The organism is Marinobacter zhejiangensis, from assembly GCF_900114775.1.
In the GTDB taxonomy this organism is placed as follows: Bacteria; Pseudomonadota; Gammaproteobacteria; order Pseudomonadales; family Oleiphilaceae; genus Marinobacter; species Marinobacter zhejiangensis.
This window is the reverse complement of sequence record NZ_FOUE01000001.1, coordinates 1-57,671: the sequence shown is the minus strand read 5'-3', so window position 1 is coordinate 57,671 and position 57,671 is coordinate 1. Positions and strand designations below refer to the sequence as shown.

46 protein-coding genes and 1 pseudogene (1 of these 47 running past the window's edge) are annotated in these 57,671 nt (G+C 59.5%); 31 read left to right on the top strand and 16 right to left on the bottom strand.

Features of this window, described 5'->3' with window-relative positions:
* Window positions 1-1,271, top strand: partial view of a hypothetical protein gene (locus BMZ67_RS00235; RefSeq protein WP_092019927.1) — the 3' portion only. 151 nt of this gene lie to the left of the window's left edge; 1,271 of the gene's 1,422 nt are visible here — the last part of the coding sequence; the start codon falls outside the window, past its left edge; it ends in the stop codon at window positions 1,269-1,271.
* Between the two features lie 14 nt (window positions 1,272-1,285).
* Here BMZ67_RS00235 and BMZ67_RS00230 read toward each other — a convergent pair whose 3' ends face one another.
* Window positions 1,286-2,650 (bottom strand): KamA family radical SAM protein, encoded by a 1,365-nt coding sequence (locus tag BMZ67_RS00230; RefSeq protein WP_092019926.1) that lies wholly within the window; start codon window positions 2,648-2,650, stop codon window positions 1,286-1,288.
* A gap of 612 nt (window positions 2,651-3,262) precedes the next feature.
* Here BMZ67_RS00230 and aceE point away from each other — a divergent pair.
* The 3 genes from aceE to BMZ67_RS00215 all read left to right on the top strand — a co-directional run bounded on the left by aceE (window position 3,263) and on the right by BMZ67_RS00215 (window position 8,997).
* Window positions 3,263-5,926 carry a pyruvate dehydrogenase (acetyl-transferring), homodimeric type gene (aceE, locus tag BMZ67_RS00225; RefSeq protein WP_092019925.1) on the top strand — a complete coding sequence of 888 codons (2,664 nt, stop codon included), beginning with the start codon at window positions 3,263-3,265 and terminating at the stop codon, window positions 5,924-5,926.
* Window positions 5,927-5,936: 10 nt separating this feature from the next.
* Window positions 5,937-7,562, top strand: coding sequence for a dihydrolipoyllysine-residue acetyltransferase (gene aceF, locus BMZ67_RS00220; protein WP_092019924.1), 1,626 nt, complete (start codon window positions 5,937-5,939; stop codon window positions 7,560-7,562).
* Between the two features lie 190 nt (window positions 7,563-7,752).
* The gene (locus BMZ67_RS00215) at window positions 7,753-8,997 is read left to right on the top strand and encodes an NADH:flavin oxidoreductase/NADH oxidase family protein (RefSeq protein WP_092019923.1); all 1,245 of its coding nucleotides are present in this window, start codon (window positions 7,753-7,755) and stop codon (window positions 8,995-8,997) included.
* Window positions 8,998-9,409: 412 nt separating this feature from the next.
* Here BMZ67_RS00215 and BMZ67_RS00210 read toward each other — a convergent pair whose 3' ends face one another.
* Complete coding sequence (locus BMZ67_RS00210; RefSeq protein WP_092019922.1) at window positions 9,410-10,546, bottom strand: DcaP family trimeric outer membrane transporter; 1,137 nt, start codon at window positions 10,544-10,546, stop codon at window positions 9,410-9,412.
* 161 nt (window positions 10,547-10,707) lie between these two features.
* On the opposite strand from BMZ67_RS00210, the gene BMZ67_RS00205 reads away from it, so the two are divergent.
* The 6 genes from BMZ67_RS00205 (at window position 10,708) to astB (ending at window position 18,512) form a co-directional block, all read left to right on the top strand.
* Window positions 10,708-12,192, top strand: coding sequence for an exonuclease domain-containing protein (locus BMZ67_RS00205; RefSeq protein WP_092019921.1), 1,485 nt, complete (start codon window positions 10,708-10,710; stop codon window positions 12,190-12,192).
* Between the two features lie 90 nt (window positions 12,193-12,282).
* Window positions 12,283-13,497: an aspartate aminotransferase family protein gene (locus tag BMZ67_RS00200; protein WP_092019920.1), complete on the top strand. Its 1,215-nt coding sequence runs from the start codon at window positions 12,283-12,285 to the stop codon at window positions 13,495-13,497.
* A gap of 25 nt (window positions 13,498-13,522) precedes the next feature.
* The gene (locus BMZ67_RS00195; RefSeq protein ID WP_092019919.1) at window positions 13,523-14,539 is read left to right on the top strand and encodes an arginine N-succinyltransferase; all 1,017 of its coding nucleotides are present in this window, start codon (window positions 13,523-13,525) and stop codon (window positions 14,537-14,539) included.
* Window positions 14,540-14,570: 31 nt separating this feature from the next.
* Window positions 14,571-15,644 (top strand): arginine N-succinyltransferase, encoded by a 1,074-nt coding sequence (gene astA, locus BMZ67_RS00190; RefSeq protein ID WP_092019918.1) that lies wholly within the window; start codon window positions 14,571-14,573, stop codon window positions 15,642-15,644.
* Window positions 15,645-15,679: 35 nt separating this feature from the next.
* Window positions 15,680-17,155 (top strand): succinylglutamate-semialdehyde dehydrogenase, encoded by a 1,476-nt coding sequence (gene astD, locus BMZ67_RS00185; protein ID WP_092020859.1) that lies wholly within the window; start codon window positions 15,680-15,682, stop codon window positions 17,153-17,155.
* 16 nt (window positions 17,156-17,171) lie between these two features.
* Entirely contained in the window at window positions 17,172-18,512 is a 1,341-nt protein-coding gene (gene astB, locus BMZ67_RS00180) for an N-succinylarginine dihydrolase (protein WP_092019917.1), read from the top strand.
* On the opposite strand, the gene BMZ67_RS00175 is transcribed toward astB, so the two are convergent.
* Window positions 18,513-19,160 (bottom strand): TetR/AcrR family transcriptional regulator, encoded by a 648-nt coding sequence (locus tag BMZ67_RS00175; RefSeq protein ID WP_092019916.1) that lies wholly within the window; start codon window positions 19,158-19,160, stop codon window positions 18,513-18,515.
* Between the two features lie 185 nt (window positions 19,161-19,345).
* On the opposite strand from BMZ67_RS00175, the gene BMZ67_RS00170 reads away from it, so the two are divergent.
* Together BMZ67_RS00170 and BMZ67_RS00165 are read left to right on the top strand one after the other, a co-directional pair.
* Complete coding sequence (locus BMZ67_RS00170; RefSeq protein WP_092019915.1) at window positions 19,346-20,434, top strand: efflux RND transporter periplasmic adaptor subunit; 1,089 nt, start codon at window positions 19,346-19,348, stop codon at window positions 20,432-20,434.
* The gene (locus BMZ67_RS00165) at window positions 20,431-23,457 is read left to right on the top strand and encodes an efflux RND transporter permease subunit (RefSeq protein ID WP_092019914.1); all 3,027 of its coding nucleotides are present in this window, start codon (window positions 20,431-20,433) and stop codon (window positions 23,455-23,457) included. Before BMZ67_RS00170 ends, BMZ67_RS00165 begins: the two co-directional genes overlap by 4 nt.
* 19 nt (window positions 23,458-23,476) lie before the next feature.
* Here BMZ67_RS00165 and astE read toward each other — a convergent pair whose 3' ends face one another.
* The 5 genes from astE to BMZ67_RS00140 form a co-directional block, all read right to left on the bottom strand.
* Window positions 23,477-24,502: a succinylglutamate desuccinylase gene (gene astE / locus BMZ67_RS00160; RefSeq protein ID WP_092019913.1), complete on the bottom strand. Its 1,026-nt coding sequence runs from the start codon at window positions 24,500-24,502 to the stop codon at window positions 23,477-23,479.
* 16 nt (window positions 24,503-24,518) lie between these two features.
* Window positions 24,519-25,241, bottom strand: a complete 723-nt coding sequence (locus tag BMZ67_RS00155) for an ABC transporter permease (protein WP_092019912.1) — start codon at window positions 25,239-25,241, stop codon at window positions 24,519-24,521.
* Window positions 25,242-25,244: 3 nt separating this feature from the next.
* A complete protein-coding gene (locus tag BMZ67_RS00150; protein WP_092019911.1) occupies window positions 25,245-25,949 on the bottom strand; it encodes an ABC transporter permease in 705 nt (234 codons plus the stop codon).
* Window positions 25,950-26,036: 87 nt separating this feature from the next.
* Entirely contained in the window at window positions 26,037-26,792 is a 756-nt protein-coding gene (locus tag BMZ67_RS00145) for a transporter substrate-binding domain-containing protein (protein ID WP_092019910.1), read from the bottom strand.
* Between the two features lie 182 nt (window positions 26,793-26,974).
* The gene (locus BMZ67_RS00140; protein WP_092019909.1) at window positions 26,975-27,745 is read right to left on the bottom strand and encodes an ABC transporter ATP-binding protein; all 771 of its coding nucleotides are present in this window, start codon (window positions 27,743-27,745) and stop codon (window positions 26,975-26,977) included.
* A 432-nt stretch (window positions 27,746-28,177) separates the two neighbouring features.
* Between BMZ67_RS00140 and BMZ67_RS00135 the strand changes: the two genes are divergently transcribed.
* Window positions 28,178-28,381, top strand: a complete 204-nt coding sequence (locus BMZ67_RS00135) for a hypothetical protein (RefSeq protein WP_092019908.1) — start codon at window positions 28,178-28,180, stop codon at window positions 28,379-28,381.
* Window positions 28,382-28,429: 48 nt separating this feature from the next.
* On the opposite strand, the gene BMZ67_RS00130 is transcribed toward BMZ67_RS00135, so the two are convergent.
* From BMZ67_RS00130 to BMZ67_RS00120, 3 genes are all read right to left on the bottom strand, one after another.
* Window positions 28,430-29,356: a metal-dependent hydrolase gene (locus BMZ67_RS00130; RefSeq protein ID WP_092019907.1), complete on the bottom strand. Its 927-nt coding sequence runs from the start codon at window positions 29,354-29,356 to the stop codon at window positions 28,430-28,432.
* A 17-nt stretch (window positions 29,357-29,373) separates the two neighbouring features.
* A complete protein-coding gene (locus BMZ67_RS00125; protein WP_092019906.1) occupies window positions 29,374-31,125 on the bottom strand; it encodes an SDR family oxidoreductase in 1,752 nt (583 codons plus the stop codon).
* A gap of 230 nt (window positions 31,126-31,355) precedes the next feature.
* Entirely contained in the window at window positions 31,356-32,108 is a 753-nt protein-coding gene (locus BMZ67_RS00120) for an FCD domain-containing protein (RefSeq protein ID WP_092019905.1), read from the bottom strand.
* Between the two features lie 336 nt (window positions 32,109-32,444).
* Here BMZ67_RS00120 and dctP point away from each other — a divergent pair, with 336 nt between their 5' ends.
* The 7 genes from dctP to glcF all read left to right on the top strand — a co-directional run bounded on the left by dctP (window position 32,445) and on the right by glcF (window position 40,050).
* Entirely contained in the window at window positions 32,445-33,491 is a 1,047-nt protein-coding gene (gene dctP, locus BMZ67_RS00115) for a TRAP transporter substrate-binding protein DctP (protein WP_175481836.1), read from the top strand.
* A 68-nt stretch (window positions 33,492-33,559) separates the two neighbouring features.
* On the top strand, window positions 33,560-34,264 hold the full coding sequence (locus BMZ67_RS00110) for a TRAP transporter small permease subunit (protein WP_092019903.1): 705 nt from the start codon (window positions 33,560-33,562) through the stop codon (window positions 34,262-34,264).
* The gene (locus BMZ67_RS00105) at window positions 34,261-35,799 is read left to right on the top strand and encodes a TRAP transporter large permease (RefSeq protein ID WP_092019902.1); all 1,539 of its coding nucleotides are present in this window, start codon (window positions 34,261-34,263) and stop codon (window positions 35,797-35,799) included. The genes BMZ67_RS00110 and BMZ67_RS00105 overlap by 4 nt, the downstream gene beginning before the upstream one ends.
* Window positions 35,800-35,818: 19 nt before the next feature.
* On the top strand, window positions 35,819-36,244 hold the full coding sequence (locus BMZ67_RS00100) for a GlcG/HbpS family heme-binding protein (RefSeq protein ID WP_092019901.1): 426 nt from the start codon (window positions 35,819-35,821) through the stop codon (window positions 36,242-36,244).
* A 38-nt stretch (window positions 36,245-36,282) separates the two neighbouring features.
* A complete protein-coding gene (locus BMZ67_RS00095; RefSeq protein ID WP_092019900.1) occupies window positions 36,283-37,758 on the top strand; it encodes an FAD-linked oxidase C-terminal domain-containing protein in 1,476 nt (491 codons plus the stop codon).
* Window positions 37,751-38,815: a glycolate oxidase subunit GlcE gene (gene glcE / locus BMZ67_RS00090; protein WP_092019899.1), complete on the top strand. Its 1,065-nt coding sequence runs from the start codon at window positions 37,751-37,753 to the stop codon at window positions 38,813-38,815. Before BMZ67_RS00095 ends, glcE begins: the two co-directional genes overlap by 8 nt.
* Before the next feature lie 26 nt (window positions 38,816-38,841).
* Entirely contained in the window at window positions 38,842-40,050 is a 1,209-nt protein-coding gene (gene glcF, locus BMZ67_RS00085; protein ID WP_092019898.1) for a glycolate oxidase subunit GlcF, read from the top strand.
* 84 nt (window positions 40,051-40,134) lie between these two features.
* Here glcF and BMZ67_RS00080 read toward each other — a convergent pair whose 3' ends face one another.
* The 5 genes from BMZ67_RS00080 to BMZ67_RS00060 form a co-directional block, all read right to left on the bottom strand.
* Complete coding sequence (locus BMZ67_RS00080) at window positions 40,135-41,463, bottom strand: DUF1329 domain-containing protein (RefSeq protein WP_175481801.1); 1,329 nt, start codon at window positions 41,461-41,463, stop codon at window positions 40,135-40,137.
* A gap of 14 nt (window positions 41,464-41,477) precedes the next feature.
* Window positions 41,478-43,340 carry a DUF1302 domain-containing protein gene (locus BMZ67_RS00075; RefSeq protein WP_245749825.1) on the bottom strand — a complete coding sequence of 621 codons (1,863 nt, stop codon included), beginning with the start codon at window positions 43,338-43,340 and terminating at the stop codon, window positions 41,478-41,480.
* Window positions 43,341-43,424: 84 nt separating this feature from the next.
* Window positions 43,425-45,890: an efflux RND transporter permease subunit gene (locus BMZ67_RS00070; protein WP_092019896.1), complete on the bottom strand. Its 2,466-nt coding sequence runs from the start codon at window positions 45,888-45,890 to the stop codon at window positions 43,425-43,427.
* A gap of 11 nt (window positions 45,891-45,901) precedes the next feature.
* Window positions 45,902-46,894 (bottom strand): WD40/YVTN/BNR-like repeat-containing protein, encoded by a 993-nt coding sequence (locus tag BMZ67_RS00065; RefSeq protein ID WP_092019895.1) that lies wholly within the window; start codon window positions 46,892-46,894, stop codon window positions 45,902-45,904.
* Between the two features lie 237 nt (window positions 46,895-47,131).
* On the bottom strand, window positions 47,132-48,838 hold the full coding sequence (locus BMZ67_RS00060; protein ID WP_092019894.1) for a sigma-54-dependent Fis family transcriptional regulator: 1,707 nt from the start codon (window positions 48,836-48,838) through the stop codon (window positions 47,132-47,134).
* Window positions 48,839-49,208: 370 nt separating this feature from the next.
* Between BMZ67_RS00060 and BMZ67_RS00055 the strand changes: the two genes are divergently transcribed.
* The 11 genes and pseudogenes from BMZ67_RS00055 to BMZ67_RS00005 form a co-directional block, all read left to right on the top strand.
* Window positions 49,209-49,469: a phenol hydroxylase subunit gene (locus BMZ67_RS00055; RefSeq protein ID WP_092019893.1), complete on the top strand. Its 261-nt coding sequence runs from the start codon at window positions 49,209-49,211 to the stop codon at window positions 49,467-49,469.
* Window positions 49,470-49,519: 50 nt separating this feature from the next.
* Window positions 49,520-50,521, top strand: coding sequence for an aromatic/alkene monooxygenase hydroxylase subunit beta (locus tag BMZ67_RS00050; protein WP_092019892.1), 1,002 nt, complete (start codon window positions 49,520-49,522; stop codon window positions 50,519-50,521).
* A complete protein-coding gene (locus BMZ67_RS00045) occupies window positions 50,518-50,787 on the top strand; it encodes an MmoB/DmpM family protein (RefSeq protein WP_092019891.1) in 270 nt (89 codons plus the stop codon). Before BMZ67_RS00050 ends, BMZ67_RS00045 begins: the two co-directional genes overlap by 4 nt.
* Window positions 50,788-50,801: 14 nt before the next feature.
* Window positions 50,802-52,349: an aromatic/alkene/methane monooxygenase hydroxylase/oxygenase subunit alpha gene (locus BMZ67_RS00040; RefSeq protein WP_092019890.1), complete on the top strand. Its 1,548-nt coding sequence runs from the start codon at window positions 50,802-50,804 to the stop codon at window positions 52,347-52,349.
* A gap of 65 nt (window positions 52,350-52,414) precedes the next feature.
* On the top strand, window positions 52,415-52,774 hold the full coding sequence (locus BMZ67_RS00035) for a phenol hydroxylase subunit P4 (RefSeq protein WP_092019889.1): 360 nt from the start codon (window positions 52,415-52,417) through the stop codon (window positions 52,772-52,774).
* A 10-nt stretch (window positions 52,775-52,784) separates the two neighbouring features.
* Window positions 52,785-53,846 (top strand): NADH:ubiquinone reductase (Na(+)-transporting) subunit F, encoded by a 1,062-nt coding sequence (locus BMZ67_RS00030; RefSeq protein WP_092019888.1) that lies wholly within the window; start codon window positions 52,785-52,787, stop codon window positions 53,844-53,846.
* Between the two features lie 14 nt (window positions 53,847-53,860).
* Window positions 53,861-54,181: a 2Fe-2S iron-sulfur cluster-binding protein gene (locus tag BMZ67_RS00025; RefSeq protein WP_092019887.1), complete on the top strand. Its 321-nt coding sequence runs from the start codon at window positions 53,861-53,863 to the stop codon at window positions 54,179-54,181.
* Window positions 54,182-54,194: 13 nt separating this feature from the next.
* On the top strand, window positions 54,195-55,118 hold the full coding sequence (locus BMZ67_RS00020; protein ID WP_092019886.1) for a catechol 2,3-dioxygenase: 924 nt from the start codon (window positions 54,195-54,197) through the stop codon (window positions 55,116-55,118).
* Window positions 55,119-55,155: 37 nt separating this feature from the next.
* The gene (locus BMZ67_RS00015; protein ID WP_092019885.1) at window positions 55,156-56,616 is read left to right on the top strand and encodes a 2-hydroxymuconic semialdehyde dehydrogenase; all 1,461 of its coding nucleotides are present in this window, start codon (window positions 55,156-55,158) and stop codon (window positions 56,614-56,616) included.
* Between the two features lie 7 nt (window positions 56,617-56,623).
* On the top strand, window positions 56,624-57,481 hold the full coding sequence (locus BMZ67_RS00010) for an alpha/beta fold hydrolase (protein WP_092019884.1): 858 nt from the start codon (window positions 56,624-56,626) through the stop codon (window positions 57,479-57,481).
* Window positions 57,481-57,671, top strand: a pseudogene (locus BMZ67_RS00005) (2-oxopent-4-enoate hydratase); the annotation flags it as partial. The gene BMZ67_RS00010 and the pseudogene BMZ67_RS00005, both read left to right, overlap by 1 nt.

The following is a 57,671-nucleotide window of genomic DNA, read 5'->3' as shown; positions in this document are numbered from 1 at the left end:
GTACCCTGGATGCCCAGGACTGGTCACCGCCCGGTTTTTCCTACCTCAGGGTGGATCGTTTCCTTGCCAGTTATTCGTTTTCCGGTCTGTCCCCTGATCAGCAGCGGGAGTGGCTGCAGCGCGCGCACCGCAAGGCTGTGGATGCCTGGTGGCTGGAAACGCAAGGGAAGGGTGACGGTCATGGGGCGCAGGTGGTGGAGCTTGAGGTGTGTGGGCGGGCTGCGATCGAGCGACTGCTGGATCACCCCGAATTGTGGCCAGAGTTAGATCGCGCAAAGGTAGTCCCGGATAGCTACAGCACGGCGGCTCGGGTTATCGGCTTGTACCCGTTGATCGCGCCGCTGGTCCGTTGGCGGGCAGCTGGGGTGATGGGGGAGATCATGGCGCGGTTCGGGGGCGAGTTGCCGCCGGAGCCCTGGCGCTTTTATCGCCCTGCTGGCGGGTTGGCAGCATTGGAGGGCGGCCCGTGGCCACGATCGTCCTTGGGGATCCCCGTTCTCACACCTGATCAGCGTGAGGCCCTTTTCCGCAAATATGCCCCGGTCTATGCCATTGCGACTCACAGTCAGCACGATGTGCCTGGTCGCCCAGGGCGGGGGCTGGATGGACGGCTACGCTTCTTGCCTGAGCCAGTTGTGTACACTCAGTTGGCATGGACCCGCTGGCACGGGGAGGTGTTGCCACAGCTGGTGTTCACCCTCTGGTTTTCGGCGCGACCCGCTGACGGGGCGGTGGATATTTATGCCGGGGCATTCGATGGCCTGGTTTGGCGCGTCACCCTTGGGGGTGATGGTGCCCCGCTGGTTTATGATGTTGTGCACCCTTGTGGCTGTTATCACCAGTGGCTGCCGGTTGAGGGTCGGGTGTCGGTGAAGGCGGGTGTTGGCGTGAACCGGGAGCCGTTCTGGTTGTTGCCGCCAGCCCGGCCTGTTGATGGTGCGCCGACGCTGTATCTTGGCGCTGGCCATCACCAGTTGCTTGCCGTGGTCTTCGGTTCGTCACCGGCCAGGGCGGTGGAGTATCACCTGCGGGACTACCGTCGGCTTCGGGGTATGAGCTATGCGGGAGGCCGACTGTTTGGCGGGGATGGTCTGGTGGCAGGCACTGAGCGCCAGGAGCGCTTCCTGCTGTGGCCTACCGGGGTGGTGTCGGCGGGAGGCATGCGGCAATGGGGGCATCATGCCGTCGCCTTTGTCGGTCGGGTTCACCTCGATGATCCCGACCTGTTGGAGCGCTACTTCTTGCCTGCTCTCCCGGCGACGGCTCCCTAGGGCGCCGTTAGGTGTCAGCCATTGCCCTGGCGCATCTGCTCATACTCATCTTCGAAGAAAAACTTCTCTTCCCCGAAAGCAGGCTCAAGCTCGTGCAGCCAGGTGGCGGTTTCGCTGTATTTGGCGAAGAACGGACGTTGGACCCAGTCCGGGTTGCGGCCTTGCAGGAAACGCAGCACGAACACCTTTTCGCCACTGATTTCAGTGATGCCCTGAACCTCAACCTTGCCGGGGCCGGCACTCATTGAGGGGCCGCGTGCGGTACGGGCCAGTCCGGAAACCTGCTTGATGGCTTCACGGTAGATGTTGTAAGCCTCGGCCAGCGGCACTTCAAAGTAGTTCTTGGCGCCGGTGTCGCGCTCCACAAATATGTAGTAGGGGATGATGCCGAGCTTCACTTCCTTCTTCCACAGCTTGGCCCAGGCATCGGCATCGTCATTGACGTGTTTGATTAGCGGGCCTTGGGCGCGGATTTCGGCGCCGGTAGAGCGGATGCGGCGAATGGCAGCCTCCGCAATATCGGTGCTGATTTCCTGCCAGTGATTGTAGTGGGCCATGATGGCCACATGCTTGCCGGCATCGACCAGACGGGCAAACAGTTCAATCAGGTCGTCAGCATCTTTGTCGGTGACAAAACGGTAGGGCCAGAAGGTCAGGGCCTTGGTGCCGATGCGAATGGTCTGAACGTGGTCGAATTCCGGTTCAAGCAACGGCTCAAGGTACTGAACCAGGTTCTTGGTCTTCATGACCATCGGGTCGCCGCCGGTCACCAGCAGGTCGGTGATCTCAGTGTGCTCCTTCAGGTAGCCGTGCATCCGTGCGGCGTCGGTGCTGGACATTTTCAGGTCCTTGTCACCAACAAACTGTGCCCAACGGAAGCAGAAGGTGCAGTAGGAATGGCAGGTCTGACCCTGGGCCGGGAAGAACAGCATGGTTTCCCGGTACTTGTGTTGGATGCCGTCCAGCACCTCGCCGTTCAGGGTCGGCATGTTCATTTCCATCTGCCCCGCCGGGTGCGGGTTCAGTTCATCCCGGATTTCCTTGGCTGCGGCCTGGATGTCGGCCTTTTCGGCGCCTTCCCGGTGCAAGTTGGCCATGCGTTCGTAGTGTTCATCCTTGAGCATGCCCTTCTGGGGGAAGACCAGCTGGTAGATCGGGTCGTTGGGCACCTGGTCCCAGTTGATCAGTTCATTGATCACGTACTCGTTGACACGGAAAGGCAATACGCTGGCTACAACGCGCATTTCGAAGCGCGTTTCTTCAGGCAGTTGCTGGATCGCTTCGATCTTGTCGAGTTGGCGGTCGGTGTAGACCTGAAAGCGTCGTTCTTCGAACTCCTCGACGGGAATGCGATTGGGGAACGTGACGATGGAATTCATGGATCGTCCTCTGTCTCTGCAAAAAATGGAACTGCCAATGGGGAAGGGAATGGCCATTGGTCAAAAAACGGGCAGGCAGTATACATAAATTGCTTAGCATTTTCAGGTCTAATGAATTTCAGCGAGGGGCGTCGGAGTGGCTTTGGGGGTTTTGGTGGATGGTATTGCGTGGTTGAGAGGACTATCTGGTTGTTGGCTATGAGGTTTTGTCGGCGGAAATATTTAGGGTCGTAAACGAGGGGTAGGGCAGGCAATGTTGACGGGCCGGGTGGGCTGCGACATTGGTCGGATAGCTATTGAGAGTTTAGTAAAAAAACGTCATTCTCCTAAAATGTTTTGACGAACTGACCGATAAATGGTCATATCGACGAAATATTTATACCTTTATTTGGGCTGAGTAGTAATAAAACTACAATATTGTTGTGATCGGTGGCGCTGCCTCGCAGTTCCCGGAAACTCCCGGAGACTGATCTATGCTGTAAGCAGGGCTGCACCTTATATGACCTGCCATGGTCACAACGTCACCGTAAGCGTTTGTTGCCTGACGAACGTCGTCTGCCATGCTGTGAGCACGGGGCTGCAACGCATTTATTGTCAAAGTGGGAGGGTTGGATGTACCAGGACGAAGATCCCGTAGAAACCAGTGAATGGCTGGATGCGCTGGAGTCTCTGATTGAACAGGAGGGCGTAGAGCGTGCCAAATACATTCTCGAGCGATTGTCCGAACGGGCGAGCCGGGACGGCACCGAGCTTCCCTATTCCATCACCACGCCTTTCCGCAACACGATTCCGGTCACCCAGGAATCCCGTATGCCCGGTGACCTGTTCATGGAGCGCAGGATCCGGTCGTTGATCCGCTGGAATGCCATGGCGATGGTGATGCGCGCCAATAAGCGTCCAGGCGATCTGGGGGGGCATATTTCAACCTTCTCATCGGCAGCGACTCTGTACGACGTCGGGTTCAACTACTTCTTCCACGGCGGAGGGGAAGAACGTGCCTCCGACCTGGTGTATTTCCAGGGCCATGCGTCTCCGGGTATCTATGCCCGCTCCTTTCTGGAAGGGCGTTTTACCGAGGAACAGCTAGACAAGTACCGTGAAGAAGTTGACGGCGATGGCTTGTCCTCTTACCCGCACCCTTGGCTGATGCCGGACTACTGGCAGTTCCCAACAGTCTCCATGGGCCTTGGACCGATCCAGTCGATTTATCAGGCCCACGTTATGAAGTACCTGCATAGTCGTGAGCTGATTGACATGAATGGCCGGAAGGTCTGGGCTTTCGTGGGTGACGGTGAGTGTGACGAGCCGGAAACCTTGGGGTCCATCTCCAAGGCCGGTCGTGAAAAACTCGACAACCTGATCTGGGTGGTGAACTGCAACCTGCAGCGCCTGGATGGTCCGGTTCGTGGTAATGGCAAGATCGTTCAGGAACTGGAAGGCGTCTTCCGTGGCGCTGGTTGGAACGTCATCAAAGTGGTCTGGGGCCGGATGTGGGATTCCCTGTTCGACAAGGACGAAGACGGTGTAATGCAACACGCCATGGATGAGCTCTGCGACGGCGAACTGCAGAACCTGACGTTCAAGGGCCCGGCGTACACCCGCAAGGAGTTCTTCGAGAAGAACCCGAAACTGGCCAAGCTGGCGGAGCACCTGTCTGATGACGATATCAGCAAGCTGAACCGTGGTGGCCACGACCCCTACAAGGTCTACGCGGCTTACCATAAGGCGACTAGCCAGGCCAACGGCAAGCCTACGGTCATTCTGGCTCATACCATTAAAGGTTATGGCTTCGGGGCAGCAGGCGAGGCGCAGAACACGACACACTCCCTGAAGAAGCTGGACATCGACACCCTGAAGGCCTTCCGCGACCGCTTCGGCATCCCGCTGAAAGACGAAGAACTGGAAGACGCGCCTTACTACCGACCGGCACCGGACAGCCCGGAATTGGTGTACATGAAGAAACGCCGTCAGGATCTGGGTGGCTTCTATCCGAAGCGCAATAAGGATTGCCAGCCGCTGCAGATCCCGGAATTGGATATCTTCAAGCAGGTGCTGGAAGGTTCCGGCGACCGGGAAATCTCCACCACCATGGCCTTCGTGCGTATTTTGAGTGCGCTGGTGAAGGATAAACGTGTGGGCAAACGTGTGGTACCGATTGTGCCGGACGAAGCCCGTACCTTTGGTATGGAAGGCATGTTCCGCCAGCTGGGTATCTACACGGCTGAAGGCCAGAAGTATGTGCCTCAGGACCGTGACCAGATCATGTACTACCGTGAGGACAAAAAGGGCCAGATCCTGCAGGAAGGCATCAACGAAGCCGGTGCTATGTCCACTTGGATGGCGGCTGCCACCTCCTACAGCACCAACAGCTTCCCGCTGATTCCGTTCTATGTGTTCTACTCGATGTTCGGTTTCCAGCGGGTGGGGGATCTCGCCTGGGCGTCTGGTGATATGCAGACCCGCGGCTTCCTGATCGGAGGTACTGCCGGACGTACCACTCTGAACGGTGAAGGTCTGCAGCATCAGGATGGCCACAGTCATATTCTGGCCAACACGATTCCGAACTGTAAAGCCTATGACCCGGCCTATGGGTACGAGATGGCCGTGGTGATCCGTCATGGCATGAAAGAGATGTTCGAGGACAATCGGAACGTCTTCTATTACCTGACCACCGAGAACGAAAACTACGCGCAGCCTGCGATGCCGGAAGGCAGTGAGGACGGCATCATCAAAGGGATGTACCTGTTCGAGTCGGTGGAAACCAAGGGCCGCAAAAAGAGTCCGCGGGTTCAGTTGCTGGGTTCCGGGGCCATCATGAACGAGGTGCGTGCCGCCGCCCAGCTGCTGAAAGATGACTGGGGTGTGGCTTCTGATGTGTGGAGTGTCACCAGTTTCAACGAACTGGCCCGGAATGGCCAGCATGTCGAGCGCTGGAATCACCTGCACCCGGATGACAAGCCACGCAAGGCCTATGTCACCCAATGTCTGGGGGATGCGCAGGGGCCGGTGGTGTCTTCCACCGACTACATCAAGCTGCATTCCGAGCAGTTGCGAGCCTTTATCCCGAAAACCTTCATGACCTTGGGTACCGACGGTTTTGGTCGCAGTGATACCCGCGAGAAGTTGCGTAATTTCTTTGAGGTGGACCGCTACTATGTAGCCGTGACAGCTCTGGCAGCTCTGGCGGCCGATGGAGAGATCAAGCAGGAACAGGTTCTCGAAGCCATGCGCAAGTACGGAATCGATCGCAACAAACCGAACCCGGCGCTGAGCTAAGGAGATCGACATGAGCGAACAGGACATTACGGTTCCCGATCTCGGTGGCGCCGATGAAGTGGAAATTATCGAAATCACCGTCAGCGTCGGCGACGCCGTTGTCGAAGAAGATCCTATCCTGACGGTGGAATCGGACAAGGCCACGGTTGAACTGCCCGCCCCGATGGCAGGCAAGATCACCGCAATTACCGTCAAGGTGGGCGACAAGGTCCGCGAAGGTGATGTGGTGGGCCGGCTGGATGTGGCTGGCGGGGCGGTGACTGAGGAGCCCCCGGCTGAGCCAGAGCCTGCTGCGGAAGAACCTGCTGCCGAGGTGCCGCCCGCAGCGGCGCCCGCACCGGCTGCGGGCGGCAGCCGCCAGGAGGTCGTCACGGTGCCACCGTTGGATGGCTTGGTGGATATTCCGGTGATTGAGGTGAACGTCAGTGAGGGCGACACGGTTGAGGTGGATGATCCGCTGGTAACGGTAGAATCTGACAAGGCGACGATGGAAATTCCATCGCCGTTTGCCGGTAAGGTTGGCAAGATTCTGGTGTCGGTGGGTGACAAGATCTCCGAGGGTGACCGCCTGGTGGAAATGACGGCGGTTGACGGTGGCGATGTGGCGGCTGAGTCGTCGCAGCCAGCCTCCGCAGCGGCCCCTTCGGCACCGCAAGCACCCGCTCCGGCACCCAGCGCGGCCGCTCCCGCCCAGACCAGCAATGAGCTGCCACCCGCGGGGGCCAAAGTCCATGCCGGACCTGCAGTGCGTAAGCTGGCGCGGGAACTGGGGGCGGATCTCTCCAGGGTGAAAGGCAGTGGCCCGAAAGGGCGGATCATCAAGGAAGATGTGCAGGCCTATATCAAGCAGCATCTCCAGCAGGCGCAGTCCGGCGGTGGGGTATCCGGTGGCACGGGTACGGGCATTCCGGGTGTTAAGTTGCCGGACTTCAGTCAGTTCGGTGAGATTGAGCGGGAGTCCATGTCCCGTATGCATATCGCAACGGCCAGGAACATGGAGCGTAGCTGGCTGAACGTGCCCCACGTGACCCAGTTTGATGATGCCGACATCACTGAAATGGAAGCGTTCCGCAAGAGCCTGAAGGCCGAAGGGGACAAGCGGGGCGTAAAGATGACGCCACTGCCCTTCATGCTGAAAGCCTGTGCGCGGGCGCTGGCGGATATGCCCCAGTTCAATGTGGCGTTGGACCTGGACAAGCAGGAGATCATTCGCAAGCGCTATATTCACATTGGCGTGGCGGTGGACACACCTGCTGGGCTGGTGGTGCCGGTCATCCGGGATGTCGACAAGAAAGGGTTGTGGGACCTGGCGCGAGAGGTGATTGAACTGGCCGAAAAGGCCCGCGACAAGAAACTCAAGCCCGCGGAGATGCAAGGTGCCTGCTTTACCATCACCAGTCTCGGTGGCATCGGCGGTACCGCGTTTACTCCCATCGTGAATGCGCCTGAGGTGGCGATCCTTGGGATTTCCAAGGCGTCGATGAAGCCGGTGTGGGATGGCTCAGCCTTCCAGCCACGCTTGATGCTGCCGCTGTCGCTGTCGTACGACCACCGGGCGGTGAACGGGGCTGATGGTGCCCGGTTTACCAATCGCCTGAGTGAGTTGTTGGGGGATATCCGGCAGTTGTTGCTGTAATTTCCCCGCTTGACTGAGCGGCCCTTGGGGCTGGTGGAGGGCCCCCCTCCGCTGGCCTCCAGGGTGTCGCTCAGGCCTTCCCTTCCTTGAGTGTTGATCAGTCTTTGTCCCAATTCGGTAAGGCGAGCGGGCAGCTTCGTGTACTACAGTTTGAGGCTTGTCAAACTGACTGAAACCGAGGACGGCTGTCATGACTGTTGCTGAAACCCTGGGCCAGAGCCTGAATCTTCCGAATGGTGTGGTACTGCCGAACCGTTTGGCCAAGTCTGCCATGAGTGAAACCATGGGAACCATCAGCAACCGGGTAACCCCAGCTCTGGCGACGCTCTATGGCGCCTGGGCCGACGGTGGCACCGGGTTGCTGATCACCGGTAATGTGATGGTCGACCGTCGTCACATTGGTGAACCCAAGAATGTGGTGCTGGACGATGACCGCGACATGGCCGCCTTGAAAGCCTGGGCTCAGGCAGGCAAGCGCAACGGCAACCACATCTGGATGCAGTTGAACCATCCGGGCAAGCAGAGCCCGAAAATGCTGAACAAAGCTCCCGTTGCGCCCAGTGCCGTACCCTTCCGAAAAGACATGCGGGCCATGTTCGCCACGCCAAGAGAGATGAACGAGCAGGAAATCCGGGACACCATCCACCGCTTTGCCCGCAGCGCTAGTCTGGCCGAACAGGCGGGCTTTCAGGGCGTTCAGATCCATGGCGCCCATGGTTATCTGGTCAGTCAGTTCCTCTCGCCCCATCACAACCGCCGCAACGACAGTTGGGGAGGCAGCGCTGAAAACCGGATGCGCTTTGTGTTGGAGGTGTATCGGGCCATTCGTGGGGCCACATCGGAGGGCTTCTGTGTGGGTATCAAACTCAATTCGGCGGACTTCCAGCGCGGAGGGTTCACCGAAGAGGAGTCACTGGCTGTCATTGAACAGCTTGCGAAAGAAGGTATCGACCTGGTTGAAATCTCTGGCGGCAACTATGAAAACCCGGCCATGGCCGGTGCGGCTGGGGTGAAGGCCAGTACCGCGGCGCGGGAAGCCTATTTCCTGGAATTTGCTGAAAAAGTACGGGAGAAGGTCTCAGTGCCTTTGATGGTAACGGGGGGATTCCGTACCAGCGAGGGTATGGCAGAGGCCGTGGCCTCCGGAGCGACCGACCTGGTGGGCATTGCCCGGCCGCTGGCCGTGGAGCCAGACCTGTCAGCCCGTATCCTGGCTGGGGAATCCGTGACCAGCGCGGTCAAACCGATCAAGACCGGTATCCGGATGATTGATGATATGGCGTTGATGGAGGTGAGTTGGTACACCCACCAACTGGGACGTATCGGCAAAGGAAAGCGCCCGAAAAAGCACGATGACGGCGTGATGCCGTTGCTTGAGGTACTGGCGGTTATGGCGACCCGGGGAGTCTGGAACCGGTTACGGGCAGGGGAATAAACAGCCCGTAACCGAAGGTTCTACTGTGAGTGGTTTCAGTTGGCGAAATACATCCAGTCGAAGTAGTCGTGCAGGTCGTCCATGACGGCGGCTTCGAAGGGGTGGGTCAGTTCAAACAGCAGACTGTGGTTGTGGGCTTTTTTCATGGTGTCACCTCGTTGGGTTGTGAAGTGGGGCGGCGGCGGAGTGCCCCGTCACCGGGAATATCCCTACACCCAGAACTCAGCATAGAGTGTGCCATGAAGATTTCTTTGTATTTTTTACAACGTGGTCAACGGGTTATGGTCTATTGGTGTCCGCGTGACGGGGGCAGGCCTGCAGCATTGTTGCCCCGAGACGGTGCGGCTGCACAAAAAAGCCCCGATCGGAATGATCGGGGCTTTTCTGGTGCCTTCGTGCCTGAAGGGCGCTCTTAGAAGTTGTACTGCCCGGCAAACAGGATACGACTGGCATCGCCGTCGTCGCCGTTAACGTTTTCACGCTTGAAGTAGGCGTACTCCACGCCCATCATCACGTTTTTCACCGGGGTCCACATGTAGTTGGCCATCATGTTCTGGTTGGTCTCGCTCTTGCCACCTACCGCGATGCCATCATCCTCGGCATCGTCCCAGTCCACCGTCACCAAGCCATAGCCGATGTTGGCGCTGCGGCCACCACCGAGGTCCATGCCCACCCCAACCGAGCCGCCATAACCGGCGATGCTTTCCAGATCGCCACCGAGAAGATAGGCGTCTTCGGCACCGAAGTTCTCACCGGAACGGTACAGGTAGGAATTGGCGCCGTCTGTGTAGGACACGGTGCCCTGCAGGGTCATCATGTCACCGAGGGCCATCTTGGCGGCGGCAAAGGCGGCGTAGCCGACCATGCTGTCGTCAGCGGTGCCGGTGTCATAGCTGACCTCCTGAACCAGTGCTGCTGCAGAGTAGGAGAGCCCGCCCGCAGAATCTTCAAAGCGTGCGGTCAGGGTCGGCAGACCTTGCTTGCCATCGGTCGTTGCTGCACCGTCGGTGAAGCTGGTGATCGGTTCTTCCGCAGAGAACGACAGGGCACCGGTGGTGTAGCGGGCCTGGGCGATACGGCCTTGAAGGCCGGCAAGGCCAGCCAGGGAGTCGAAGTCCAGGGTGGTGGTGTTGCCGACAAAGCTGTTGAAGTTGGACCAGGTCTGGCCCAGTAGCACGCCTTTGTATTCGCCGTAACCGTGGCGCAGGCGCAGGGTGCCGGGACGGAAGTCCCCTTCGATCACCACTTTCACCCCTTCCGGAGAGGTGGCTCGTACACCCAGGCGAGTCTGCACGGCGTCAGCGCCGAAGTAGCCGGTTGCTTCGTTGTCCTCGGCAGCACCGGTGTTGATGGCGGAGAAAGCACCGGCTCGGGTGGAGATGCCGATGTCTTCGTCAATGTCGTAGCTGGCGTTAAAGCGAGCGTAGCCGTAAATGTCAGCGGTATAACCATTGCTGCCCACTTCGATGGCGCTCGCCTGTGAGGCGGCTCCCAGTACCATGGCGGCGGTGGTTGCACGGACGGCCAGTCTCAAAGCGTTGCTTTTCATTGATTGTTAGCTCCTGATCTTATTTTTGTTGGTTCGTAATCACACTAGTTACATCTATATGACACATCCAATAGTTGCGGTTAAAAATTAGACGAATGTCTAATCTGTCTCATTGGTCATTGTGAATGGGCTGAACTACGGCGGTTGGCATAGAATGAGGCATGACTGATCAATCTGGCTTATTGACTTCCACCACGTTTGCCTTCCTGGACATTGAAACCACGGGAGGCAACGCCACGTCTGACCGTATTACCGAAATCGGTATCCGCTTCTGGCGTGATGGTGAGGAGGTGGGGGAGTGGCAGACCCTGCTGAATCCGGAAACGCGGATTTCCCCGTTTATCGAATCCCTGACTGGCATCAGTAATGACATGGTGCGGGATGCGCCAACGTTTGCAGAGATCGCCGATGAGTTGCGCCAGCAGCTGGAGGGCAAAGTCTTTGTGGCCCATAACGCCCGCTTCGACTATGGCTTTATCAAGTCGGAATATCGTCGGTTGGACCAGCCGTTTTCGGCCCGGGTGTTGTGCACGGTCAAGCTGTCGCGAAGGCTGTACCCGCAGTACCGGCGCCACAACATGGATGCCCTGATGGCGCGACACCACCTCAGTTCGGTGCAGCGACATCGCGCCATGGGTGATGTGACTGCAATGCTGGGGTTTTTCCTCGCGGCGCTCAAAGAGCATGGCCGGGAGGTGATGGACAGTACCCTCGCTGAACTGCTGCAACGCCCCAGTGTACCGTCTCATCTGTCACCGGGCGTCTTGCTGGACCTGCCAGGTTCGCCAGGCGTCTATCGCTTTTACGGCGAGAACGATGTTCTGCTGTACGTGGGAAAGAGCACCAACATTCGTCAGCGGGTGGCCTCGCACTTTTCCGGCGATCACAACAGTGCCCGGGGGGTAAGGATTTCGGAAAGCCTGAGGCATATCGAGTTTACCGAAACCGCCGGTGAACTTGGCGCCCTGCTGCTGGAGCTGAAACAGATTAAAACCATGCGCCCGTTATTCAACCGGCGTTCCCGTGCCGCCAAGCGGTTGGTTACCATTGAGCTGGTTGCCAACGGCGACGGTTACCTGCAGGCCCGCCTGGCCCGGGAAGTCCAGTTGGAGCGCCTGGGCGACTACTACGGCCTGTTTCGCAGCAAGCGTGAGGCTGAACGAGCCCTGCAGGGTATTGCTGCCAAGAATGAGCTGTGCAACAAATTGCTGGGGCTTGAGCCCCCCGGTGCGGGCGCCTGCTTTCAACACGCCCTGGGGAATTGCCGGGGTGCCTGTCAGGGCGGGGAAGATGTCACGAAATACAATCTGCGAACTCAGATTGCGTTTCATGGCCTGCGCTTGCAGACCTGGCCGTGGCAAGGCGCAATCGGCATAGTAGAGGAAAACCGCAATGGCGGAGCTGTCGATATTCTGGTGATCTTTAATTGGATACATGTCATTACGATTCATGACCCAGCGGAACTTTCCGAGCTGGATCTGGCGAATCGCAGTGCCACCTTTGACCTTGATTCCTACAAATTACTGGTTAAAGCCCTGATGGGCGCCGATCGTGACAGGTATCGGATTATTGAGCTTCCGGAAGCGGGCTTTCCCAATGTGAGAATGCCCGCTCTCGACTATGATAAAGAGAATGGTGGTGACTGAGCTCCGGGTCGGCGGTAGGCTTCAGGTGCACCGGAATTATCCCCGGAAAAACTATCCCCGGAAAATTAGTAGCGAGCGTTAGAGGATTCAATGAATAAAGAACCTGTCAGCCGAGAACTGTTTGATGAAGTAATGGTGCCCAACTACGCACCCGGCAAAATCATCCCCGTGAAGGGCGAAGGCTCCCGCATCTGGGATCAGGACGGTCGTGAGTTTGTTGATCTCGCTGGAGGCATTGCGGTGACCTCCCTCGGTCACGCTCATCCGGGGTTGGTGGGAGAGCTTGAAGAGCAGGCCCACAAGATCTGGCACCTGTCCAATGTGATGACCAACGAACCCGCGTTGCGCCTGGCCAAGGCCTTGTGTGACCTGACGTTTGCTGAGCGGGTCTTTTTTGCCAACTCGGGTGGCGAAGCCAACGAGGCTGCTTTCAAACTCGCCCGTCGCTATTCCTGGGAACACTTTGGTCCTGAGAAGCACGAAATCATCTCGTTCAAGAACGCGTTCCACGGCCGTACCCTGTTCACCGTAAGCGTGGGCGGGCAGGCCAAGTACCTGGAAGGCTTCGAGCCGGCACCGGCAGGCATCCACCACGCGGACTTCAATGATCTGGAGTCAGTGAAGAAACTGATCTCAAAAGAAAAGACCTGTGCTGTTGTGGTTGAGCCCATCCAGGGTGAAGGCGGCGTGCTGCCGGCAACGCCGGAATTCCTTCAGGGTCTGAGGGATCTTTGCGACGAAAACGACGCCCTGCTGGTCTTTGACGAAGTGCAGACTGGCGTTGGCCGCACCGGCCACCTGTTTGCGTACCAGATGTACGGTGTGACCCCGGATATCCTCTCCAGCGCCAAGTCTCTGGGCGGCGGCTTCCCGGTGGCGGCCATGCTGACCACTGCCAAGATCGCGGCCAGCCTCGGTATCGGCACCCATGGCAGCACGTACGGCGGTAACCCGCTGGCCTGTGCAGTGGCCCACAAAGTCATCGATACGGTCAGCCAGCCAGACATCCTGAAAGGTGTGGTGGCGCGCTCCCAGCGTTTGCGCAAAGGGCTGGAGAGTATTGGCGAACGTTATGGCGTGTTCAGTGAGGTTCGTGGTGCCGGGTTGTTGTTGGGAGCGGTATTGACCGAACAATGGCAGGGCAAGGCAAAGGACTTCCTCAATGCCGGCTTGGACGAAGGCGTGATGGTGTTGGTTGCCGGAGCCAATGTGGTTCGCCTGGCACCGTCGCTGATCATTCCTGAGACTGACATCGACGAAGCCCTGGAACGTTTCGAAAGGGCCGTCAAGACCCTTTGCGCCTGATCGTGAGGCAACAGGAGGCAGGCTGATGTGGCTTGTTCGACCTGCACAACCGGAGGATGTCGATGGCATCCTCCAGCTGGCTGCTGATCACTGCAGCCAGCTCTCTTCAACGATACCCAAAAGCCGGGAAGGCCTGGCTGCGCGCATTGAGCTGTCCTGCCAGTCGTTTGCCGGCGAGCGGGGACCAGACCGTTACCAACGTTTCCTCTTCGTACTGGTGGATAGCAAGGACAACCAGGTCCAGGGGGTGGCGGGTATCGATGGGCGTGCCGGTAATGGCCAGCCGTTCTACAACTACCGGATGGATGCCCTGATCCATTCCTCACATGAACTTGGCGTTTCCCGCCGGGTCGATGTGCTGTATCCATCCCACGCGCTGACCGACCGGACCCTTCTGGGAGCCTTTGTGATTGCTCCCGGCCTGTGTGACAGCGACGCCTTTGAATTGCTGTCGAGGGCGCGCATGCTGTTTATGGCCTGTCACCGGAACTGGTTTTCGGACCGCATGGTGGTGGAGATCCAGGGGATTCAGACCGACGCGGGTGAGGTGCCGTTCTGGGATAGCCTGGGGCGCCACTTCTTCGACATGGACTTCGATACCGCCGACCGTTATTCCGGGATGCTCAGCAAGACCTTTATTGCCGAGCTGATGCCGCCCAACCCGATCTACGTCACCCTGTTGTCGGAGTCTGCCCAACAGGCACTGGGGCAGGCGCATCCGGCGACCCGGCGCACTGTCGCCTTGCTTCAGCAGGAAGGGTTCCATGGCGGCAACTACGTGGACATCTTTGACGGTGGCCCGGTGCTGGAGGCACGGACCAATAACCTCAAGACGATGGTGACCTGCCAGCGCAAACAGCTGCGCTCGACGGACGCTGAAGATGGCGAGCTTTGCCTGCTGGCCCGGGGCGAGGGGCTCGACTTCCGCTGCACCCTTTCCGGTGTCTCCGAGGCGCTGGATGAGGTGATCCGTGCGCCCTTGACGGTTCTCCATAACCTGGAGTGCGAGTCCGGGTGTGACGTGATGGTCGCGCCGTTATGAATGGCCTTAATGATCGTAAGGGAGGCGTCCCATGCTGTTGATCCGCCCGTTGCAGGAACAGGATCTCGACGACCTGATGGTGATGGCGGAAGCGGCCGGAAAGGGGCTGACGACACTGCCCGCCAATCGGGATCTGTTGAGCCAGAAAATCACCCAGGCCCAGGACTCGTTTAATCAGCGTTGTAAGCCCGAGGCCGGGTTGTTCCTGTTTGCCCTGGAGGATACCGACCTCAAACGGTGTGTGGGGATCAGTGGCATTCAGGCCCGGGTGGGCCTGGACGAAGTGTTCTACAACTACCGGGTCAGCACCACGGTGAACGCGTCGCGGGAACTCGGGGTGCATGTGCGCACGCCGACGCTGCACCTCACCAATGACATGACCGACACCACGGAAATCTGCTCCCTGTTGCTGTCGGACAGCCATCGTAAAGGCGGTAATGGACTGTTGCTGTCCCGCTGCCGGTTCATGTTCCTGGATGACTTCCGCCGTCACTTCTCGGAAAAAGTGTTTGCCGAAATGCGGGGGGTGTCGGACAGCCAGGGGCACAGCCCGCTATGGGATGCTCTCGGGAGTCGGTTCTTTGATATGGAGTTTGGCCAGGCCGACTACCTGACCGGAATCGGGCAAAAGGCGTTTATTGCTGAACTCATGCCCAAGTACCCCATTTACCTGCCGCTGCTGCCACCGTCGGCCCGGGAGGTGATCGGTCAGGTGCATGAAAACACCGCGCCAGCGCTGCGGATGCTCCAGGCCGAGGGATTCAACTTCAATGGCCTGGTGGATATCTTCGATGGTGGTCCGGTGGTTGAGGCGTTCATCCACAACATCCGTACCGTTCGTGAAAGCGTCAACCGACACGTGCTGCTCAGGCACAAGCCGGTGGATATGGATGTGCCAGCCAGCGAGCGGGTGATGGTTTCCAACCGATCATTCCGGGACTTCAGGGTCACCACGGTTCCTGCCAGCTGCATCAGTCCTGACACCATCAGTCTGCCCCCGGAAGTGGCCGAGGCCCTTGAGGTCGATTCCGGCGAACTGGTGCGCCTGGCTCCGCTCAAGGATGCCGGTCCTGCACCCATCCACGGTGGTGCGACGGCACCCTGACATGAATCAGAACATTCTGGGAGGTTAACGTGAGTATCAAGGCACTGACGGGACAGCTGTTTATCGATGGGTTCTGGACCGATGGGCACGACGCGCCGCTGGAGTCGATTCAACCGGTAACCGGCGATGTGGTCTGGGACGGTAACGGCGCGGGCATTGACGATGTCGATGCGGCCGTGCGTGCAGCGCGAGGGGCCTTCCCAGCATGGCGACGATTGCCGCTGGACGAGCGCCGGACCATCATCGGCAGATTTGGTCAGTTACTGGACGAACACAAGGAAGAGCTGGCCTATCAGATTGGCCTGGAAACCGGTAAGCCTCTGTGGGAGTCACGTACCGAAGTGGCCGCCATGATCGGCAAGATCGCCATCTCCAACCGGGCCTACGATGACCGCACCGGCGTCAGCGAGGACGATGTGGCCGCCGGTCATGCCGTTCTGCGTCATCGCCCCCATGGTGTGGTTGCGGTCTTCGGTCCCTATAACTTCCCTGGCCACTTGCCCAACGGCCATATTGTACCGGCGCTGCTGGCGGGTAACACGGTGGTGTTCAAGCCCAGCGAGCTGACCCCTGCGGTGGCGGAAATGACGGTGCGACTTTGGCAGAAGGCCGGGCTGCCGGATGGCGTGCTCAACCTGGTTCAGGGCGCCGCGCCGACCGGTATGGCGCTGGCCAGCCATCCTGGCATCGACGGCCTGTTCTTTACCGGCAGCTCCACCGTTGGTCATTTACTGCACCAGCAGTTTGGTGGCCAGCCTGAAAAAATCCTCGCGCTGGAAATGGGGGGAAACAATCCCCTGATTGTCCAGGAGGTGTCTGACCTCGATGGCGCCGTGCACCATGCCTTGCAATCCGCCTTCCTGTCAGCCGGGCAGCGCTGTACCTGTTCCCGGCGTTTGCTGGTGCCCAACGGTGATGAGGGCGACCGCTTCCTGGCTCGTCTGGTGGATGTGGTTGGGCGGATTACGCCGGGGCATTTCGACGCCGACCCACAACCGTTCATGGGCTCGGTGGTGTCACTGGTGGCGGCCGATAAGCTGCTGGAGGCTCAACAAAGTTTGCTGGCCAAGGGGGCCGGGTTGCTGCTCGAAATGCGCCGGGCACAGGAAGGTACGGCCCTGCTTACTCCGGGCATCCTGGACGTGACCGGCGTGGAAACGGTGGACGAGGAGTTCTTCGGACCGCTGCTGACGGTGTATCGCTACGATGACTTTGATCAGGCCCTGACGATTGCCAACAGCACCCGCTATGGGCTGTCGGCAGGCATCCTCACCGATAACCGGGCACTGTACGATCGCCTGCTGGAGGAGGTCCGGGCCGGTATTGTGAACTGGAATCGTCCACTCACTGGCGCTAGCAGCGCGGCGCCGTTCGGAGGCATTGGTGCCAGCGGCAACCACCGCCCCAGCGCCTATTACGCCGCAGATTATTGCGCCTGGCCGATGGCCTCCCTGGAAGCCGACAAGAGCGAGATGCCGGACGCCTTGGCGCCGGGGCTGAACTTCAACTAAGCAACGCAGGTGTGTTATGCCCAAGCACGCAATAGAAGCAAATTTCGATGGCCTGGTCGGTCCCACCCACAACTATGCCGGGCTGTCCTGGGGCAATGTCGCGTCCAAGAGCAACGTCAACGAAGTGTCCAACCCGAAGGAAGCTGCGTTACAGGGGTTGGCAAAGATGAAGCGGCTGGCGGATCGTGGGTTTGTCCAGGGCGTGCTGCCACCTCATGAACGTCCACATATCCCGACGTTGAAGGGGCTCGGGTACACCGGTACGGATGCGGAAATCCTGGCCCGGGTCGCTAGGGACAACCCGGTGATCCTGTCGGCGGTGGCGTCGGCCTCCTGCATGTGGACTGCCAACGCGGCGACGGTTTCGCCCAGTGCGGATACCCATGACCACCGGGTACATTTCACGCCCGCCAACCTCAGTGCCAAGTTCCACCGTTCCATCGAGCATGTGGTGACCGGGCGGGCGTTGAAATCCATTTTTTCCGATGAGGCTTACTTTGCCCATCATCCGGCCCTGCCATCGGTGGGGCAGTTTGGTGATGAAGGGGCTGCCAATCACACCCGGCTATGTGCCAGCTATGGCGCGCCGGGGGTGGAGCTGTTCGTTTATGGCGGCGTTGCTTTCGATGACCATGCACCCGGCCCGACCCGGTTCCCGGCCCGGCAGACCCTGGAAGCGTCGCAGGCTATTGCCCGGCTGCACGGCCTCTCCGACGCCCACGCGGTCTTTGCACAGCAAAACCCTGCAGCCATTGATGCGGGCGTGTTCCACAACGACGTCATAGCCGTCGGCAATGGCAATGTGCTGTTCTACCACGAGCAGGCATTCCTTGATGAAGCCCAGGTCATGGCCGAGGTCGGGCAGCGCCTGAGTGGCGCTGAGTTGGTGCCCGTGCGGGTGCCTGAAGCCGAGGTGCCGCTGCAGGATGCTGTGGCCTCCTACCTGTTCAACAGTCAGCTGCTCAACGGCCCGGAGGGTATGTTGCTGGCGGTACCGGGGGAGTGTCGGGAAATTCCCTCCGTCAGCGATTACCTCGATCGCCTGGTGGCGGCTGGAGGGCCGATCAAAGCGGTGGAGGTCTTCGACGTCAAACAATCCATGCGCAACGGTGGCGGCCCTGCCTGCCTGCGGTTACGGGTGGTGCTGACCGAGGATGAGCTAAAGGCGATGCACCACGGTGTGCTGATGAACGATGCGCTTTATGAACGGCTGACCACCTGGGTGCATGCGCATTACCGTGACCGGCTTAGCCAGGAGGATCTGGCTGATCCCATGCTGCTGAACGAATGCCGCCATGCCCTGGACGAGCTGACCGGAATTCTGGGGCTGGGGATGATTTACGACTTCCAGCACTGATCAGGGGGTGGATTTTCCGGCGATCGATGACATCAGCATGGCGAGGGTGTGTTCAATCAGGGCTTCGCTCGGGAAGCGGGCAAACGCGCCGTCGATTTCCCTGCCGCAACCCATGATGACTCCGTGGAGGGCGCCTCTCAGGTAGAGGGCGGTTTCCATGGGGTCGCGGATGCGCTCGCTGTTCAGGCTGCCGTCCGCCAGTCCTCGCTTGATGGTTTCAATCATCAGTTCCATGATGGCTGATTCGGAACAGCGCATCCGGGCGGCCTGCTCTTCATCCGGCGTAACGGGGGCCGCATTGGCCTGGGTCAGCGCCGAAAAATATTCCGGCTCCTCGCGGTAAAACTCATAGTAGGCCTGGCCGATGGCCGCGGCTTGGGCAAGGCCAGTGTCTGCGCCGGCCGCCGCTTTTTCCATTCGCTCCCGCAGGTTGGCGGCTGCCCGGAGCGTAATGCCATGCTGAATGGCCGCTTTGTCCTTGAAGTAGACGTAAAGCAAAGCCCTGCTCAGGCTGGCACGCCGGGCAATGTCATCCATCGACGTTCGTTCATAGCCCTTTTCCGAAAAAACCCCTTCCGCGGCATCCAGAATGGCTTCGTAACGGGCCTGCTTTTCCCGTTCCCGTCGAGTTTTTAGTTGATCTGTCATTCAGCGGTCCGTAGTTGCATCCAGAGCGTGTCGATCCTCAGCCAAGCATACCAAGTGACCTGCTTGCCTTGCCCCAGTATCGTCCATTTATTTTTCTTTGACAAACTGTCAAAGAGTGACAAGATGTCGGAAAATGGCGTCAGGGATGGTGGCATCGTGCAGGCAGGGATCTGGAGGAGGCGGAAATGATTACATCTATTCATCGTTGGGTATGGCTGGTGCTCATGCCCCTGGTTGTGCTGGCCGGCTGTAAGGCTTCCGGGCCGGGAGAGGTTGAGGGGCAAGCACTGGAACCAGCCGTGGTGGTGCGAACCAGTGCCGTGACCGCAGGCGGAGATATTGCGCCAGTACTGCGGTTTTCGGGGATTGTTCAGGCCACCCAGCGGGCTACCTTGACGTTTCAGGTCAGCGGTACCCTGAAGGAGCAGCGTGTTGAACTGGGCCAGCAGGTCGCCCGGGGTGAAGTCCTGGCCCGAGTGTACAACCCGGCCCTGGAGCCGGCGCGGGACTCGGCCGCTGCGCGCCTGCAGGAACTCGATACCCAGTTGGTTCAGGCCAATCGGGAGTGGGAGCGTTCACGTCAGCTGTATGAACGTGGGGTGGTTTCCGAGCAGGCCCTGGAGCAGCTGGCATCCCGCCGGGACAGTCTTCAGGCCAGCCTGGGCACGGCGCGGGCCGCCCTGGCAGAAGCGTCCCGGCTGCTGGATGAAAGCCGATTGCTGGCGCCGTTCGATGGCAGGGTAGAGGCTCTGTTGGTGGAAAAAGACGAATTTGTTGGTGCCGGGCAGCCGGTGGTCCGGCTGTCCTCTCCCCAAGGGCGTGAGGTGGAGGTGCGGGTGCCGGCGTACATGCTGGGTTTCGTCTCCGTGGGTCAGTCCCTGCCTATCTGGTCGGTGCACAACCGGGCCGAGGCTCCGGTCACCGGTACGGTGATGGAGGTTGCCCAGGCCAGTGCGGTGAGGGGGGAATTGCATCAGGTACTGGTGCAGTTGCCGGACGACACCCTGGCGGCGGGGCAGCCGGTGGAAGTGGGGCTCGCACCGCCGATGGATTCGGTCACGATGGTGCCGTTGCTGTCGGTGATTCGTGGCGTCTCTGGCGAGAGCGTCTACCGGGTACGGGATCAGCACGCTGAACGGGTGTCGGTCTCTGTTCGCCGCATCGTTGGTGACAATGTGGTGGTGGAATCGCCGGCGCTGGCGGCGGGCGACCAAGTGGTCTATGCCGGGTTAACCCGATTGGTGGACGGCGATCGGGTGGAGATCCTGCCATGATTGGCCGCTTGCTGGGTTGCCAGCGCCTGCTGGGCATGGTGGTGACCATGCTCTGCCTGCTTGGCATTGCTGCCTACAGCACCATGCCCCGGCAGGAAGACCCCAACTTCCCGGCACGGGCGGGCCTGCTGACCGTTTCCTATCCGGGGGCTACGGCGGATACTGTCGAGCGGCTGATTGTTCAGCCGTTGTCCGACGAGCTGCTGCAAGTGGAAGAACTTGAGCAGTCCAAGGCCACGGCCCGAACAGGCGTGGCCATTCTCCGTCTGCGCCTGAACCAGACCATTTATGACACCGATGCGGCCTGGGACCGGGTGCGCCAGGCCATGGAACGGGCCCGCCAGGACTTTCCCGCCGACGTTGGCCTGATGACCCTCGATGACCGGCTCACAGCGACACCAACCGTCATCTTGGCGGTGGCGGGTTCACCGTCCATGGTGGAGCTGAGCAAGGTTGCCGAGCGTCTCAAGAACACCCTGTCGGACCTGCCAGGCTTGTCCCGCATTGAGCTTGATGGCGAAGCCGACGAACAGATCACCCTGGCACTGGATGACGCGGCGATGTATCGCCTGGGTATTTCGCCGGCACGGGTGCTGGAGACGTTGGCGCAGCGTAACCAGACCATTCCCGGTGGTTTTGTGGTGAGTAACGGCCGCCGCCTGTCGGTGCTGCCCAACAGCGAATTTGCCGATGTCGATGCGATCCGGGCCACTCCGATCCAGCTGCCGGACGGCTCCCAGGTGCCATTGGCTGCAGCTGCCGAAGTCTGGCGTGGGCCGGTAGAGCCGCGACAGCCGGAAAGCTGGTTTGACGGCGAACGGGTGGTGTTGTTATCGCTCTATATGGAAACCGACAGCGCAGACGCCATTCGCTTTGGTAAGGATGTGCGAGCGAGGCTGGCAACGATCCGCGACGAGTTCTCGCCGTACACCATCCGCGAGATGTTTTTCCAGCCGGACAAGGTGGAAGCACGGCTGGACGGCCTGGCCTGGAGCCTGGTCTTGTCTGTTCTGATTATTGTGGTGGTGGTGTTTACCGGCATGGGGTTGCGGATGGGGATTCTGGTGGCGTCCATCCTGCCCATGGTGGCGATGATCAGTGTTGGGCTTTATGACTTTGGCGGCGGTGTGTTGCATCAGATTGCGGTCATCGGCATGGTGATTTCCCTGGGCATCCTGATCGACAACGCCATTGTGATTGTCGAGAACATCCAGTCCAACCTGGACCAGGGCATGCGACGGGTTGAAGCCCTGACCGCCTCCATCAAGGAACTTGCAGGCCCCTTGGGGGCATCCACCGGAACCACCCTGGCGGCGTTCGCCCCCCTGCTGCTGTCGAAAGGCAACACGGCAGACTTTACCCGTGGGGTGCCGGTGATGATCATGCTGACGTTGTCGGTCAGCTACCTGCTTGCCATCTCGGTTGTGCCGCTGCTGGCGGCCCGCTTCCTGAAACCCCGGTCTCAGGTCCGGGCCGATGCTTTAGCTGGCCTGTCGTCATTCCTGGGGCGTTTGGTGGCCCGTAGACCGGGTGCCCTGATACTGATCGGGGGTGGGTTGGTGGTGGCCAGCCTGATGATGACCCCCTTCATGAAACAGCAGTTCTTCCCCAATGCCGATCGCCCCCGGGTGGTGGTGGAGATGTTTATGCCGGAGGGTACCGACCAGCAGCGCACCAGCGAAGTGGCTGCCCAGCTGGAACAGGCCATTCGCTCCCAGCCCCAGACTCTGGAGGTGCACCGGTTTGTCGGTTTCACCGGACCGAGTTTCTATTACAACCTGCTGCAGGCGCCGCAATCGCCGAACCGGGCGCGACTGGTGGTGCGTACCCCGACTCTGGCCGATACCGCACCGCTGACGGATTGGGTGCGTAGCTATGTTGCCGAGCGCCTGCCGGAACTGGATGTGACGGTGGGTATTTTGGGGCAGGGGCCGCCACGGTCGGCGCCCGTGGAAGTGCGGGTCTATAACGCCAATGACGTGCTTCGTGAACAGGCGGTCAGTCAGGTTTACGACGCCTTGCGGCGTATTGAAGGAACGGTGGACGTTCGCCACGACCTCGACCTGGGCGTACCGAGCATCGGGATCGTGGTTGATGACGCCAGCGCGGCCCGATATGGCATCAACCGGTCGGATGTGGCCCAGAGCCTGTATGGCCAAAGCTTTGGTGTGGTGGCTGAGCAGTACCGCCAGGAAGAGGACCCCATCCCCCTGGTGCTGCGCTCCCGCGAGGGAACTCAGTTGTCCCTGTCCCGGCTGTTGTCGGTGAATATCTACAATGCCGAGGGTAAGGCCGTACCCCTGTCAGCCATTGCCACGGTGGAGACATCGTGGGAATCGGCAGCGCGCTACCTGCGCAACGGTGTCCGGGTGGGCACCGTGAGTGCCAATCTGCTGCCTGGCTACAGCTTCAGCCAGGCGTTGCAGGGCCTGGATGCCGCCATGGAGAAAGAGCCGTTGCCGGCAGGTACCCGGCTGGAATTTGGCGGGGATGCTGAAGGGTCCGGCAAGGCCAATACCGCCATCCTCACCACCGCGCCGATCGGCATCATGCTGTTGCTGTTTTTCCTGATCCTCCAGTTCAACTCCTACCGGCGGGTCATGATTATCCTGCTGACGGTACCCCTGGCCGCCGTGGGGATCATTCCGGGCCTGGTACTATCCGGGTCACCCTTCGGCTTTCAGTCGTTGCTGGGGGTGATCGCTCTGGTCGGTGTGGTGGTGAACAATGCCATTGTCCTGCTGGATGTGGTGGACCGCCAGTTAGGGCTGGGCGATGACATTCGTGACGCGGTTCGCCGGGCTGTTGAAGAGCGTACCCGGCCCATCCTGCTGACGACCGCGACCACCGTCGCCGGGCTGTTGCCGCTGGCCTATTCCAGCTCAACCCTGTGGCCGCCCATGGCCTGGGCCATCATCTCAGGTCTGCTAGCGTCCACCGTGCTGACTCTACTGGTGGTACCCGCAGTGTGCCGCTACGTGATTCGGGGACCGGTGGCGGAGATGGAAAACTCACCGGCCTGAGGGCAGGCCGGTAGCGTTCTCATTCGTCGGCGAGTGGGCGGATCATCAGACCCACCCGCTGGCCAATGGGAACATCCCGGTTGGGAAAAACCACCGATTCGGGAAGGTCGCCAACCTTGTACTGGTTGCGGTCATCATGCCAGATCAAGGTACCGGGTTCGTAGCTGGTAAAGTTGGCGACATCATCCGGTACATGGAAGTGGAACTGATCCCCGGTATTGATGATCTCGTGAACCACCTCGAATTTGACGATTTGCCCCCCGTTGTTATCCGGCGGTGTGTCACCGCGCATCAGCCGTCGTAACGCCTGTTCTACGGCTGCAAAGCGGCTCAGGTCGTTCTGGCCGAAGGGGCGTACTTTGCCCAGCTCAATGGTAAAACTCTCCGCCCCCAGGTCCACCGATGTGAACGATGAAAAGGTGGTGCCTGTCTTGTGCTGCAGCAGCAGTGTCTCAACCCCGGCTTCCAGCAGGAAGGCGCATTGCTCCGGTGGAACCCGTCGCTCTGGAACGAACGGGTAGAGGGCAAACTTTTCCCGGATGGACGGGCGGATGGCGGTATGCAAATCGTAATGGACCAGCTGGGTGCTGGTGTTGCGAAATTGCAGGCAAGCCTGTTCCAGCTCCCGCGCCCGCCGGCCTTCAGGGGTGTCGTGGTAGGGACGTTTTTCATGGGCGCCAGCAAACAGCCGGTTCATGTTGAACTCGATAAAACGCTCACCTTGTGCCATCGCCGGCGGGTTGCCGAGAATCAGCAAGGTTGGCGTGGCCAGAGACCACAGGCCATCCAGCAGTTCGGTGACGAGCTGATTCAGTACCTCAATGGGTGCGGTTTCGTTGCCGTGAATGCCGGCGGAGACGATCAGCCGAGGGTCCTCACCCGAGGCCTTGGCGGGAACCAGCCTCAGGATGCCGGTGTCCAGCAGGGTCACCGCGCATCCATCGGCCAAAATAAGAGTGAGTTCGGGCGAGGAAGCGTTGGCCTGGTCCAGGGTGTGGGCCAGCCAGTCCTTGTCCGCTCCGAACAATCGCTGACGTGGCGTCATGGCCTTTGCCCTCCGGTCAGTGGCTCAGGGGTCGCTGATGTCTCAGCAAATGACGTTCGAGCCGTCGGAACACGTATACCAGTATAAACGTCAGGATCATGTAGAGCACGGCCACACCGATGAAAGCATCGAACGGGGCGTAAAAGCGCGAGTAGATATTCCGTGCCGCCCCGGTCAGGTCGACAATGGTCACCACACTGGCAATGGCGCTGGCGTGGAGCATGAAAATGACTTCGTTCGAGTAGGCCTGTACGGCTCGCCGAGCAGCACTGGGAAGCACAATGCGACGCATGCGCAGGGCCCAGCTCATGCCATAGGCCTTGGCGGCTTCGATTTCGCCATTGGGGGTGGCAACAATGGCACCACGGATGATCTCGGTGGTATAGGCCGCCGTGTTAAGGGTGAAGGCCAGCAGCGCGGGATAGAAGGGTTCACGAAAAATGGTCCACCAGAACGTGTCCTGGATGCCTTCAATCTGGGCGATGCCGTAGTAGATGATATACAGCTGGATCAGCAGCGGGGTGCCGCGAAACAGGTAGGTGTAAAGCCAGACCGGGCCAGAGATAAACCAGGATTTGGCCGTCCGCATGATGGCCAGCGGAATGGCTATCGCCATGCCCAGAAGCAGTGACAGAAACACCAGTTGGACGGTGGTTACCAGACCGTCCCAGTAATGGAGCATGGTGGCGGCGGTGAAGATGTCGTTCTGGTTCAGCCAGTCGGCGAGAAAGTCAGGCATGGATCAGTCTCCGTGTACAACGCCGACGTTGGCTCGCTTGTCGAGCCACTTGATAAACAGTTCAGACCCGGCAGTCAGTGCCAGGTATACAAACGCCACCGGAATAAAGAACATGAACGGCGAGCGTTCGGCCTTGGCGGCTTCTTCCGCCACCCTCACCATGTCGGTCAGGCCGATAATGGAGGCCAGGGCTGTGGTCTTCAGCAGCACCTGCCAGTTGTTGCCGATGCCGGGCAGGGCATGGCGCAGCATTTGCGGAATCATTACGCGGCGGAAGGTGTGCCAACGGGTGAACCCGTAGGCCTTGGCCGCCTCAATCTGCCCGATATCCACCGCCAGGAATGCGCCTCGGAAGGTTTCGGTCATGTAGGCGCCAAAGATCAGACCTACCGTCAGGACACCGGAAATGAAGGGGTCGAACTGGAAGAAAATGTCGAGGTCGTATTCGTAGTACAGGTAGTCGGACAGGGTGTTCACCAGAACCTGACCGCCATAGTAAAACAACAGCATCATCACCAGATCGGGAACGCCCCGTATCAGAGTGGTATAGGCCGTGGCAGCGCCAACCAGGAAACGGTTGCCGGACAGTTTGGAGGAGGCGCCCACCAGCCCGAGGAGCACCGCGAGCAGGAGTGAGAACAGGGCGAGTTCGATGGTGACAATCGCGCCTTCCAGCAGGGACGGGCCATAGCCTTTCAAGTCGAGCATGCAAACTTCCAGTTATCAGGGGGTGCCGGGCCCGCACCGGCGCGGGAAACGCCGGTGCGGGCTGGTTCGACAACGATCCCTGTGGGATTACATTTTGATGTCGTAGCTGAAGTACTTGTTCATGATGGCATCGTAGGTGCCGTCGTTCTTCAGCTTGTTCAGGGCGGCGTTGATCTTGCCAGCCAGATCCCGGTCACGGGGACGCATGGCGACACCCACGCCTTCACCCAGCTTGACCGGCTCGCCCACTTCCTTGAAGCCTTCACGGCTCAGGACGGTCTGCTCACCCACCGGGTAGTCGACGAAGACCACGTCCAGACGCTGACCTTCCAGGTCGAGAACCATGTCTTCAGCGGTGGTGTAGCGCTTGATGGTCACGACGTCGCTCATTTCGTTAGTGACGAAGGTGTCCATGGTGGTGCCGCGCTGAACGCCAACAATCTTGCCCTGCATGGCGTCCATATCGGTGACGTCAACGTTGAAGTCTTCACGACCGAACCAGCCACCCGGGGTGTTGTAGTACGGTTCGGAGAACAGCACGTGCTCGGCCCGCTCCGGGGTGATGGACATGGACGACATGATGGCGTCGAACTTGCGAGCCAGCAGGCCAGGAATCATGCCATCCCAGGCCTGGATGACGAATTCGCAGTCGGCTCTCAGTTCAGCACAGACGGCTTCCGCCAGTTCAACTTCGAAACCGGTCAGCTCGCCTTCCGGGGTTTTGTATTCAAACGGCTCGTAGGGAACATCAAACGCGATGCGGATTTCGTTCCATTCACGGGCCTGGACGTTGCCAGCCATCATGGCAATGGCACAGCTTGCTGCAACAATCAGCTTTTTCATGCTTCAGTATCTCCTGTCGGTTGCCTGTTAGGCTTTATTATCGGCAATGGTGGCCGTTTTTATTGGTGTCCGGCTGGTCTGCAGGGGCCCCAGGGGCAGCGACAAACCGGCAGAACCTGAACTCAAGATAGCATCGTCTGCGGTGGCCGTCGTGCCTGCCACCTGGCAGCACTACCCTGTGATCAGAACTTTGGCGCCAGGAACTGCTTCATCCGCTCGGATTCCGGGTGGTCGAAGACTTTGTCCGGCGTTCCCTGCTCCTCAATCACGCCCTGGTGCAGGAACAGCACCTGCGTCGAGACATCCCGGGCGAACGCCATTTCGTGGGTGACCACGATCATGGTGCGGCCTTCCTCGGCCAGGCCCTGCATGACCTTGAGCACTTCCCCAACCAGCTCCGGATCCAGCGCTGAGGTGGGCTCGTCGAACAGCATCACCTCCGGCTCCATCGCCAGGGCACGGGCAATGGCCGCCCGTTGTTGCTGGCCGCCTGACATTTGCGCGGGGTAGTAATCTTTGCGTTCGTAGATGCCGACTTTCTGGAGGTAGGCTTCAGCCCGTTCAATGGCTTCTTTCTTCGGCACACCGAGGACATGAATGGGCGCCTCGATGATGTTCTCCAGAACGGTCATGTGTGACCACAGGTTGAAGCCCTGAAAGACCATCGAAAGCTTGGCACGGATGTGTTCGACCTGGCGGTCGTCGGCGGGAATTCGCTCGCCTTTGCGGTTGTTGGTGAACCGGATGGGGTCACCGTGGACAATGATGTCGCCGGAGGTTGGGGTTTCCAGCAGGTTGATGCAGCGCAGAAAGGTACTTTTGCCCGAACCTGAGCTGCCGATCAGTGAGACCACATCACCCTTTCTGGTTTCCAGCGAAATGCCCTTCAGGACTTCCAGCTGGTTGAACGTCTTGTGGATGTCCTTACAGATCAACGGCGCTTGTTCCGCCATGAATGACTCCTGAAACTGTCGCTAGGCTGCTGTTTACTTGTACTTATTCGAACCGCCAATAAATTGTTTTGCCGGCAAGTATCAAGAATAGATGTAAATCGCACAGTACACGAATTTAGTCATCCGATGAACTTGGCGCTCGCGGAGGAGCCTGAGCCCGTGGTAGGGGCTGAGTTGGCAGGAGTCCTTTGCCCAGATTCGGTAAAACTGCCCTTTTTACGGACAGTTTCGCGGGAAATCAATACCAGACATGGAATTGTCATGTTGAGTGCCTAGCATGGCCGGCGTCACCGGAATGTCGACAATTGTTAAATTCCGGCTCGCTATGACCTTCGTCACAGTCCTGCTGGGACGGTGCTCCGATCTCGTTGTCTCGCCGCTAACACTGCTGGTATATAAAGGGCTATCAGAACATTTACTGAGGAAGTGCCGATGACCGCGTCGCAATCTGTTCTTGCGGAACGAGGTCTGCTTAGGGTGGTTGCCCGGAAGCAAAGTACCGCTAATGCCCCCTTGAACGATGGGGCTGTTGCCTACGATGTTGAAATAAACGGGCACGAAGTGCTCAAGACCTTCGTTTCCTTCGGTGAAGCAATCCAGTTCATGGATATGGTCTCCCCTACCGAAGGCTCCTGACAGACACGGGGTATAACAGGTTGCCCGCATCCCTGCGGGCGGTTCCTGTTAATGCGCGGTTGCGTTTGCCGCTGCTATGGCGGCGGGTGAGCGTGCCAGGTAAGCCAGGGCCTGTTCGGTATTGCCCTCGTTGACCGGGTGGAAGTCGGGTGCAATCCAGCGCAGGGTGGCCTCAACCAGGAAGGTGAAGGTGGGGACATTCTCGGTTTTCTTGCCGATCCGTTGCAGCTGTGCGAACACCGCAGGCAGCATTCTGCGCCCCTGGCGCCGGACCTTCGGATCCGGATCCTGACGCATGAGGGTTCGGCCGCCTTCGGCAATGAAATACATGATCAATGGAAACACCATGGCCATCAGCGCCTGCCGGCTGACGTAGAAACCCAGCTGGGTCTGGCACAGGTGCTCGAACAGATCGAAGGCCACGGTACGATGCTCGACTTCCTCGGCCAGGTGCCACTTGAACAGGTCCACCATGGTCGGGTCTCCCGTAGCTTCCCAGGAGGTGTTGTCCATCGCCCACTGGCCGAGCACGCCGGTAAAGTGCTCAATGGCCGCGACCACGCCAACCCGAAAGACCAGCCAGTGCTTTTCAAAGGCTTTGCGCTCCAGCGCGCGGAGGCCCAGCGGTTGTTCCCCGAGCAGAGTCTTGAACAGCCATTCCACCCGTTCCAGGTAATCATCAAGCTCCAGGCCGTGCTGTTTCAGGTAAATCTGGGCATTGCTGTGGGCGCGGGAGTGCACCGCTTCCTGACGGATGAAGCCTTCAACATCGGCACGCAACTCGTCGTCGGTGATCAGGGGCAGGGCTTTGTTGTAAACCCGGCAGAACCACAGTTCGCCCTCGGGCAGCAGCATGTGGATACCATTGATGACGTGGGTAGAGAAGGGGTCGTCCTTCAGCCAATACAATGGTGTCTGTTCAAAGTCGAACTGCACACGTCGGGCTTTCAGTTCATGTCGTTGAGTCTGGGTCATGTCAGGATCCTCCGCGTTCAGGGGGTGATGTCGAGGCGGGCCACCAGGCGGGAAACACCGGGGGCGAAGCGACTGAAGAAACGGGTGGCTATGGCTTCCGGACCAACCAGGCTGATGGCGGGGTTGGTCAGCACGGCCTGGCAGATGCGCTCGGCAACGCTTTCCGGTGTGAAGGTGCTGTGACGCTGATACAGGCTGTCGGCTTTGGCCCGCTTTTCGGTCTGCTCTTCCTCGCTGAGGCCCGCATACACCGTGTTCTGGGCAATCCCTGTGGCCACAAAGCCGGGGCAGACCGAGGTGACGCCAATGTCATGTTCTGACAGCTCCGCGCGCAGGCACTCGGTGAGCATATGGACGGCCGCCTTGGTGGTGGCGTAGGCCGCCAGTTTGCGGTTCGGCGCGAAGGCTGCTGCCGAGGCCACATTAATGATGTGACCAGCGCAGTGGGCGTCCACCATCTGCTGCCCAAACAGCCGGCTACCATGGATGACACCCCAGAGGTTGACCTTGAGGATACGGTCCCAGTCCTTGGTTGACGTGTCCAGCACGCCACCGGCCATACCGATGCCGGCGTTATTGACCACAATGTCGGCACAGCCGAGCTCTTTCTCCACCCATTTCGCCAGTGTCTGCATGGCTGCTGCGGAGCCAACATCTACCTTCCGGCTCCAGGCAACCGCGCCGAGCGCCTGCACCTGATTTGCGGTTTCCCTGGCGGCGTCTTCATTGATATCCACACAGACCACATCGGCTCCGACCTCAGCCAGGCGCAAGGCCGTGGCACGACCAATGCCGGAGCCGGCCCCGGTGATGATCGCGGCCTTGCCGGCTAGGGGGAGGCCCAGACGTTCCGGGCGTACCCGGGCATGTTCCAGGGCCGGGGGCATCTTGCCGCTTTCTACGCCCGCAACAAATTCGCCAATCCATTGGGCGATCCGGTCCGGGTGGCTGAGTGGAACCCAGTGATTGGCGTTGATGTCACGGCGATACAAGGCCGGTACCCACTCGTGCAATTCGTCGAACAGGTGGGTGCCCACGTAGTTGTCGCGGGTGGGTACGACCAGCTGCACAGGGCAGTCGGCTGGGCGGGCTTCCGGGTTTAAGAGCTTGCTGCGGAAGTTGGCCCGGTAGAGTTGGACGCCGTTACGCCCGTCTTTTTCCTGGGTCGGGTTCTGTTCCGGTTCAGACACCTGCTCCCGGTGGCGGAGATAGTGCGGCCAGAGTTTGTCCAGCCCACCTTGCCAGGCGGCCGGGGCCAACACTGGAAGGTGGAAGAACCCGATGTACCAGGAACTGACCAGCTGTTTGATGACCTTGGCTTTGGCGGCCGGTGACAGGTTCAGGGTCTTGTTGCGCATCCAGTAGCCCATGTGATCCAGGCAAGGTCCGGATATGGTGGTGTAGGACAGAATGCGTTGCTTAAGCGGGCCTGCAGTGACCGACTCCCAACTCTGGATCGAACCCCAGTCGTGCCCGGCCAGGTGAAACGGCTGGTCCGGAATCACCGCATCCACAACCGCCCGGAGGTCGTCTGACAACAGCGCCATACGGTAATCAGCCTGCTTCTTGGGAACGCTGGAGGCGCCGGCACCACGGACATCGTAGGTGATCACAAAGTACTTGCCCGCCAGGCGCTCGGCCACAGGTTTCCAGACAGTGTGGTTATCCGGGTACCCGTGTACGAGCACGATGGGTACTTTGCGGGCATCGCCATAGGTGACCACATTCAGTGTGACGCCGCCGTTATTGACCTGAGTTGAGTTCTGCATGGATCGCTCCGTTGTTGGCGTGCCCGGCTCAGTGTTGTTCTTGGCCCCGGTGCTGCTGTGGGCCCCGTGCGGTTTTGATTGAGCAAGCCGGGCTCTGGTTATCAGGTAACCAAAACAACGAGGTTAACAGGGCAGGTGGGCGCACCAGTTTGCGTAAGGGGTCGGTGTGTCGGCTTTTGGGGCCACGGGGTGGTTAAAGGGTAATTAAAGGGTGATTAAATGCGTTCGGATCAGGGCTGGTGGGCGTCGGCGGGACTCTGCGGGTTGACCCAGATAATGCCTTGTTCAAGCTCTTCCAGCGTGTGCATGGATTCACTGACGTATCGGACATGGGTCATGGCGGCACGCTGGGCGGCCTTGGCCTGCCCGGCCATGATGGTCTTGTAGATTCGCTGGTGCTGCTTGTTGATCACGTCGCGAAAGTGCTCCCGGGGGTTCAGGTTGGCCACTGAGGCCTGGACCGTCATCAGCATCAGATTCTTCAGGCTGCTCAGCACATGCACCAACACCGGATTGTGGGAGGCTTCGACAATGGCCTGGTGAAAGGCGTGGTCCAGGCGGGCATTGGTCAGCGGGTCGGCGCTGGTCATGTTTTCGTAGGCCTTGGCGATGAAGTAACGGTCACGTTGCGTGGCTCGCTGCGCCGCCAGGAAGGCGGCCTGACCTTCAAGCTGCTCGCGCACTTCCAGCAAGTCATAGAGGGTTCTGGGGTGGCCGGCAAAGAGATCCAGCAGAGGGCTGTCCTCCTGGGGTTCCGGCACCATCGACGCAACGAAGGACCCCTTGCCGTGGTGAGTCTCGACGATGCCCCGGCCCTGCAGTTCATGCAGGGCTTCCCGGACAATCGCCCGGGACACGCCAAAGCGGCTGGCTAGCAGTCTTTCCGAGGGGATTTTCTCATTCGGTGCCAGGCTGCCGTCGAGGATCTGCCGCTCCAGACGGTAGGCAATTTCATGGGCGGTGGATTTGGGTCTAATTGCCATTGTCTGATGCTGGTCGGACCAGCCCTCCGGTCATTCCCGATACGTGCTCCCTGGAATCGGGGCTCGCGCTAGCACTATAGGTGGCTGCGCCAGCGGCCGTCCAGAGAGGAGGCTTCAAAAACTGGTCTGACCAGATGGGCTGTGTCTGGACTTGCCCCGGAACGCCTACGATCATCATTAACGATAGTGGCAAGCTGCCGCCATCAACTCTTTGTCGTACCAATCAAGCATTGGGCGTTAATCCTCGGCTCCAACAACAAAAACAGATCTGGAGATGGGAACATGAATACAGCATTAGCGAATAGCGTTAAGCAACGATTCAACGCACGACGATTGATGAACGTCATCTTGGCCGGAGCGCTGGCCTTTGGGGCCGCTCAGGCCCAGGCGGCGACCACCTGGAAAATCCAGTCGGTCTGGGACGCCGGTACGGTCGGCTATGACCTGTTTGAAGACTGGTGCAACAGCATTGAGGAAAAATCCGGCGGGGAGCTGATTTTCCGCTGCTTTCCCGCCAAGGCGGTGGCTGCAGATAACAACGCGCTGTTTGAGGCGGTTCGTAATGGCGTCTTGCAGGGCATGAACCCGTTTACCTTGTACTGGTCCGGCAAGATCCCGGCATCTGTGTTCCTGTCGTCCTATCCGGCCGGGCCCGACCAGCCGCACCAGTGGGACACCATGTTCTATTCCCTGGGCATGCTGGAAAAAACCCGGGAGATCTACCAGAAGTACGGTCTGTTCTATGTTGGTCCCATTCAGCATGACGCCAACATCATTCACTCCAAGGAACCGGTGAACAGCCTGGATGACCTGCGCGGAATGAAGATCCGGGTCCCCGGCGGCATGGTGGCCGAGGTGTTCCAGCAATTTGGGGTGTCAACAGTGAGCCTGCCGGGCTCCGACATCTTTCCTGCGCTGGAGAAGGGCACCATTGATGCTGCCGACTACGTGGGGCCTGCGGTGAACTATGAACTCGGGTTCGCCCAGGTGACCGACAACATCCTGTTTGGACCACCGGGGGTGATGTCGATTTACCAGCCGGTAGACCTGATGGACCTGACTGTGAACCTGCGGGCCTGGAACAGTCTGAGCCCAGAGTTGCAGGCATTGGTAGAGCGGGAAGTCCGCAACTATTCCCAGCTGCATTACCTCGCCATTCAGCGCCGGAATGTTGAGGCCATGGAATTGTTTGCCGAAGCCGGCAGCACGGTGTCGCGGTTGTCCCAGGAGGATATGGAGCGCTTCCGGGAAGCGGCCATTCCTATCTGGTTCAAGTGGGCCAACAAGGATGAGGACGCCCGGGCCATTTTCGATATCCAGCTGAAGTACATGATGAACCCACTGGTGGGTTACGTCGATGAAGAAGACATTGAGGGCCTGTAAGGCCTGTTGAACGAACAACAATAACAAGGCGGGGAGGCGAGACCTCCCCGCGACTGAGGTTTTGTCCCATGTCTGATCTGGAAGGCTTTGGTTTTGTCTTACCGCACTGGTTCTATTGGGGGTGGCTGGCGGTTATGCCACTGATACTGATGGCGTTGGACCGCTGGACCGGTAAAGGCAGGGATGCAGAACAAGAGATCGGACACCCGGTCATGGGCGAGCTGCAGGCGGAGGATGATCCGCTGATTGCGTTGCAGTTTGAAGGCAACTGGTTTACCCGGGCGATTGACTGGATCAGCGACAAATCCGGTTTGTTCGTCGCGTTCTGGACCGTCAATGCGGTCTGTTTCTATTTTTTCGAAGTAGTGATGCGTTACCTGTTCAACATGCCCACCATCTGGGTGCATGAAGCCAGTTTCCTGCTGTTGGGGATGCAATACCTGCTGGCCGGGGCCTTTGCCCTGTTGCACGGTGCCCATGTACGGGTCGATGTGTTGTACAACCTCCTGCCGGTAAGGGGGCGTGTGGGCATGGATATTTTTACCTCCATGTTCTTCTTTATCTTTGCGTTGGCGTTGTTGATCACCTCCTGGACCTTTTTCGTGAACTCCTACTCGATGCACGAAACCACGGTTGAAACCTGGGGCATCCAGTATTGGCCGGTCAAAGGCATGATGGTGCTGGGCTCAGTGCTGATCTTACTGGCGGGACTGTCGAAACTCATCAAGGACATTGTTCTGTTTGTCCGCCTGGGACAGGAGCCGACAGTATGACTTCCAATACGGCAAATACCCGGGATGCCGGGTCGCTGACTGGCAAGCTGGGCACCTGGTTGATGATCCTGGCGACGGTGACCCTTGGCCTCATCGTGCTGGTTGAAACCATCAACATTCTGTTCTACGACCCGTTTTCGGATGAGTATTTCCTGTTTCGTCTATCCGGCAGCCTGGCGAATGTAGAGATCGGGCCGCTGACTTACTTGATGTTCGGTTCCCTGCTGGTGGCCCTGATGATGGGGTTGCCGCTGGCGTTTGTGACCGGCGGTCTTGGTGTGGTGTTCATCTACCTGGTCGGCGACAGCCTGATGCTCAACATCATTCCCAGCCGGATTTTCCCGATGATGACCAACTCGGACCTGGCTGCGATTCCACTGTTTATCTTCATGGCGTCGATGCTGGAGCGGGCCGGGCTGATCGAAGAAATGTTCAACGTGGTCTACAAGTGGATGGGCGGGCTCAGCGGTGGCCTGGCTACTGCCACCATTCTGGCGTCAACCATTCTTGCTGCCATGGTGGGGGTGATTGGCGCGGCCGTGGTGACCATGGGGATCATCGCCTTGCCGGCGATGCTCAAACGGGGCTATGACCACCAGATCGCCCTCGGCTCGATCATGGCGGGGGGCACCCTCGGTATCCTGATTCCGCCGTCCATCCTCGCGATTCTCTACGCCGTCGTCGCACAACAGTCGGTGGGGGAGCTGTACCTGGGTGCGGTAGTGCCCGGCCTGATGCTGTCGGTGATGTACATCGCTTACGTGCTCATTCGCACCTGGATGAAACCGTCGCTGGGGCCCGCCGTGCCAAAGGATGAACGTATTGGGCTGGCCGATAAGCTACGGCTGCTCAAGGACCTCATTGCTCCGATCTTCCTGGTTGGACTGGTTTTAGGGCTGTTGTTTGGTGGCATCGCGACACCGGTGGAAGCGGCGGGTATCGGCTCGTTTGGCGCCATTCTGGTGGCCTGGAAGCATAAGGCGTTTTCCGTCGCCACCCTGAAAGAAGCGTCGGTGACAACCGCCAAGGCGTCGGCCATGGTGCTCTGGATCATGTTCGGCGCGTCGGTATTCGTTGGCTTCTACATCCTGCAGGGGGGGCAGACCTTTATTACCGATTCCATTCTGGGAACCGGCCTGTCGCCCTATGGAATCCTGTTCCTGCTGATGGTGTTGCTGGTGATTCTGGGGATGTTCCTGGATTGGGTTGGCATTCTGCTGCTGGCGGTGCCGATCTTTATCCCCATTGTCGAGGCGCTGACGTTTGATGGGCTGTTTGGCTTGCCGGCGGTGCCTGGTAAGGATGTCGTGCTGTGGTTCGGGGTGCTGTACCTCGTCAACATGCAGATGTCCTTCCTGAGTCCGCCGTTCGGCTATGCGCTGTTTTACATACGAGGGGTGTGCCCACCGGAGATCTCCATGGCGACGATTTTCCGGTCAGCACTGGCTTTCCTGGCCCTGCAGGCCCTTGGATTACTGCTGTGCATCCTGTTCCCGGCGCTGGTGACCTGGTTGCCGAACCTGGTGTATGGCTAATTAACGGGAGGAATGATTGATGTTAACTCTGAATCGGCTGGACCGGGCGGATGCCCAGCTCCTGGTTTCTGGTGCTTCTGCCCGGGCGGCCGAAATCGGTGTGCCCATGTGCATTGCGGTCACCGATGAATCGGGCAACCTGCTGGCGTTTGAGCGCATGGATGGCGGCAAAGTCACCAGCATTACCGTCGCACAGGACAAGGCGTTTACCGCCGCGGCGGCGCGCAAGGCGACCCACGAATACAACCAGGCCTGTGTGCCGGGCAATTTGGTGTTCGGTATCCACACGGCCTTGGGTGGCCGCCTGTCCGTGGTGGGCGGTGGTCTGCCGGTATTGGTCGATGGTGAAGTGGTTGGTGGTATCGGTCTCAGTTCGGGTACTCCGCAACAGGACATGGACTGTGCCCAGGCCGGTATTGACCACTTTCTGTCCCAACGCAAGTAAGAGCCCTTTCGAAAGACACTTCTGTCGAGCTTGATCCTATGAGTGAAAAACCAACCATAAGCAAAGCCGAACTGGCGGAGCTTTTCCGCGGATTCATCGATCCGGCCTTCGTGATTGACGACGCCGAGACCATGAAGCCCTACGAGTGCGATGGCATGTCCATGTACTGCGAAATGCCGTTACTGGTGGTCCTTCCGGAAACTGTGTCGCAGGTTCAGGACGTGATGCGCACCTGTGCCCGTCACAAAGTGCCGGTGGTGGCGCGGGGTGCGGGAACCGGGCTCAGTGCCGGTGCCATGCCCCATGCCGAAGGTATTGTCCTGTCCCTGGCCAAGTTCAACCGCATCCTGTCCATCGACCCGCTGGCCCGCAGCGCCCGGCTGCAACCGGGTGTTCGCAACCTGGCCATCAGTGAGGCCGCGGACCGCTTTGGCCTCTACTATGGGCCCGATCCGTCCTCACAGATTGCCTGCACCATCGGCGGCAACGTGGCGGAGAATTCCGGCGGTGTGCACTGCCTGAAGTACGGTCTGACGGTCCATAACCTGCTGAGTGTCGAGTTGGTGACGGTGGACGGTGAGTTGGTCACCATCGGCAGTGACGGCCTTGATTGCTGCGGCATGGACCTGATGGCGTTGATGACCGGCTCCGAAGGCCTGCTGGGTATTGTCACCGAAGTCCAGGTCAAGCTGTTGCCAAAGCCGGAAATCGCCCAGGTGGTCATGGCCGGCTTCGACAATGTACAGCAGGCTGGTGACGCGGTCGGTGGCATCATTGCCCACGGCATCATCCCGGGGGGACTGGAGATGATGGACGGCCACGCCATCGTGGCGGCAGACGACTTTGCCAAGGCGGGCTATCCCCGGGACGCCAAGGCGTTGTTGCTGTGCGAAGTTGACGGCACCGAAGAGGAAGTCCACGAACACATCGAACAGGCCGAGGCACTGTTCCGCAAGCTGGGGGCAACGTCGGTGCGCACATCCCAGAGTGAGGAAGAACGGGCCCTGTTGTGGAAGGGACGGAAATCAGCCTTCCCGGCGGTCGGGCGGATTTCACCGGATTACTACTGCATGGATGGCACCATTCCCCGTAGCCAGCTCGCCCATGTGCTGACCGAAATGGAAAAGATGTCCGAGGAGTTTGGCCTCCGGGTGGCAAACGTTTTCCACGCGGGCGATGGCAACCTGCATCCACTGATCCTGTTTGATGCCAACGTGCCCGGCGAGTTCGAGCGTACCGAGGCCTTCGGCAGCAAAATCCTTGAACTGTGTGTGGCGGTGGGTGGCTGCATCACCGGGGAGCATGGGGTGGGGGTGGAAAAAATCCGCCAGATGGCGATCCAGTTCAATGATGATGAGCTGGCCCAGTTCCGTGACGTGAAAGCCGCGTTCGATCCCGACGGCATCCTCAACCCCGGCAAGGGGGTTCCGACGCTGCGCTTCTGCCAGGAATACCGTTCCCTTGAGCACAAACAGCACGACATCCACTCCAACGCGGATAGCACCCATGGCTGACCTCTCCAAACAGATTCAGGACCAGGTCCTGAGCGCCCGGAATGCGGGTACCAAACTGAACATTGTGGCCGGAGGCAGCAAGTCTTTCATGGGACGTGCTGCGGATCCTGATGCCAGCGAACTGAATGTGGCCGATCACAGCGGCATCATTGACTACCATCCGGTGGAACTGGTGTTGACGGTTCGTGCCGGGACCACCCTGAAGGAAATTGAAGCCACGCTGGCGGAACAGGGGCAGTCCCTGCACTTCGAGCCGCCACGCTTTGGCGACCAGTCCACCATCGGCGGAACCCTGGCCTGCAACCTGTCTGGTCCGGCCCGGCCGTGGGCGGGTTCGGTACGGGATCAGGTGCTGGGCGTGAAGCTGATCAACGGTAAAGGTGAGCACCTTAAATTCGGCGGTCAGGTGATGAAGAACGTCGCCGGGTATGACGTGTCCCGGTTACAGGCGGGGGCCATGGGGACGCTGGGGGTGATGACGGAAATCAGCCTGAAAGTCATGCCTCAGCCGGCGGCAAGCCTGACCCTGGTGCGTGAGATGGCGGCTGACCAGGTGATTGAGTACATGAATGCGCGGGCGGCGGAGCCAAAGCCGTTATCGGCGGCGTGCTGGCTCGATGGCCGGGTCTACCTACGCCTGTCCGGCGCCAAATCCGCCGTGGAGGCCACCGCCCGTCAATGGGAGGGCGAGGTGCTGGAAGAGGCCGAGGATTTCTGGCAGCAGCTTCGTGACCAGCAACATGGGTTCTTTAACCGCAGCGAGCCGCTCTGGCGGTTTTCGGTCGGCGCCACCGCCAAACAGCCGCCGCTGGATGGCGCCTGGCTGATTGACTGGGCCGGTGCCCAGCGCTGGTACTCAGGAGATGCCGAGAAACCCCGCTTGCAGCAATGGGCACGGGAAGCCGGTGGCCAGGTCAGCCTGTTCCGCGGCGGAAACCGTGACGGCGAAGTGATGCATCACCAGCCGGAAGTCCTGGCCGGGCTGCAGAAGCGGCTGAAAAGTGCCTTCGATCCTGACGGTATCTTCAATCCCGGGCGGCTGTATAGCTGGCTGTAATCGTCGACATTTCCAATAGGTTGATCATGCAAACCAATCTTGTCTCTCAATTTTCCAACACCGCCGAAGGCCAGGAAGCCGAAGCGATTCTGCGGGCCTGTGTCCATTGCGGCTTCTGTACCGCGACCTGTCCGACCTACCAGGAACTCAACGATGAGCGGGACGGCCCCCGCGGCCGTATCTACCTGATGAAACAGTTTCTGGAAGGCGGGGAGGTGACCGAGAAAACCCGCCAACACCTGGACCGTTGCCTCACCTGTCGCAGCTGTGAGACCACCTGTCCGTCCGGCGTTGAATATGGCCGTCTGGTGGACATCAGCCGTGGCCTGATGGAGAAGCAGGTCGAACGACCGGCGAAGGAGCGCTACCTGCGCTTGGCCCTGGCCCGTGTGCTGCCCAACCGTCGCCTGTTTGGTCTGTTGTTGCGGCTGGGGCAACTGTTCCAGCCGCTGCTGCCTAAGGCCCTGAAGACCAAGGTGCCGCCGCGGCAGCATCCGAACCCATGGCCGGCAGCCAGCCATGAGCGCATTGTGCTGGCACTGGCGGGCTGTGTGCAGCCGTCGGCAACGCCGAACACCAATGCGTCGGCGGCGCGGGTGCTGGACCGGCTGGGCATTACCATGGTCGAGGCGCCGGAAGCGGGTTGCTGTGGCGCGGTCAATTACCACCTGTCGAACCATGACGATGGCCTGAATGCCATGCGGCGGAACATCGACGCCTGGTGGCCGGCCATCGAGGCGGGTGCCGAAGCGCTCATCATGACGGCGTCTGGCTGTGGTGCCATGGTGCAGGATTACGGTCACCTGCTGAAGGACGACCCGGTCTATGCCGCCCGCGCCAAGCGGGTCAGCGAGCTGACCATCGATCTGGGGGCTTTCCTGCTGAAGCAGGACCTGGAGCCGCTGAAGGTTCGGCAGCAAACCGGCAAGGTCGCGTTCCATTGTCCCTGCACCCTGCAGCATGCGATGAAACAGAGCGGCACGGTGGAGCAGGTGTTGCGCAAGGCGGGGGTTGAGCTGGCGGAGACCACCGACAAGCATCTTTGCTGCGGCTCAGCGGGTACTTACTCCATTACCCAACCGGAGTTGAGCCAGCGACTGCTCGACAACAAGATCAAGGCGCTGACGGTGGACAACCCGGCGATGATTGCCACCGCCAACATTGGTTGCCAGATGCATATCGGCAGCAAGTCACCGGTGCCGGTCAGTCACTGGATTGAATTGTTGGATCGCTGAGCGACCGTGCCTGAGGGTGCTGAACCATAAAAAAGGGGCCCGCAGAGCGGGCCCAAGAGAGGAGGAGCGACACTAGTTGCCTGATCAGCTGCCTGTGGCGCGCAGGTGTTGCACGTTAAACATGTTGGGCGGTGTCAGTTCCGGGTCTACCTGACCCTTGAACTGGCCGGTGGTGCAGTGGCTCGCCTGAACGTCGATCATGCTGAAGCTGTCGTCGATGGACACGCCGCTACCCTGGTTCGCGGGCAGGTGGTGATCCGGGTGAGCCTGCCCGATGGTGAAGGTTTTCCACAGGCTGCCTTTGCGGTCATAGGAAATGGTGCGGGGAATGGTGAAGGTCTGTGCGTCCATGAAATGGACCCGGCGGGACAAGGGGTGACTCTCGTCAACCGGTACGGCTTCCACCTCATACACCTTCCGCAGCTGCCAGGTGATGTTGGGGAAACAGCCGCCCTGACCACCGAAGGCAACCACCTGATAGCCGTCATCGTCCTGATGGGTTTCGGCATCGAGGGTCAGCTCATTGTGGTTGTAGAACGGCATCAGCATGTAGCGGGTACCCTGATAGCGCCAGTTCATGTCGGAGATGCGTCCGTTATAGCCCTCGAAATCCTCGATCATCAGGTCTGATCCCAGGAAGGCGTCAGTCACCTGGCCGGTTGCCAGGCGACGCACACGGCGTTGGAAGCCGAGGTAGAGCCAGGAATTGTCGCGCTTGAGGTCGTCCGCGGCCCGGTGGATCAGCAACTGGGTGTTCCTGACATCGTAAGGGTCCAGCACCTGGACGTAGATGGCCCTGAACAGTTCCGAGGGGTTGGGGGTAATTTCCGGCGTCGGCTCCTGGTTTACCCGGCCCATGTAGTTCAGGAAGTGGAAGTTGAATTTGATGGTCCGCTCAATGTCCCCGGAGTCCATGTCCCGGTATTTCCAGTAGAACGGGTAGATGGCAGCGCTATCCCCCCAGTTGTAACCGTACTTGTAGTTCCAGGCCAGTTTTTCGCCAGCCCGTGGGTCATCGGCGCTGGGCTCTTCCGGGAATGGCCGTCCCGCGGCCCAGCCACTGATCTCACCCACCTGATCCCCCAGTGACACCTGACCCAGGGATGCCCGGGTGGCTTCGATGTAGCTGGGGTGCAGGTCAAACGAGGTGGTTTCACCAACAGTGATGGTGGTCCAGCCATTCTCGATGAAACTGTGGAACGCGGGGTCGATGATGTCCTTGAATTGGGCCAGGTTGCTCTGGTCAATCACCAGACCTGGTGACAGCCCATCAAACTGCGGGGTGCTGTCCTGGTAGGGGTAAAAGGTGCTGGTGATCACCTCGTCGCTGGCCAGTGCCGTCGTGGATATCAGGCCCGCGGCACAGGCAGCGCCCAGCGCACGAAACATTGGGGTGGTCTTGTACTTGTTCATTGCGTATCTCCTGCTCAGAAGCTGTAGCGGACAGTTAACTGAAGTTCGTCTTCTTCCTGGGCCATGCCGATCGGGCCGGACTTGAAGCGTCCCAGAGGCTCATAGCCACTCAGACCGGCGCTTTCCCCGGCTGGGTGTCCGGGGTAGGCCGCGGTGAACGGGTCCCAGGGGTTACAGGTGCGGCAGTCATCGAAGGTACGGGCGCCATCACCAACCTTGATGTTGGCGCCGGCGGTGACCTTGAAGCTGTCGTTGACCAACCATTCAACGCTGGGAGCCAGGGTGGTGGCTTGTGCCCGGAAATCGTGGGCGGTAATCAGCTGTGGGCTCAGGCGGTCGTTCATCCACCAGCCTTTGATCAGCAGGGTTGCGATCCAGTTGTGTTCCCAGTCCGGAATGCCCGCTTCACCCAGGGCCCGTTGCTCACGTTCATGGTCAAGAATGTGCTGACCAAAAACCTGGCCGGAGAACAGGAAGGCGCGACGGTCGTTCAACCAGGGGATAAACACATTTTTGTCGGCCCCAAGCACGTAGCGCAGCACATCCGATTCGGAGTACAGCTCCCTGCGCAGGGTATTGGCGAACTCTTCACCGGAGGTGTAGGCGGTCTCCACACGGAACACGGTATCGACGCCCTGGGCGTAGTAATCGAGAGAGCCGCCCACCAGGTTCACCCGTGGGAAGTGAATGTCGAAGGCAATCAGGCTTGGCCAGACGGCGGTCTCACCGGTGAACCCATTCTGTGCGGGGATGCCACCGTGCAGGGAGGGTAGTTGCGAGCGGTAGGTCAGAGCGTTCAAGGAGAAACCCAGGTCACCGTAAACCCCTTCCAGTTTCAACCCGAGCTGGGTGTTCGACAGGCTCCAGTTTGGCATGTGAGCCTTGCGGATACCGATCTGGCCGGGGCCGAAGTCGGTGGCAATGCTGCCGTTGGCAAAGTTGGCGACGGTACCGCCATTTTCCCAGAGGTTGTTCATGCCCCGGAAGAAACAGCCGGCGTCGAGGATGACGTTCGGTTGTCCGCACTGGCCAATGTCGTGTGGACGGAACTGGTCGAAGTTCCACACCACCTGGAAGTTCAGGTCGTCAAAGGCCAGTCCCTCGAAGACCTCCGTGGGCCCCATGCGATAGTCCGTTTTCAGGATCCACATGGGAATACGGATATCCTCCAGCTCGTCATAGATGTTGTTGCGGGAGTAATCCACCGGGTTGATGACATCGAGCACCCGGAACAGGTCGGTCCGTCCCCAGATCACCTGCTGCTTCCCCAGGCGGGTACTGAGGGTGTTGCCGTTGCTCAGGTTGAGATCGAAATTAACGTAGAGTTCGCGAATGAAGTCGGCGCGATCATTGAACTCCTGAAAGCGGAGGTCATTGGTGTCCTTATCGAGGTAGTCGTCGATACAGCCGCGACTGTCTTCATCGCAGGGGCGAACCGGTACCCCGAAGGCAACGCCGCCGTTCTGGTCGTGGAGTCGTTCACCCAGCACCATCATGCCGTCGTTGGGGTTGTTGGCGGTATCAAAGGTATTCGGCAGCTCCAGACCCTCGCCATGGGGAACGTAGCCCGCGGGGAACGGTGCCGGAGCGGTATCCTGAAGCAGAATAGGGCCACCGGCATTGCGGCCATACTCATCGTCATTCAGGTCGTAGACACCATCGTAGGAGCCTCGCAGGGTGCCATTGACCGATACGTTGCTGAACATACCCACATCGCCAAAGCGCTTTTCACCTTCAAGCTGCACGGTATTGCGGAACTTGGACAGGCCGACGCCTTCACGTCCGAATGTCGCGTTCTCGTAGTACCCGGCAATCCTTGTTTCCTCGGCAGCGTAAAGCACAGCAGGGGCTGTCACTGAGAGAAAAGAGCCGCCCATGAGGGCCGCTCCCCATACTCTCAAGCCTTTTGTTTTTGTTTGCATGGCAGATCCTCGTTGTGTGTGTGGCGGAGGACGTCCGGGTTAAGACCGGACCGTCGCTCCTGCTACGTATCCGTCACCGTCACGGAGGGTGCGAACCGGCGATGGAGCGGGTTCCGAACGAGGGCTGTCTGCATGCAGAATGCCGTCCTCGTCGGCGTATACGTCAGTGATGAAACGGGGTTTGAACACCAGTACCCAGGAGGGCACCAGCAACATGGCGGCAATGCCGTTGATGACGATCATCACGCACAGCAACAGCGCAGCATCGGACTGGAATCGCAGGTCGGAGAAGATGACCCACATGATGATGCCGGCCATCAGGGTGAGCGCGGTAAAGCTGATGGCCATCCCGGTGGTGGCAATGGCCCGGCGCACCGCTTCCTGCAGGCGGCCGGCCTTGGCCATTTCCTCCCGTATGCGGTCCATCATGTAGATCGAATAGTCGATGCCAACACCGATACCCACAGCGATCACCGGCACCGTGTTGATGTCGATACTCAGACCGAACAGGCCCATGTAGGCGTAGGTGAGGGTGGTGGCGAACAGCATCGCCAGCAGCATCATCAAACCGGCGTGCCAGGAGGTGTAGAACAGCATCACAAAGGCGAAGATGAGCAGGAATACCAGCGGCAGCACAATCAGGTTGGTTTCAAACGCCGACTCGTTCATGGCAGCGGCGACCCCCAGGGTGCCGCCGGCCAGGCGGATGGTCAGCCCGTCAACCTCGTCGCCGTGTTCGGCAATCCATTCCTTGGCCATGTGGATGGCGCGGCGAATGGTCTCTCCCTGGCGGTCCTTGTAGTAGAACACCAGGTTGGCGACGCGGTCGTCGGTATCATTGAATTCATCCAGGGCGCCGGGGATCGGGCTGGAGGCCATGTAGGTAAACATCAGCCCACCGACATAACGGGCATCATGGGGGATCTGGAACCAGCGGGGGTCATCGTTATGCATCAGCCGGTTAACCTGCATGACCAGGTTTGGCAGCCCCTTGGTTCCGCCAACGCCCGGGTCGCTGAGCATGTGTGCCTGGAAGTCGGACAGAGCCCGCAGGACCTCCGGGCGTTTGAGCCCGCCTTTTTCATCGGTTTCCGCAATCACGTACAGTTCTTCCGAGCCGGGGAAGCGGTCGTTGACCACCCGGGAAGACACGTTGTAGTCGTGATCCGGGTAGAGGATTGGCGAGCCAGGCTCGGAGTCGCCGATCTGGACGTTGGACGTCGCCAGCAAGCCCGCGCCCATAACGACCGCCGCAGCGGAAAGCAGGGCTTTGGCCCGACCAGGGCGGGTCACCGTCTGGGAACAGCTGGCACCAATGTGCCTGAGTGCGGTTTCCCGGATCTCCGGTGTTTTTGGCGTAGGCAGAACCGACAGCAGCAGCGGGACGCCGATGAGCACTGTGAACACCACGGTGATGGCCCACAGAGAGGCGTAGATGCCCAGATGGGTGTTCAGCGGGATGGAGCCGATGGCAATCAGCGACAGCCCGATGGCGTCGGATACCACACCCAGTGAGCCTGGGCGGAACAGGCTGTCAAAGGTGGCTTTGGCCGCTTTCGGACCGTCTCCCAACAGGCACGTTTCGGAGTAATAGCGTTCAACCAGCTGGACGCCGTGGCTCATCGCCCTGGCGGCAATCAGGAACGGGATGACCAGTCCCAGCGGGTCGAGGTTGTAGCCCAGCAGGCTGATGATGCCCAGCCCCCACACGGTGGAAATAAGCACCCCACCCAGAGGGATCAGCACGCCATAGGCCTTACGGAAATGGAATACCAGCAGGGCGAGCATGGTGAGCACGGTAAAGATGAAAATCTGGAGGATCTGGTCCATGTAGGTGTAGGCCCAGCCCACCAATACCGGTTGCCCGGTGGCGTAAATCGTGACGCCGTCCCGGGCTTCCTGTTCCCGCAGCTGCTGGAGCTGGGCAAAGGTTGTTTCGTAGTCCAGCTTGCCTTCAATCAGCTGAGCCTTGACCAGCGCCATCCTGAAATCAGGCGACACCAGCGGCCCATAAACCCTGGGGTTGGCCGCCACTGCGGCTTTCATTTCTGCCAGCGCCTGTGCGGAATATTCACCCCGTGTAGAGTCGTAGTAGGGTTCGGAGTTGATGCTGCCAACTTCGGTCAGCCAGATCTCCCGGGAGTTCCGGTGAGTGACGCTGGACACCAGGTTGTGGTTGACCCCTGGAAGGTTATCCACCGCCTGGGTGACCCGGTCGATCGTCGCCAGGTTTTCATTTGAGAAAATGTCACCGCTGGAGAATTCGACCCCGACCACCAGCACGTTGGCACCGCCGAAATCATCCTTGATGCTGTTGTGCAACTCGATGTAGGGGTGCTGTTGCGGCAGCAGATCGGCAAAGTCGGTGTAGATCTTCAGACCGGGAATTCGAAGCGCAAAAAACAGCGTCAACAACGCGATCAGCGTGAGTACTTTCCTGGGGTTGCTGAAGATCCAGACTTCAAGCAGGTGTAGCAAATGGGTAAATCGGTGCAGTCCAGCCATGATCGGGATCCTCAGTGATTACTGGCCACAGTGGCGTCGGGCAGGTTGAGGTTAAGCAACAGCCCCCGCCCTCCGGCGACCAGGAGTTGCCGGTTATCGAGCACCAGCCCGTCACGGAGATAGAGCGGCAGGTTAGGGGTGCTCAGCCGTTGCCATTGACCATTCGCCATGGCCAGCACCGTGGCGTTGTCGCCAAGGGCAAACAGGCTGTTGTCGCCGGGAACAAATCCGAAGATCGGGGCGTTGGTGTCTGTGGGCTGGCGGCGCCAGGACTCACCACCATCAACGGTGTGGTAGATGAAACCGTTCAGGCCACCAACCCAGCCTTCGTCCTCGGACATGAAGTAGGTCGCGTGGGGGTAGAACTCGTCCGGCAGGGCGCCGGCGTGGTCCCAGGTTTCGCCGCCATCCTGAGTCTTCAGCACCAGCCCATACTCCCCGGTTGCCAGGGCGACGTTGCTGTCGAGGAATTGCAGGGAGGTCAAGACGGCGTCTTCATCCAACGAGGTTTCTTCCCAGCTGGCACCCTGGTCGGCGGAGTGCTGGATGGTGGTGAAGCTGCCGCTGGTCCACCAGCTCCCATCCGGGGCACAGGTGGCGGCCATCATCTGCTCCTGGCTGGGTAGACTGTGAGGTGTCCACTGTGTGGCAGTGGCGTTGCCATGCCAGAGCTGATTACTGAACGTCAGTGCAACGAAACTGCCATCGGGGCAGCTGTCCAGGGAAATGAAACTGTCGCTGGTGGGAAGCTCGACCCGTTGCCAGGACTGGCCATGGTTTTCGCTGATCAGCAACACACCGGCGTTGCCCCCAAGGGCGACGATCTCACTGTTGCTTGCCATGGACTGGTAGAAGTCGGTGCGCCGAACGGTCTGCTGTGATTGCTCCCGGACGGCGTCGAGGTTCAGCGGTGCTTCGCATCCGGTGAGCAGCACGGCAGACAGGCCGGCGACCGCAACGCAGGGAGTGAATGCGCCCCGGGGGCACAGGAAAGGGTTTGCCATGTCATGTCACCGTCTTTGTTTTTGTGAATAAAGCGACTGACGGTGACAGAGCAACGGCTATGCCATGACTTGGTGGTGATTCCTAACCAGTTGAAAAATAATGATTAAATTGGCTATTTTAGCATTTGGTCAAGCGCGGGTCGGGCTGGCTGTGATGCTTGATATTTATCAAATCATCAAGTGACGGGGAGGTGTTTCTGATTTGATCAAGGGGGACATCCCTGTCCCGGATGGAGGTCAGGTTTCTGCGAGAATTCCAGATTTTTTAAGACGGTAGGCGAGGGCAGGCCTGGTAAGACCGAGTAGCCGAGCCGCCTTGGAAACGTTCTGGTTGGCTCGCTCAAGGGCGCTGCGCATCAGTGTCTCTTCGACTTCTTCAAGGCTGATGCCATTACCGAGGATATGCTCGAACCAATCTTTGGGGCCGCCACCGGATTGGCTGCAGGTGACTTTGCCACCGGTGTCCACACAGTCTGCGGGAGGTGAGGCATTGACCAGGGGCGACACGGCGAACAGGGATTCCTCACTGATGGATTCGTTGTTGTCGGTAAGTATGACCCCCCGTTCGATAACGTTTTCGAGCTCGCGGATGTTGCCCGGCCAGCCGTAACTCATGCAAAGAGCGAGTGCCTTATCGGAAAGGCCGAGGGTTTGTTTGTCGTACTCGGAGTGGAACTTGCCAAGGAAGTGCTCAACCAGCAGGGGAAGGTCCTCAACCCGCTCCCGCAGTGGCGGGATTTTCACCGGAAAAACGTTGAGGCGGTAAAACAGGTCGGCGCGGAAACGGCCCGCTTCCACGGCTTGTTCCAGGCTCTCGTTGGTGGCTGCAATCACCCGGACATTCACTTTCCGGGTCCGGTTGTCTCCGACCCGCTCCAGTTCCCCTTCCTGCAGCACCCGCAGAAGCGTTGCCTGCGCCCGCGGTGTCAGTTCCACCACTTCGTCGAGGAAGATGGTGCCACCGTTGGCCCGTTCAAAGCGGCCTTCCCGGGACTGGTTGGCGCCGGTGTAGGCACCTTTCTCAACGCCGAACAGTTCCGCTTCAATCAGGTCGGGAGGGATGGCGGCACAATTGACCGCGACAAACGGACTGTCAGCCCGTTCGCTCCGCAGGTGGACGCTGCGGGCGATCACTTCCTTGCCGACCCCGGTTTCTCCCAGCAACAGCACCGACACCTTGCCCTGGGCCGCTTTGTCGATCATTTTGCAGACTTTGTTGTAGGAGGCCGATTGGCCGATCCCGTAGTACTGCCCCTGCTGCTTTTTCAGGCTGATGCGAAGTGAGCTCAGTTGAGCCTGTAGATCATAGAGTTCTTCCATGATCGGGTCGGCCTTGAAGTAGCGGGAAAACTCTTCGGCATCCTCCCATTGCTCGGCGGGTTTCCCTTCGATAACGCACTTCTCATCGCCGCAGCCGCGGCAACTGATCTCCCGGAAGATGATTTCCCGGCCCATGAACGACGAGGTATAGGCACAGGCGTAACCGAGCAGGGCCCAGCATGCCGGTTGATCCATGGGCCCCAGCTCCGTCTGGCAGATCTCGACCTCGAACGAATCGATCCACTCCAGCTTGCCGTAAAACTCACCGGTGTCCTGGTCGATGTCAATTTCCAGGGGAACCACCTTCACCATGCCTTTCAGGGAATGGAGCTGGGGGCCGGCGAGGAAAATGTCGAGTTCGCTGCAATGGGGCCGAAGCTTACGGGCCAGTTCAGCGTCGCGGATGCCGGACTGGTAGCCCAGGCGAAGGAAAAAGCCTTTGGCCCTTTCCACCCCCATGCTGTTGACCATTTCCCGGCGGAACGCTGCCAGCGCATTGAGGTGCATGAGCAGCATCCGCTGCTCACCAAACCAGATTTTGCCTTCCGTGCTCTGAAACTGGATTTGCTCCGTAAGGTCCCGGAAATCCAGATAATTTAGCTGTGGCTTGTAACTGACAGCCATACTGAAACCCCTTTTGTTTTTGTCGGCGGGGACGGCGCTCATTGAGCGCATGGGTTAAACGTTGCGTTTTTCATATAACACCTGACCAATGTCAAAAATCAACCAAATGATCAAATTAAATGTTCAGAAAATAGTCACTCCCGACCAGCTCAGCATTTGCTGATACGTAATCTGAGATTTGATCATTTGATGAAAAAAATACGGTTTCCCCCCAAATCTCCCGCCTGGTTTTTACGGCCCTTGTTTCACCGGAATTCAAGAAAATCCTTTTAAAACAGCGCTATGAAAAGGAGTTTCTTGTCAGAAAAACAATCTGGCACAGCCGTTGCTCCAGCCCCACCAGCCAATAACAAACACAACGGGGCAACCAATGACGACTCAGAGTGACACCCAATCCTTCGATCAGCTGACCCGGTACATCCGGGTTCGCAGCGAGCCGAGCGACCGCTTCGTGGAGTTCGACTTCGCCATCGGTCATCCGGAGCTGTTTGTTGAACTCGTGTTGCCCCGGGATGCCTTCGAACTGTTCTGCAAGCACAACAACGTGGTCCACATGGACTCCGAGATGATCCGCCAGATTGACGAGGACATGGTCAAGTGGCGGTTCGGGGAGAAGGGCCAGCGCTACTGAACACTCACCATCATCACCCAAGTCCACAACAACAAGACGGTAAGGTTGATATGACTATCGAAATCAAAACCAACTCGGTGGAGCCGATTCGCCAGACGTTCGGCCACATTGCCCGCCGATTCGGCGACAAGCCGGCCTCCCGCTACCAGGAAGCCAGTTACGACCTGGAGGCCAAGACCAATTTCCACTACCGCCCGTTGTGGGATTCGGAACATGGGCTCAATGATCCGACCCGCACCGCGATTCGGATGGAAGACTGGTACGCCGTCACCGATCCCCGCCAGTTCTACTACGGCGCTTACGTCGGCAACCGGGCCAAGATGCAGGAAGCGGCGGAGACCAGCTTTGGTTTCTGTGAAAAGCGCAACCTGCTGGGCCGCCTGCCCGAAGAGATGCAGACACTGTTGCTTCGACTGCTGGTGCCGCTGCGCCATGTCGAGCTCGGCGCCAACATGAACAACAGCAAGGTGGCCGGTGATGTGCCTGCCACCACGGTCTCCCAGCTTCACATCTACCAGGCCATGGATCGCCTGGGCATCGGCCAGTACCTGTCGCGCATTGCGCTGATGATCGATGGCAGCAGCGGCAAAGGGCTGGATGAGTCCAAGGGTTACTGGATGGACGATGCCCTCTGGCAACCCATGCGCAAGTTGGTGGAAGACTCCCTGGTGGTCCAGGACTGGTTCGAACTCACCCTCCTGCAAAACGTGCTGATGGACGGCCTGCTGTACCCGCTCGTTTACGAAAAGGTGGACCAGTGGCTGGGCGAGAACGGTGCGGAAGACGTGTCCATGCTCACCGAGTTCATGCGGGACTGGTACAAGGAATCCCTGCGCTGGACCAACGCCATGATGAAGGTCGTGGCAGGAGAGAGTGAAGCCAACCTGGCGCTGCTGCAGTCCTGGGTTGACGACTGGGAACCGCGTATCTACGACGCACTGAAACCACTGGCCCAGGCCACCTCCGGCGTTGATGCACTGGATGACATCCGCGCTCAACTCGCCACCCGCCTTAACAAGTTCGGTTTGCACAGCCAGGGAGTATCCGCATGAGCCAGCTCGTATTCATCGCCTTTCAGGACAACGACAACGCCCGCTACATGGTCGATGCCATCGCCACCGATAACCCGGACGCGGAGATTCAGCATCAGCCCGCCATGATCCGGGTTCAGGCCGAGAAGCGCCTGGTGATCAACCGGGAAACCATGGAAGAAGTGCTCGGTCGCGAATGGGACGTTCAGGAGATGCTGGTGGATGTCATCAGTATTGGCGGCAACGTCGATGAAGACGACGACCACTTCATTCTTCAGTGGAACTGATTGGGAGACAGAACATGCCTGTGAACAACAAGAAACTTAATCTCAAAGACAAGTACCAGTACCTGACCCGGGATATGGCCTGGGAACCCAGCTACCAGAAGAAAGAAGACATCTTTCCGAACGAGTCGTTCGAGGGCATCAAGATCACCGACTGGTCCCAGTGGGAAGATCCGTTCCGCCTGACCATGGACGCCTATTGGAAGTATCAGGCTGAGAAAGAGAAAAAGCTGTATGCCATCTTCGATGCATTTGCCCAGAACAATGGCCACCAGAACATTTCCGATGCCCGCTACGTCAACGCCCTGAAACTGTTCCTGTCCGGGGTGTCACCCCTGGAGCACGCGGCGTATCAGGGCTATGCCCGGGTGGGGCGTGATTTCAGCGGAGCCGGTGCCCGGGTGGCGTGCCAGATGCAGGCCATCGATGAGCTGCGTCACTCCCAGACCCAGCAACACGCCATGAGCCACTACAACAAGCATTTCAATGGCCTGCACGATGCCGCGCACATGCACGACCGGGTGTGGTTCCTGTCGGTTCCCAAGTCGTTCTTTGACGATGCCCGGACGGCCGGCCCGTTCGAATTCCTGACCGCCATCTCGTTCTCCTTCGAGTACGTGCTGACCAACCTGCTGTTCGTACCGTTCATGTCCGGCGCCGCCTATAACGGCGATATGGCCACCGTCACCTTTGGCTTCTCGGCTCAGTCCGACGAGGCGCGCCACATGACCCTCGGCCTGGAAGTGATCAAGTTCATCCTCGAACAGCACGAGGACAACGTGCCCATCGTGCAGCGCTGGATCGACAAGTGGTTCTGGCGCGGATTCCGCCTGCTCAGCCTGGTCGGGATGATGATGGACTACATGTTGCCGAACAAGGTCATGTCCTGGGCGGAGGCCTGGGAGGTGTACTACGAGCAGAACGGCGGGGCGCTGTTCAAGGACCTGGAGCGCTATGGCATTCGTCCGCCCAAGTACCAGGACATTGCCAACGACGCCAAGCATCACGTTAGCCACCAAGCCTGGAGCACCTTCTACCAGTACGGCCACGCCACCAACTTCCATACCTGGATGCCGGAAAAGGACGAGCTGGACTGGCTGTCCCAGAAGTACCCGGACACCTTCGACAAATATTACCGGGCACGCTTCGAGCACTGGACAAAAGAGCACACCGAAGGGCGCCGTTTCTACAACAACACCCTGCCTCAGCTGTGTCAGGTGTGTCAGATCCCGACCATTTTCACCGAGAAAGACGACCCGACCATGCTCAGCCACCGGCAGATCGAGCATGAGGGGGAGCGTTTCCATTTCTGCTCCGATGGCTGCTGCGACATCTTCAAGGACGAGCCGGAGAAGTATGTGCAGGCCTGGTTGCCGGTACACCAGATCTACCAGGGCAACTGCGATGGCGGTGATGTCGAGACCGTGGTGTCGAAGTACTACCACATCAACATTGGCCAGGACAATTTCGAGTACATCGGGTCCCCGGACCACCAACGCTGGTTGTCGATCAAGGGCAAGCAGCCTGATGCAAAGGCCGGCGGCGCCAACCAGGACGCTGCCTGATCCGGGACCGGTCCGGAGCTCGCTGCTCCGGACCTTCCACCCACAAAAACAACAAGGTGCCCATCATGAGTGTTAATGCCTTATACGACTATCACCACGAGTCCAGGGACAAGGTCGAGAATTTCCATGGCATGCAATTGCTGTATGTCTACTGGCCTCATCACCTGATGTATTGCTCCCCTTTCGCCTTCCTCGTTGCTCCGGACATGACCTTCGGCGTCCTGCTGGAGGAGGTGCTTAAACCGGCGGTGGCGGCGCATCCGGATGCGTCAAAAGCCAACTTTCTCGAGGCCGGGTGGCAGCTGAATGGCGAGCCTTTCACACCGGATGTATCGGCCACGCTCAGGGACAGCGGCATCGATCACAAGAGCATGCTGACCGTCACTACCCAAGGGTTGGACGGCATCGCCGGCTCCGCATCCTGAGGACATAGCCATGAGTCACACCGTAACGATCGAACCGACCGGCGATCAGATTGACGTGGAGGATGGCCAGACCATCCTCCAGGCAGCGCTTCGTCAAGGCGTCTGGCTGCCGTTTGCCTGCGGCCACGGTACCTGTGCCACCTGCAAGGTCCAGGTGGTGGATGGGGATGTGGATGTCGGGGATGCATCCCCCTTTGCGCTGATGGATGTGGAGCGGGCCGAGGGCAAGGTCCTTGCCTGCTGCGCCACGGTTGAAAGCGACGTCACCATCGAAGCCGACATTGATGTGGATCCGGACTTTGAGGGGCACGCGGTGGAGGACTATGTCGCCACCGTAACCGACATAGTGGACCTGTCACCCACCATCAAAGGGGTGCACCTGAAGCTTGACCGGGCCATGACGTTTCAGGCCGGCCAGTACATCAATATCGAGCTGCCCGGTGTCGACGGCCCCCGAGCCTTCTCCCTGGCCAACCCACCCGGCCGGGCGGATGAAGTGGAGTTGCATGTTCGCCTGGTGGACGGCGGTGCGGCGACCAGCCACATCCATCAACAGCTCAAAGCAGGCGACGAGCTGAGTCTGTCGGGGCCTTACGGCCAGTTCTTTGTTCGCAGCTCCCAGCCCGGCGACCTGATTTTCATTGCTGGTGGCTCTGGCCTGTCCAGCCCCCAGTCGATGATTCTCGACCTTCTGGAACAGAACGACGACCGCAACATGGTCCTGTTCCAGGGCGCCCGCAATCAAAGCGAACTCTATAACCGGGAGCTGTTTGAGGCCCTGGCGAGGGATCACGACAACTTCACGTACGTTCCGGCCCTGAGCGATGCCGCCGACGATGAAACTTGGCAGGGCTTCAGGGGCTATGTCCATGAAGCCGCCAAGGCTCATTTTGATGGCCGTTTTGCGGGTAACAAAGCCTATCTCTGCGGGCCACCACCGATGATTGATTCCGCCATTACCGCCTTGATGCAAGGGCGGTTGTTCGAGCGGGACATCTTCATGGAGAGATTCCTGACCGCCGCAGACGGTGCCGAGGACTCCCAGCGCTCCGCCTTGTTCAAGAAGATCTGACCGGGGGAAAGGTTATGGCTGGGGTACAGGTTTTCAACAGGACCACCGGCGACCGTTTCAGTTGCGAGGAGGGACAGAGTGTCCTGAAAGCCATGGAACATTCGGGACTCAGGTGCGTTCCCGTTGGTTGCCGGGGCGGGGGCTGCGGCTTCTGCAAGGTCACGGTCCTGAACGGGGAGTTCCAGTGCGGAAAAATGAGCAAGGTTCATGTCTCGCCGGAATGCCGCAAACGGGGGGAAGTCCTGGCCTGCCGGGTTTATCCCCTGACTGATTTGACGATTGAGTGCCGGCCGCAGGGCGCGGCGGACTCTACGACCGAACAACAACAAAAGTGATGAGGTGTTTGCCATGAGAAAAGGTGTCATGCGTCCGGGCCACGTCCAGATCCGCGTTCTCGATCTGGATGAGGCACTGAAACATTACAAGGACCTGCTGGGTCTGATTGAAACTGACCGCGATGAGCAGGGGCGTGTCTACCTGAAAGCCTGGACCGAGGTCGACAAGTTCTCGGTGGTCCTGCGGGAAGCTGAGGAACCCGGCATGGATGTGATGGCGTTCAAGGTCGTCGATGAGGCGGCGTTGCTGCAACTGGAACAGGACCTGGTGGCCTATGGGTTGCAGGTTGAAAAGATCCCTGCCGGTGAGCTGAAAGACTGTGGTCGCCGGATCCGCTTCAGCACCCCTTCCGGGCATGACTTCGAGCTGTTCGCTGACAAGCTCTACACCGGCAAATGGGGGGTGACAGAGGTCAACCCGGAAGCCTGGCCTCGTGGCCTGCAGGGTATGAAAGCGGTGCGCTTCGACCACTGCCTGCTCTATGGCCCGGAGTTGGCGGCCACCTACGACATCTTCGTCAATGTGCTGGGGTTCCATCTCGCCGAACAGGTTCTGGACCCGGAAGGCACCCGCATTGCCCAGTTCCTGACGGTGTCGATGAAGGAGCACGACATTGCTTTCATCCACCACGACGAGCCGGGCAAGTTCCACCATGCATCGTTCTTCCTCGAAACCTGGGAAGACGTACTGCGGGCGGCGGATCTGATCACCATGACCGACACCTCCATTGATATCGGTCCCACCCGTCATGGCCTGACCCACGGCAAAACCATCTACTTCTTTGACCCCTCCGGCAACCGCAACGAAGTGTTCTGCGGCGGTGACTACACCTACCCGGATCACAAGCCGGTCACCTGGCAGGCGGAGCAGTTGGGCAAGGCCATCTTCTACCACGACCGTCAGCTCAATGAACGGTTCCTGACGGTACTGACCTGATTCATCCCGACTTTTGATTCAACAGGAAGATGCAGCAATGAACGACATCAAACATTACATCAACGGGCAATACGTCGGCTCTGCCAGCGGCAAACTGTTCGACAACATCAATCCGGCCAATGGCCGGGTGATCAGCAAGGTACACGAGGCGGGCCGCGAAGAAGTTGACGCCGCTGTGCAGGCCGCGAAGGCCGCCTTGCGTGGCCCCTGGGGCAAGATGACCTTGGAACAGCGCACCCAGATCCTGCACAAAGTGGCCGATGGCATTAACGCACGTTTTGACGAGTTCCTGGAGGCCGAGTGCCTGGACACCGGCAAGCCCAAGTCCCTGGCCAGCCACATCGACATTCCCCGGGGCGCGGCCAACTTCAAGGTCTTCGCGGACATGATCAAGAACGTGCCCACGGAATCGTTTGAAATGCCGACGCCGGATGGCACCGGCGCGCTGAACTACGCCGTGCGCCGCCCCAAGGGGGTCATTGGCGTGATCAGCCCCTGGAACCTGCCGCTGTTACTGATGACCTGGAAGGTGGGGCCGGCGCTGGCCTGTGGCAACACCGTGGTGGTCAAACCGTCCGAGGAGACCCCCACCACCACCGCGCTTCTGGGCGAAGTGATGAAGGACGCCGGGGTGCCTGATGGTGTCTACAACGTGATTCACGGCTTCGGTGGCGATTCCGCGGGTGCCTTCCTGACCGAGCACCCGGATGTCGATGGTTTCACCTTTACCGGTGAGACCGGCACCGGCGAGGTCATCATGAAAGCGGCCGCCCGGGGTATCCGCGATATCTCTCTGGAACTGGGCGGCAAGAACGCCGGCCTGGTGTTTGCGGATTGCGATATGGACAAGGCCATTGAGGGCACCATGCGTTCCGCCTTCGCTAACTGCGGGCAGGTCTGCCTGGGCACCGAACGGGTGTATGTCGAACGTGCCATCTTCGATGAGTTTGTGACCCGTCTGAAGGCCGCAGCCGAAGGGCTAAAGATCGGGCCGCCAGATGACAGCGAAGCCAATATGGGCCCGCTGGTGAGCCTGAAGCATCGGGAAAAGGTGCTGTCCTATTACCAGCAAGCGGTTGATGACGGCGCCACTGTCGTCACCGGGGGTGGCGTGCCTGATATGCCTGCCGAGCTGGCTGGCGGTGCCTGGGTTCAGCCCACCATCTGGACGGGGCTGGCGGATGATTCGGCGGTGGTGACCGACGAGATCTTTGGGCCCTGTTGCCATATCCGTCCGTTCGATACCGAAGAGGAAGCCATCGAGCTGGCCAACAGCTTGCCCTATGGCCTGGCCTCAGCAGTGTGGACCGAGAATGTGAGCCGGGCCCATCGTGTGGCTGGCCAGATCGAGGCCGGGATTGTCTGGGTGAACAGCTGGTTCCTGCGGGATTTGCGCACACCGTTTGGTGGCAGCAAGCAATCCGGCGTCGGGCGCGAGGGTGGGGTGCACTCACTCGAGTTCTACACCGAAATGAAGAACGTCTGTATCAAACTGTGAGGTTGCCATGAACGCACCGGTAGACAGTCCGGAAATCGGGCGTGACATCACTGCGGCTGGGTATCGCACCAATCTGCACGATCAGGGCGAGGGCTTCCCGGTCATGCTGATTCACGGCTCCGGCCCCGGTGTGACCGCCTGGGCCAACTGGCGGCTGGTGATGCCGGAGCTGGTCAAACACCGCCGGGTGATTGCGCCGGACATGCTCGGATTCGGTTACAGCGAACGCCCAGAAGACCAGCGCTACAACCGCCAGCTTTGGGTAACCCATGCGGTTGGTGTCATGGATGCGCTGGGTCTGGACCAGGTCGACCTGGTGGGGAATTCCTTTGGCGGTGGCCTGGCCCTGGCGCTGGCCATCGAGCACCCTGAGCGGGTGCGCCGGCTGGTCCTGATGGGGTCGGTCGGCGTCAGCTTCCCGATTACCAAAGGGCTGGATGCGGTCTGGGGCTACCAGCCATCCCTCGACACCATGCGCGGTTTGCTGGATGTGTTCGCCTACGACCGCAGCCTGGTCAACGATGAGCTGGCGGAGCTGCGTTACCAGGCCAGCATCCGCCCCGGCTTCCAGGAATCCTTTGCGGCGATGTTCCCGGCGCCACGCCAGCACTGGGTCGATGACCTCGCCAGCAACGAAGACGACATCCGCAAGCTGGCCCACGAAACCCTGATTCTGCATGGCCGGGAAGATGAGGTGATTCCGCTGGAGACCTCCCTGAGGTTGTCTGGATTGATCGACCGCTCCCAGCTGCATGTGTTCGGTCGCTGCGGTCACTGGACCCAGATAGAACATGCCGACCGGTTTGCCCGGTTGGTCAACGATTTTCTCAACGAGGCCGATCAAGCGGCTGCAGGAGATTCCTGATGGAACAAGCACAAATCCAGAGGCTCGGCGACGAGCTCTACCAGGCCATGATCAAGCGCGAGGCGGTGTCACCACTGACCAGCCGGGGTGAGGATATCACCATTGACGACGCCTACCACATCTCCCTGCGCATGCTGGAACGCCGGCTGGCGGATGGTGCCTCGGTCATCGGCAAGAAGATCGGCGTCAC

Bases quoted from the DNA above. Each gene is read 5' to 3' on its own strand.
- BMZ67_RS00120 (WP_092019905.1), bottom strand. From the start codon at position 32,108: ATGGCAATTAGACCCAAATCCACCGCCCATGAAATTGCCTACCGTCTG.
- BMZ67_RS00195 (WP_092019919.1), top strand. From the start codon at position 13,523: ATGTGGCTTGTTCGACCTGCACAACCGGAGGATGTCGATGGCATCCTC.
- BMZ67_RS00110 (WP_092019903.1), top strand. From the start codon at position 33,560: ATGTCTGATCTGGAAGGCTTTGGTTTTGTCTTACCGCACTGGTTCTAT.
- BMZ67_RS00100 (WP_092019901.1), top strand. From the start codon at position 35,819: ATGTTAACTCTGAATCGGCTGGACCGGGCGGATGCCCAGCTCCTGGTT.
- astA (WP_092019918.1), top strand. From the start codon at position 14,571: ATGCTGTTGATCCGCCCGTTGCAGGAACAGGATCTCGACGACCTGATG.
- BMZ67_RS00050 (WP_092019892.1), top strand. From the start codon at position 49,520: ATGACTATCGAAATCAAAACCAACTCGGTGGAGCCGATTCGCCAGACG.
- aceF (WP_092019924.1), top strand. From the start codon at position 5,937: ATGAGCGAACAGGACATTACGGTTCCCGATCTCGGTGGCGCCGATGAA.
- BMZ67_RS00130 (WP_092019907.1), bottom strand. From the start codon at position 29,356: ATGACCCAGACTCAACGACATGAACTGAAAGCCCGACGTGTGCAGTTC.
- BMZ67_RS00205 (WP_092019921.1), top strand. From the start codon at position 10,708: ATGACTGATCAATCTGGCTTATTGACTTCCACCACGTTTGCCTTCCTG.
- BMZ67_RS00015 (WP_092019885.1), top strand. From the start codon at position 55,156: ATGAACGACATCAAACATTACATCAACGGGCAATACGTCGGCTCTGCC.
- BMZ67_RS00170 (WP_092019915.1), top strand. From the start codon at position 19,346: ATGATTACATCTATTCATCGTTGGGTATGGCTGGTGCTCATGCCCCTG.
- aceE (WP_092019925.1), top strand. From the start codon at position 3,263: ATGTACCAGGACGAAGATCCCGTAGAAACCAGTGAATGGCTGGATGCG.
- BMZ67_RS00055 (WP_092019893.1), top strand. From the start codon at position 49,209: ATGACGACTCAGAGTGACACCCAATCCTTCGATCAGCTGACCCGGTAC.
- BMZ67_RS00040 (WP_092019890.1), top strand. From the start codon at position 50,802: ATGCCTGTGAACAACAAGAAACTTAATCTCAAAGACAAGTACCAGTAC.
- BMZ67_RS00065 (WP_092019895.1), bottom strand. From the start codon at position 46,894: ATGGCAAACCCTTTCCTGTGCCCCCGGGGCGCATTCACTCCCTGCGTT.
- BMZ67_RS00025 (WP_092019887.1), top strand. From the start codon at position 53,861: ATGGCTGGGGTACAGGTTTTCAACAGGACCACCGGCGACCGTTTCAGT.
- BMZ67_RS00010 (WP_092019884.1), top strand. From the start codon at position 56,624: ATGAACGCACCGGTAGACAGTCCGGAAATCGGGCGTGACATCACTGCG.
- BMZ67_RS00200 (WP_092019920.1), top strand. From the start codon at position 12,283: ATGAATAAAGAACCTGTCAGCCGAGAACTGTTTGATGAAGTAATGGTG.
- glcE (WP_092019899.1), top strand. From the start codon at position 37,751: ATGGCTGACCTCTCCAAACAGATTCAGGACCAGGTCCTGAGCGCCCGG.
- glcF (WP_092019898.1), top strand. From the start codon at position 38,842: ATGCAAACCAATCTTGTCTCTCAATTTTCCAACACCGCCGAAGGCCAG.
- BMZ67_RS00215 (WP_092019923.1), top strand. From the start codon at position 7,753: ATGACTGTTGCTGAAACCCTGGGCCAGAGCCTGAATCTTCCGAATGGT.
- dctP (WP_175481836.1), top strand. From the start codon at position 32,445: ATGAACGTCATCTTGGCCGGAGCGCTGGCCTTTGGGGCCGCTCAGGCC.
- BMZ67_RS00070 (WP_092019896.1), bottom strand. From the start codon at position 45,890: ATGGCTGGACTGCACCGATTTACCCATTTGCTACACCTGCTTGAAGTC.
- BMZ67_RS00145 (WP_092019910.1), bottom strand. From the start codon at position 26,792: ATGAAAAAGCTGATTGTTGCAGCAAGCTGTGCCATTGCCATGATGGCT.
- BMZ67_RS00105 (WP_092019902.1), top strand. From the start codon at position 34,261: ATGACTTCCAATACGGCAAATACCCGGGATGCCGGGTCGCTGACTGGC.
- BMZ67_RS00165 (WP_092019914.1), top strand. From the start codon at position 20,431: ATGATTGGCCGCTTGCTGGGTTGCCAGCGCCTGCTGGGCATGGTGGTG.
- BMZ67_RS00045 (WP_092019891.1), top strand. From the start codon at position 50,518: ATGAGCCAGCTCGTATTCATCGCCTTTCAGGACAACGACAACGCCCGC.
- BMZ67_RS00135 (WP_092019908.1), top strand. From the start codon at position 28,178: ATGACCGCGTCGCAATCTGTTCTTGCGGAACGAGGTCTGCTTAGGGTG.
- BMZ67_RS00210 (WP_092019922.1), bottom strand. From the start codon at position 10,546: ATGAAAAGCAACGCTTTGAGACTGGCCGTCCGTGCAACCACCGCCGCC.
- BMZ67_RS00150 (WP_092019911.1), bottom strand. From the start codon at position 25,949: ATGCTCGACTTGAAAGGCTATGGCCCGTCCCTGCTGGAAGGCGCGATT.
- BMZ67_RS00230 (WP_092019926.1), bottom strand. From the start codon at position 2,650: ATGAATTCCATCGTCACGTTCCCCAATCGCATTCCCGTCGAGGAGTTC.
- BMZ67_RS00075 (WP_245749825.1), bottom strand. From the start codon at position 43,340: ATGGGCGGCTCTTTTCTCTCAGTGACAGCCCCTGCTGTGCTTTACGCT.
- astB (WP_092019917.1), top strand. From the start codon at position 17,172: ATGCCCAAGCACGCAATAGAAGCAAATTTCGATGGCCTGGTCGGTCCC.
- BMZ67_RS00060 (WP_092019894.1), bottom strand. From the start codon at position 48,838: ATGGCTGTCAGTTACAAGCCACAGCTAAATTATCTGGATTTCCGGGAC.
- BMZ67_RS00175 (WP_092019916.1), bottom strand. From the start codon at position 19,160: ATGACAGATCAACTAAAAACTCGACGGGAACGGGAAAAGCAGGCCCGT.
- astE (WP_092019913.1), bottom strand. From the start codon at position 24,502: ATGACGCCACGTCAGCGATTGTTCGGAGCGGACAAGGACTGGCTGGCC.
- BMZ67_RS00020 (WP_092019886.1), top strand. From the start codon at position 54,195: ATGAGAAAAGGTGTCATGCGTCCGGGCCACGTCCAGATCCGCGTTCTC.
- BMZ67_RS00030 (WP_092019888.1), top strand. From the start codon at position 52,785: ATGAGTCACACCGTAACGATCGAACCGACCGGCGATCAGATTGACGTG.
- BMZ67_RS00080 (WP_175481801.1), bottom strand. From the start codon at position 41,463: ATGAACAAGTACAAGACCACCCCAATGTTTCGTGCGCTGGGCGCTGCC.
- BMZ67_RS00155 (WP_092019912.1), bottom strand. From the start codon at position 25,241: ATGCCTGACTTTCTCGCCGACTGGCTGAACCAGAACGACATCTTCACC.
- BMZ67_RS00095 (WP_092019900.1), top strand. From the start codon at position 36,283: ATGAGTGAAAAACCAACCATAAGCAAAGCCGAACTGGCGGAGCTTTTC.
- BMZ67_RS00035 (WP_092019889.1), top strand. From the start codon at position 52,415: ATGAGTGTTAATGCCTTATACGACTATCACCACGAGTCCAGGGACAAG.
- BMZ67_RS00140 (WP_092019909.1), bottom strand. From the start codon at position 27,745: ATGGCGGAACAAGCGCCGTTGATCTGTAAGGACATCCACAAGACGTTC.
- BMZ67_RS00125 (WP_092019906.1), bottom strand. From the start codon at position 31,125: ATGCAGAACTCAACTCAGGTCAATAACGGCGGCGTCACACTGAATGTG.